At 68.5% G+C, this 57,671-nt stretch carries 40 protein-coding genes, 3 tRNA genes and 3 pseudogenes (2 of these 46 cut by a window edge); 17 read left to right on the plus strand and 29 right to left on the minus strand.

The features are described 5' to 3' along the window. Nucleotides 1-1,023, minus strand: partial view of an amidohydrolase family protein gene (locus QQY66_RS14835; protein ID WP_301980782.1) — the 5' portion only. The gene continues 102 nt to the left of window position 1, outside the view; only the first 1,023 of its 1,125 coding nucleotides appear in the window; it begins with the start codon at nt 1,021-1,023; its stop codon lies beyond the left edge, outside the window. 207 nt (nt 1,024-1,230) lie between these two features. Between QQY66_RS14835 and QQY66_RS14840 the strand changes: the two genes are divergently transcribed. The 4 genes from QQY66_RS14840 (at nt 1,231) to QQY66_RS14855 (ending at nt 3,344) form a co-directional block, all read left to right on the plus strand. Next, nucleotides 1,231-1,707, plus strand: a complete 477-nt coding sequence (locus tag QQY66_RS14840; RefSeq protein WP_301980783.1) for a MarR family winged helix-turn-helix transcriptional regulator — start codon at nt 1,231-1,233, stop codon at nt 1,705-1,707. Nucleotides 1,708-1,972: 265 nt separating this feature from the next. Then, on the plus strand, nt 1,973-2,422 hold the full coding sequence (locus QQY66_RS14845) for a hypothetical protein (RefSeq protein ID WP_301980785.1): 450 nt from the start codon (nt 1,973-1,975) through the stop codon (nt 2,420-2,422). A 106-nt stretch (nt 2,423-2,528) separates the two neighbouring features. Continuing rightward, nucleotides 2,529-3,185 (plus strand): DUF3105 domain-containing protein, encoded by a 657-nt coding sequence (locus QQY66_RS14850; RefSeq protein ID WP_301980786.1) that lies wholly within the window; start codon nt 2,529-2,531, stop codon nt 3,183-3,185. A 21-nt stretch (nt 3,186-3,206) separates the two neighbouring features. After that, the gene (locus tag QQY66_RS14855; protein WP_301980787.1) at nt 3,207-3,344 is read left to right on the plus strand and encodes a hypothetical protein; all 138 of its coding nucleotides are present in this window, start codon (nt 3,207-3,209) and stop codon (nt 3,342-3,344) included. A gap of 46 nt (nt 3,345-3,390) precedes the next feature. Here QQY66_RS14855 and QQY66_RS14860 read toward each other — a convergent pair whose 3' ends face one another. From QQY66_RS14860 to QQY66_RS14895, 8 genes are all read right to left on the minus strand, one after another. Then, a complete protein-coding gene (locus QQY66_RS14860; RefSeq protein ID WP_301987319.1) occupies nt 3,391-3,783 on the minus strand; it encodes a hypothetical protein in 393 nt (130 codons plus the stop codon). A gap of 199 nt (nt 3,784-3,982) precedes the next feature. Further along, nucleotides 3,983-4,153 (minus strand): CBS domain-containing protein, encoded by a 171-nt coding sequence (locus QQY66_RS14865; protein WP_301980788.1) that lies wholly within the window; start codon nt 4,151-4,153, stop codon nt 3,983-3,985. A 221-nt stretch (nt 4,154-4,374) separates the two neighbouring features. Further along, nucleotides 4,375-4,680: a hypothetical protein gene (locus QQY66_RS14870; RefSeq protein WP_301980789.1), complete on the minus strand. Its 306-nt coding sequence runs from the start codon at nt 4,678-4,680 to the stop codon at nt 4,375-4,377. Further along, entirely contained in the window at nt 4,650-5,336 is a 687-nt protein-coding gene (locus QQY66_RS14875; protein WP_301980790.1) for a dienelactone hydrolase family protein, read from the minus strand. The genes QQY66_RS14870 and QQY66_RS14875 overlap by 31 nt, the downstream gene beginning before the upstream one ends. A 178-nt stretch (nt 5,337-5,514) precedes the next feature. Beyond that, nucleotides 5,515-6,177 (minus strand): phosphoribosyltransferase, encoded by a 663-nt coding sequence (locus tag QQY66_RS14880; RefSeq protein ID WP_301980791.1) that lies wholly within the window; start codon nt 6,175-6,177, stop codon nt 5,515-5,517. Nucleotides 6,178-7,245: 1,068 nt separating this feature from the next. Beyond that, nucleotides 7,246-7,560 (minus strand): hypothetical protein, encoded by a 315-nt coding sequence (locus QQY66_RS14885; protein WP_301980792.1) that lies wholly within the window; start codon nt 7,558-7,560, stop codon nt 7,246-7,248. Between the two features lie 4 nt (nt 7,561-7,564). After that, entirely contained in the window at nt 7,565-14,050 is a 6,486-nt protein-coding gene (locus QQY66_RS14890) for an RHS repeat-associated core domain-containing protein (protein ID WP_301980793.1), read from the minus strand. 257 nt (nt 14,051-14,307) lie between these two features. After that, entirely contained in the window at nt 14,308-17,925 is a 3,618-nt protein-coding gene (locus tag QQY66_RS14895) for a LamG-like jellyroll fold domain-containing protein (protein ID WP_301980794.1), read from the minus strand. 370 nt (nt 17,926-18,295) lie between these two features. Here QQY66_RS14895 and QQY66_RS14900 point away from each other — a divergent pair, with 370 nt between their 5' ends. Together QQY66_RS14900 and QQY66_RS14905 are read left to right on the plus strand one after the other, a co-directional pair. Next, the gene (locus QQY66_RS14900) at nt 18,296-18,559 is read left to right on the plus strand and encodes a type II toxin-antitoxin system VapB family antitoxin (protein WP_301980795.1); all 264 of its coding nucleotides are present in this window, start codon (nt 18,296-18,298) and stop codon (nt 18,557-18,559) included. Further along, nucleotides 18,556-18,969 (plus strand): PIN domain nuclease, encoded by a 414-nt coding sequence (locus QQY66_RS14905; RefSeq protein WP_301980796.1) that lies wholly within the window; start codon nt 18,556-18,558, stop codon nt 18,967-18,969. Before QQY66_RS14900 ends, QQY66_RS14905 begins: the two co-directional genes overlap by 4 nt. Nucleotides 18,970-19,322: 353 nt before the next feature. Here QQY66_RS14905 and QQY66_RS14910 read toward each other — a convergent pair. From QQY66_RS14910 to QQY66_RS14920, 3 genes are all read right to left on the minus strand, one after another. Continuing rightward, nucleotides 19,323-19,396 (minus strand) — tRNA-Ile (locus QQY66_RS14910). Between the two features lie 167 nt (nt 19,397-19,563). After that, nucleotides 19,564-19,636 (minus strand) — tRNA-Asn (locus QQY66_RS14915). Between the two features lie 6 nt (nt 19,637-19,642). After that, nucleotides 19,643-19,715 (minus strand) — tRNA-Asn (locus tag QQY66_RS14920). A 157-nt stretch (nt 19,716-19,872) separates the two neighbouring features. Between QQY66_RS14920 and QQY66_RS14925 the strand changes: the two genes are divergently transcribed. From QQY66_RS14925 to QQY66_RS14940, 4 genes are all read left to right on the plus strand, one after another. Beyond that, the gene (locus QQY66_RS14925) at nt 19,873-20,172 is read left to right on the plus strand and encodes a YtxH domain-containing protein (RefSeq protein ID WP_301980797.1); all 300 of its coding nucleotides are present in this window, start codon (nt 19,873-19,875) and stop codon (nt 20,170-20,172) included. Between the two features lie 139 nt (nt 20,173-20,311). Next, entirely contained in the window at nt 20,312-21,766 is a 1,455-nt protein-coding gene (locus QQY66_RS14930; RefSeq protein ID WP_301980799.1) for an FGGY family carbohydrate kinase, read from the plus strand. Nucleotides 21,767-21,927: 161 nt separating this feature from the next. Continuing rightward, the gene (locus QQY66_RS14935) at nt 21,928-23,661 is read left to right on the plus strand and encodes an ABC transporter ATP-binding protein (RefSeq protein ID WP_301980800.1); all 1,734 of its coding nucleotides are present in this window, start codon (nt 21,928-21,930) and stop codon (nt 23,659-23,661) included. Beyond that, nucleotides 23,661-25,589, plus strand: a complete 1,929-nt coding sequence (locus tag QQY66_RS14940) for an ABC transporter ATP-binding protein (RefSeq protein ID WP_301980801.1) — start codon at nt 23,661-23,663, stop codon at nt 25,587-25,589. Before QQY66_RS14935 ends, QQY66_RS14940 begins: the two co-directional genes overlap by 1 nt. Before the next feature lie 110 nt (nt 25,590-25,699). On the opposite strand, the gene QQY66_RS14945 is transcribed toward QQY66_RS14940, so the two are convergent. The 5 genes from QQY66_RS14945 to QQY66_RS14965 form a co-directional block, all read right to left on the minus strand. Beyond that, entirely contained in the window at nt 25,700-26,974 is a 1,275-nt protein-coding gene (locus tag QQY66_RS14945) for an RNA polymerase sigma factor (protein ID WP_301980802.1), read from the minus strand. A 350-nt stretch (nt 26,975-27,324) separates the two neighbouring features. Further along, nucleotides 27,325-29,223, minus strand: a complete 1,899-nt coding sequence (gene dnaG / locus QQY66_RS14950) for a DNA primase (protein WP_301980803.1) — start codon at nt 29,221-29,223, stop codon at nt 27,325-27,327. Between the two features lie 29 nt (nt 29,224-29,252). Beyond that, nucleotides 29,253-30,518 (minus strand): NAD(P)/FAD-dependent oxidoreductase, encoded by a 1,266-nt coding sequence (locus tag QQY66_RS14955; protein WP_301980804.1) that lies wholly within the window; start codon nt 30,516-30,518, stop codon nt 29,253-29,255. A 115-nt stretch (nt 30,519-30,633) separates the two neighbouring features. Beyond that, the gene (locus QQY66_RS14960; RefSeq protein ID WP_301980805.1) at nt 30,634-31,884 is read right to left on the minus strand and encodes a deoxyguanosinetriphosphate triphosphohydrolase; all 1,251 of its coding nucleotides are present in this window, start codon (nt 31,882-31,884) and stop codon (nt 30,634-30,636) included. 61 nt (nt 31,885-31,945) lie between these two features. Then, a complete protein-coding gene (locus tag QQY66_RS14965; protein WP_301980806.1) occupies nt 31,946-32,851 on the minus strand; it encodes a sirohydrochlorin chelatase in 906 nt (301 codons plus the stop codon). Nucleotides 32,852-33,058: 207 nt separating this feature from the next. Here QQY66_RS14965 and QQY66_RS14970 point away from each other — a divergent pair, with 207 nt between their 5' ends. Beyond that, a complete protein-coding gene (locus tag QQY66_RS14970; RefSeq protein WP_301980807.1) occupies nt 33,059-33,736 on the plus strand; it encodes a vancomycin high temperature exclusion protein in 678 nt (225 codons plus the stop codon). Here QQY66_RS14970 and QQY66_RS14975 read toward each other — a convergent pair. Genes QQY66_RS14975 through QQY66_RS14985 form a run of 3 tightly spaced genes read right to left on the minus strand, consistent with a single transcriptional unit; the run spans nt 33,723 to nt 37,308 of the window. After that, nucleotides 33,723-34,490 (minus strand): enoyl-CoA hydratase-related protein, encoded by a 768-nt coding sequence (locus tag QQY66_RS14975; protein ID WP_301980808.1) that lies wholly within the window; start codon nt 34,488-34,490, stop codon nt 33,723-33,725. The two genes, QQY66_RS14970 and QQY66_RS14975, sit on opposite strands and share 14 nt — an antisense overlap. Nucleotides 34,491-34,528: 38 nt before the next feature. Then, nucleotides 34,529-35,797 carry a hypothetical protein gene (locus tag QQY66_RS14980; RefSeq protein WP_301980810.1) on the minus strand — a complete coding sequence of 423 codons (1,269 nt, stop codon included), beginning with the start codon at nt 35,795-35,797 and terminating at the stop codon, nt 34,529-34,531. Continuing rightward, nucleotides 35,794-37,308 (minus strand): amino acid adenylation domain-containing protein, encoded by a 1,515-nt coding sequence (locus QQY66_RS14985; RefSeq protein ID WP_301980811.1) that lies wholly within the window; start codon nt 37,306-37,308, stop codon nt 35,794-35,796. Before QQY66_RS14985 ends, QQY66_RS14980 begins: the two co-directional genes overlap by 4 nt. Before the next feature lie 366 nt (nt 37,309-37,674). Here QQY66_RS14985 and QQY66_RS14990 point away from each other — a divergent pair, with 366 nt between their 5' ends. Then, on the plus strand, nt 37,675-39,768 hold the full coding sequence (locus tag QQY66_RS14990) for a molybdopterin oxidoreductase family protein (protein ID WP_301987321.1): 2,094 nt from the start codon (nt 37,675-37,677) through the stop codon (nt 39,766-39,768). A gap of 10 nt (nt 39,769-39,778) precedes the next feature. Here the strand turns inward: QQY66_RS14990 and QQY66_RS14995 are convergent, their stop codons facing one another. Further along, on the minus strand, nt 39,779-40,213 hold the full coding sequence (locus QQY66_RS14995) for a gamma-glutamylcyclotransferase family protein (RefSeq protein WP_301980812.1): 435 nt from the start codon (nt 40,211-40,213) through the stop codon (nt 39,779-39,781). 142 nt (nt 40,214-40,355) lie between these two features. Between QQY66_RS14995 and QQY66_RS15000 the strand changes: the two are divergent. Then, nucleotides 40,356-41,955 (plus strand): annotated as a pseudogene (locus QQY66_RS15000) (M4 family metallopeptidase). Nucleotides 41,956-42,019: 64 nt separating this feature from the next. Here the strand turns inward: QQY66_RS15000 and QQY66_RS15005 are convergent. The 4 genes and pseudogenes from QQY66_RS15005 to QQY66_RS15020 form a co-directional block, all read right to left on the minus strand. Continuing rightward, the gene (locus QQY66_RS15005) at nt 42,020-42,163 is read right to left on the minus strand and encodes a hypothetical protein (protein WP_301980813.1); all 144 of its coding nucleotides are present in this window, start codon (nt 42,161-42,163) and stop codon (nt 42,020-42,022) included. Nucleotides 42,164-42,191: 28 nt separating this feature from the next. Further along, complete coding sequence (locus tag QQY66_RS15010; protein ID WP_301980814.1) at nt 42,192-42,434, minus strand: hypothetical protein; 243 nt, start codon at nt 42,432-42,434, stop codon at nt 42,192-42,194. Further along, on the minus strand, nt 42,431-42,679 hold the full coding sequence (locus tag QQY66_RS15015) for a hypothetical protein (protein WP_301987323.1): 249 nt from the start codon (nt 42,677-42,679) through the stop codon (nt 42,431-42,433). The genes QQY66_RS15010 and QQY66_RS15015 overlap by 4 nt, the downstream gene beginning before the upstream one ends. A gap of 144 nt (nt 42,680-42,823) precedes the next feature. Further along, nucleotides 42,824-43,390 (minus strand): annotated as a pseudogene (locus QQY66_RS15020) (ATP-binding protein); the annotation flags it as partial. Here QQY66_RS15020 and QQY66_RS15025 point away from each other — a divergent pair. The 3 genes and pseudogenes from QQY66_RS15025 to QQY66_RS15035 all read left to right on the plus strand — a co-directional run. Continuing rightward, entirely contained in the window at nt 43,354-44,241 is an 888-nt protein-coding gene (locus QQY66_RS15025; RefSeq protein ID WP_301980815.1) for a helix-turn-helix transcriptional regulator, read from the plus strand. The pseudogene QQY66_RS15020 and the gene QQY66_RS15025 sit on opposite strands and share 37 nt — an antisense overlap. Nucleotides 44,242-44,244: 3 nt before the next feature. Then, nucleotides 44,245-44,430, plus strand: coding sequence for a DUF397 domain-containing protein (locus QQY66_RS15030; RefSeq protein ID WP_301980816.1), 186 nt, complete (start codon nt 44,245-44,247; stop codon nt 44,428-44,430). A 72-nt stretch (nt 44,431-44,502) separates the two neighbouring features. After that, a pseudogene (locus QQY66_RS15035) lies at nt 44,503-44,782 on the plus strand (tyrosine-type recombinase/integrase); the annotation flags it as partial. A 205-nt stretch (nt 44,783-44,987) separates the two neighbouring features. Here the strand turns inward: QQY66_RS15035 and QQY66_RS15040 are convergent. The 4 genes from QQY66_RS15040 to QQY66_RS15055 form a co-directional block, all read right to left on the minus strand. Beyond that, nucleotides 44,988-45,245: a MafI family immunity protein gene (locus QQY66_RS15040; RefSeq protein WP_301980817.1), complete on the minus strand. Its 258-nt coding sequence runs from the start codon at nt 45,243-45,245 to the stop codon at nt 44,988-44,990. 10 nt (nt 45,246-45,255) lie between these two features. After that, nucleotides 45,256-52,191: a polymorphic toxin-type HINT domain-containing protein gene (locus QQY66_RS15045; RefSeq protein WP_301980818.1), complete on the minus strand. Its 6,936-nt coding sequence runs from the start codon at nt 52,189-52,191 to the stop codon at nt 45,256-45,258. Between the two features lie 154 nt (nt 52,192-52,345). Continuing rightward, nucleotides 52,346-55,927, minus strand: a complete 3,582-nt coding sequence (locus QQY66_RS15050; RefSeq protein WP_301980819.1) for a LamG domain-containing protein — start codon at nt 55,925-55,927, stop codon at nt 52,346-52,348. Nucleotides 55,928-56,318: 391 nt separating this feature from the next. Beyond that, nucleotides 56,319-56,924, minus strand: a complete 606-nt coding sequence (locus tag QQY66_RS15055) for an NADPH-dependent FMN reductase (RefSeq protein WP_301980820.1) — start codon at nt 56,922-56,924, stop codon at nt 56,319-56,321. A 280-nt stretch (nt 56,925-57,204) separates the two neighbouring features. On the opposite strand from QQY66_RS15055, the gene QQY66_RS15060 reads away from it, so the two are divergent. Continuing rightward, nucleotides 57,205-57,671, plus strand: partial view of a hypothetical protein gene (locus tag QQY66_RS15060; protein WP_301980821.1) — the 5' portion only. Its footprint extends 55 nt past the window's final position; the window shows 467 of its 522 coding nt (coding positions 1-467); it begins with the start codon at nt 57,205-57,207; the stop codon falls past the right edge of the window.

The raw sequence follows: 57,671 nt of genomic DNA on the forward strand, positions 1-57,671 counted from the left end.
TTCGTAGGGGTAGTCGACGGCGAACAGCAGCCGGTCGGCGCCGATGGCCTGGACGGCTCCGAGGAGGGCCGCGTGGGAGAAGACGCCGCTGGTGGTCGCGTAGAGGTTGTGCCGCAGGTAGTGGGAGGGCAGGTGTCGTGGCCTGCCCTTGGGGTCGGCCTGGTGGTAGCGGCTGTCGAGCCGGGCCAGCTGGAAGGGCAGCAGTTCTCCCATGTGCCCCAGCGTCACGGAGGCCCCGGGGAACTCGTCGAACACTCCGCCGTAGATCAGGCGAAGTGCGTGGGCGCCGACCTGCGCTGTCCATCCCCAGGACGGCCCGCTCAGCACGGGATGCCCCTGGAACACCCGCCACTGATCGGCGGGGAAGAGCGCGGGATGGAGGTAGAGCGTCACGCCGAGCCGTTCGAGTTCGGCCCACACCGGCCGGAACCGCGGCTCGTCGAGGTAGTGGCCCTGAACGTGGTCGTTGTGCAGGACCCCCTTGAGGCCCAGTTGCTCCACCGCCCGGCGCAGCTCGACCACGGCGGCCTGCGGGTCCTGCAACGGCAGGGCGGCGAATCCGGCGAACCGTGTCGGGTGGGCGGCGACCACTTCGGCCAGGCGGTCGTTGACCCGGCGGGCCGTGGCCACGGCCTCGGAGGGGTCCTCGATGGCCTCCACACCGGGTGAGGTGAGCGACAGGACCTGCATGTCCACCCCATGCTGGTCCATGTCCGCCAGCCGCAACTCCGTGAAGTCGGCGAGCCGGCGCCCCCACTCCTCTCCCCAGCCGGGAGGCATCCGGGCCTCGCCCGGCCACGGGATCAGCTCCGGAACGGAGAACGCCTCTTCGACCGCGATCACCTTCATGCCACGCCCCGGGCCGCCGGCGGCGGTCCCGGCCGACGTGGAGGTAGCGGCCTGGGCGGCGGCGGGCGGGACCGCGAGGGCTGCCGTGCCGGCGGTGGCACCGGCCGCGGCGGCCAGCAGACGCCGCCGCGAGGCGCCCGCGGTGAGGGGGGATACAGACGATCCTGTCGTCATCGTCCTGCCTTTCCATCGGTCTACGGGAATCAGGGAGGTGAGGTCGGGGGTGGGGCTCGACCGAGCTCCACCATTAGGTAACCTAATCATAGGCTACCTAATGGAAGGTGATCTGGGAAGCTCCGGTGACGCTGGACACCTGACCTGACCGGCTTACGATCGGCAGACCGCGCCGAACCGCCCGCCTCACCGCGAAAGCAGAGCCACATGCCCTCCTCCCCCTCTGAATCCGAGCCGCTCATCCGGCTGCTGTGGCGCGCACACAACTGGTTCCGAGCCGCCCTCACCACCGCGTTCGAGAACCAGGAAGACGGGACGGCCGTCAGTGCGGCACACGTGACCCTGCTCAGTCAGCTCCCGTCAGAGGGAGCGAGCATCGCCGAGCTGGCCCGGCGTCTGGGCGTCAGCGCCCCGACCGCACACCAGTGGGTCCATGAACTTGTCGCCCTGGGCGTGGTGACCGTGGAGAGCGATCCGCACTCCGCCCGGTCGAAGCTCGTACTCCTCACGGCGGCCGGTGCTCGGCGCCGCGCGGAGACGATGCAGATCCTGGCCGGGCTCGAAGCCGCGCTCGCCGAACGCGTCGGCGCGGATACCGTCACCGCACTACGGGCCGCACTGGAGGAATCGTGGGGATCTCCGGAATCGGTGGCGGCGAACCTCCCCGGCCTTTCCACCCCGTGACGCTGATGACTCCCGGGCGCAGTGGCCAGTCCCTACCCGCTCCCGCCACGGTCAGCGCCGACGCCGGCCGGCCAAGTTCCACGCCGCCAAGGGGTACGACTACGACCACCCGCGTCGTTGGCCTCCGCAACGCGGCGTCACCGCAAGGTCATGGAGTTCTTGAGCCGCCTGGGCCGCCACCACTGGACAATCGAACGCACCGCCTCTGGCCGGCCGGATGCCGCCGCCCGCACCCTCGTCTGCTTCCATTGGCTCACCAAATGAGATGACTTCTAATATCAAGGCGATGAAGAGCCGGGCGCAGGACGCGACCCGCGGCACGCGGTGGACCGCGCGGATCGCGGCGCTCTGCCCTGCCTTCGCCGTACTGCTCTCCGCACTGGTGCTCTGCCTGGGCCTCGTGACGCACGGTCAGAGCGCCCCGGCCGACGCCTCGATGACGACGGTGTCCACCGCCGCGACGGGCTCCCCTGCCGAGCAACACCTCGCGGCGCCCGCCGAGCACGCCTCCGACTGCCCCTACGACGACATGCGCTGCCACCGGGCCGTCGACGCCGTACGAGCCGTGCTCGCCGCTCCCGCCCACCCCCTCCCGGCGATCCTCCCCCGCTCGCCGGACCTGCCCCGACCGCCGGACACCGCCCGGCGCATCGCCGGGCCCACGCCGGCCTGTCGCGCTCCTGATCTCCACGTCCTCCAGGTGCAGCGGACGTAGACGAACACCCAGGGCCCGGTACGCACGTGTACACACCGGCCCAGCGGCGTACGTCCATCCACCCCTGCACTCACCGCCGTTCGGCGGGGACGAGGAACACACAGCCATGAGCAGAACCAGCAAGAAGGCCGCCACCCAGGCACGGCGGGCCCGAATAGAGGAGATGCGCCGCGCCGACCAGGCTCGCGAGCGCCGCAACAAGATCATCACCATCACGCTCAGCACGGTCATCGTCGCCGGACTGATCGGCTGGGGCGGATACGCCCTCAACAAGGCCGACGAGAAGGACGAGCAGCAGGCCGCCGCGGCGAAGAAGCCCGTACGCGGCGAGCGGACCTGGGCGAAGAAGGAGCTCACCCAGAACCACGTCGAAGGCACCGTCGACTACCCGATGGACCCACCCGTCGGCGGCGACCACCACCAGGCCTGGATGACCTGCGACGGCACGGTCTACACCAAGCCCGTCCCGAACGAGAACGCCGTGCACTCCCTGGAGCACGGCGCGGTCTGGGTGACGTACAACGACAAGGCCGCCGACGCCGACATCAAGACCCTCGGCGACAAGGTCTCCCGGACCCCCTACACCCTGATGAGCCCGAACGACGACCAGTCCGGGCCCATCATGCTGTCGGCCTGGGGCCGCCAGCTCAGCGTGGACAAGGCGTCCGACCCGAGGGTGGAGCAGTTCTTCACCAAGTACGTCCAGGGTGCGCAGACCCCCGAGCCGGGCGCCGCCTGCAGCGGGGGCCTGACCGGGGCGTAAGGGGCGGATTGATGAGCGACCGTGCCGCGTGATCACGTGACCGGGCGTGCCGGGACGGGCCGGCCCAGTCGCACGGGGACGTGCGCGCGGGCCGGCCTGTTCGCCGTGCTCGGCACCCTGCTCGCGGTGAAGCGCCGTGCCTCGTCACCGGAGAGCTGACACGCACACGCCACGCCGGTCGGCCCGATTCCGTACGCGCCCCCGCCTACGAACCGGTAGTCGGTCCCGTGCCCCGCAGTTCCCGAACGGTTCCGCCGATCTTGTCCCGGACCCCCTCCAGCATCTCCGGCTTCGCACTGACGACCCAGCGCTGGCCGACCAGGTACTTGCCGCCGTAGACCGCGGCGGAGTCCAGCCAGGCCTGGGTGTACTTCTCCTCGGGGAAGGTGGTGATGAGGTAGTCGACCTCCTTCGTGTGGCACACACCCTGGCGCAGCTCCTCCGCCTCGATGCGGATCTTGGGCTTGCACCCGGTCAGGGAGGCGATCACCTCGACCTTCGCCGGCGCCTCGACACCGGCCTCCGGAGCGGCCGACATCTCCGACGGCTTCATGTCCGCCGACGCGTCCCCCTCACCGCCACTGCACGCCGCGACCAGGAAAAGAACGGCAAGGCTCGCGACCGGCGCGGCGGCGCGCAACAGGCGGGCGGCGGGCGGTCCGTGCCCGGTACTTCCTCGCGCGGGCCCCCGTGACTCCTCGGGTAGGTGTGGCACGAACCTCTCCGTCTCCGTACTGCTCCTGCCGCGGCAGCGGCCAGGCCTACGACGAGAGGTACGGGTGTCCGCCGGCGGCTGTTCACCGGGCACACCGCATGTGCGGCCGCCCTTCCGGATCGGTGACCGGCACGGCCTGCGTGTCGGTACGGTTCATGCGGTCCAGCAGCGGACCGAGTCGCTGGTCGGCACGGACGGTCGTGGGTCCCGGCCGCATGGCCTCCCCCGCGGTGCCGTCGGTCCGGACGGCCACGTCCTTGTGCGGGAGGAGGCCGAGGACGAACGACCTCTTCGGCGTCGACCACCACGCACCAGCGCCGGTCCGTCTCGTCCAGCATCGCCAGTACCTCGTCCAGCGGCTGGTCGGCGGTGCAGGTCAGGACGTTGCGGACAGGTCAGGACGTTGCGGTCGGCCGGCTCGCCGGCCAGTGGCACCTCGGACAGCCGCCCCTCGTAGGACAGGCCCGCGGCGAGTCAGTCGGCCTTGCCGAGGACGTGGTCGTAGACCTGCTCAAAGCCCAGTTGCTCCAGCCGGGTGGCGGCCCGTGGGCTCAGGTCGCACAGCTGGTCGGCGCAGTAGACGATCACCGGCCGGGAGGTGTCCAGCTGTTTCGGGGCCTGCTCGTACGACTTGCGGGGCAGCACCTCGACGAGCTGGGCCATCTCCTGTCCGGTGAGGCGGAACACTTCCCGGCGGTCGAAGAGCCGGGCCGGCACGAGTCTCACCTCCTCCTTCATCGCCGCGGCCGTCAGCCGGACCGCAGGTGCGCGTCGATCCATTCCTGGGTCACCTCGGCGGCCCGGTCCAGGGCGTCCGAGTCGTCGAACCGGTGAGAAGCGGTTCGCACCTCACGCACGGAGTGGGGAGCCGGTACTCGATCGGCCAGTTCCCGTGTCGCCTCCAGCCGGTCGGCCGCCTGCCGGATCGCCGGCACCGCCTCAGGGGTGTGTCCGCCGGTGACGAACAGCACCGGCGTGCGGACCCGGTCCAGGACCTCGTCCGCCAGTTCCGGCTGCCCGGCCCAGGAGATCACCGTCAGCACCCGGTCCGGCAGATCCGCCGCCGCCCGCAACGCCACAGCCGCCTCCGCGCCCGCGGCGAACAGGACCACCGGCAGCGCCCGGGTGTCACTTTGGGCCTTGAGCCAGTCCACCGCGGCCACCAGGCGGCGACCCAGCCTCTCCAAGTCGACGGGCTGCCCCTGCACCAGCTCAGCGCGGCGGGCCTCCGTCTCGCTGAACATGTCCATCGAGAGCGTGCCGAATCCAGCCCGCTGCAGTTCGCCGGCGAGTGCCTGGATACGAGGGTGGCTCCGAGGCGTGTGGACGCCGTGCGCGAACAGCACCACGGCGCGCGCCCCTTCGGGCACCACGAAGTCGCCGGGGAGCGTGAGCCGGTCGGCGGGCACCGCCACCACGTCGGAGATCACGGACATCACCTGCTTCCAAGCTGTCGGGGCGTTGGGCCGACTGCCCTCCCGGTCCCCCAGACCGTGTACCCAGCCCCGGAAGACCCATTTGTGCTCGCGCGTACCCGCGCGGCCACGCGGCCCCGCCCCATGTCCGCCGCGTCGACGCGCCGCGCCACACCGACGCTCCCGGTTGCGGGACCGATCAGCTCCTGCTTGCCGAGGCACCGTGCTCGCGCAGTCTTTGCATGGCCTCATCGTCGCTGACCTGGTCGAAGTCGTCGTACAACTGTCCGACTGCGTGGAAGTCCGACGGGTGGTGCAGACAGACGACGTCGTCGGCTTCCGAGCGCATCGCCACGGCGGTGTCGGGAGCGCAGACGGGGACAGCGAGGACCAGCCGTGCCGGGTCCTGGCGGGCCAGGTGGCGCAGGGCGGCGCGTGCGGTGGCGCCGGTGGCGAGCCCGTCATCGATGAGGATCACAGCCCGGTCCTCGAGTTCGGGCCTGGGGCGGTCACCTCGGTACCGCTGTTCCCGACGGTGCGGTTCGGTGCGCTCGCGGGCTACGTCCGGGGCGAGCCGGTCCTCGGTCAGGCCGAGCATGTCCAGTGAGCGCCGGTCGAACAGCGGGGGATCGTCAGCCACGATCGCGCCGATGCCTGTCTCCGGGTGACCCGGGACGCCGATCTTCCGCGCGACCAGCACATCCAGCGGTGCCTTGAGGGCTCGGGCCACCTCGGCCGCCACCGGAACGCCGCCTCGCGGCAGCGCCAGTACAACGGGGTCGACCAGGTCACCGCCGGCTGCCCACTCCATCAGCCGGCCCGCGAGTTCCTGGCCGGCGTCGCGGCGGTCACGGAATCGCATGATCACGGCCCGGTCAGGACTTGGTGTCCGGCTCGTTCCGGCGCGTCTCGTACTGCTTGTGCCCGTTGGGGCAGGAGGGGATCTTGTCGCCCTGCTTCACCTGGACCTTCTCGCTGCAACTGGCGCAGTAGCGGTCCGGCTGCCAGTGGGCCCACCTCCCGCGTCTACTGGGCGATGACCCACGTTATGGTCGCCACCGACCTCGAGCACCTCGCGACCACCCGGAAGACCGTCACCGCCCTCGTCGACCGAATCCTCTGCCGCCCAAAACGTCGAAGGCACCCGCGCCAAGCTGAAACGCCTGGCCAAACCGTGGCCTCACGACCAGCAGTCCCGCCCCAACCTCAGAACTCAGTCTCCCGGCCACTTCCCGGTACCGGCGGTCTTGTCAGCTCCGCGTCTGCGGATTCAGTCCGCTGAGGCGAAGTTGACGTTCCAACACCCTAAAAGGAACGTTTCTGCACGTCAGGGCAAGTCTATGGTGGGGCGGGTGGGACTCGAACCCACGGCCGACGGATTATGAGTCCTTTTGGGGATCTTGGCGGCCCTTGTCCATCTACGCTCATGATGGCCGTCTTCCCAGGTCAGATAGGGTTTGGTGCCTCGTCCCGGATCGGACAAGTCCGCTGCCGTAGCCAACATTCTTCAGCAGGCGGAGTTGATCAGGTCCCGCAAGCCCTGGCACGACCTGGCCGACGTCGAACTCGTCACCCGGAATGGATGGACTGGTTCAACAACCAGCGCCTCCACACAGCGATCGGTGACACCTCGCCGCAAGAGCACGAGACCAAACTGGGAGCCGAAGATCATGCTCGAATACGCCGCTGCGAACCGCCGCCCTGCCCACAGCCACGCCGATCGGCGTTCCCACCCGTTGACCCGCATCTCTCGAGCATGTCCGACCGCCACCCTGTGAGGCGCTGTCCCGCCGAGTCTTCCCGTCGGCGGGGACGCCGTTGACTGCCAGGGGAGCGGGAGGTGGCGGACTGGCGGAGACCGAATGATCGAGCGAACCCCGGACAGGTGGTCCGGGGCTCGTCGTGTGCGGTGGCGGTGCGGCGCGAGGTCTCACATCTCGGGTTCTCCCGCGGGGTCCAAGGCGTAGGTGACCCTTTCCCCGACCCGCACCGCGGCCTCGATCATTCTCTGCCGCTCGCCCCCCGTGTAAAGGTCGGCGCAGGCACTGATCGCCGGATACAGCTCCGAGAGGATGAGGGCGGCCGATTTCGGAATGACCTCGGCCGTGCGCCAGTGCTGCCCGAGCCGGTCGATCTGCCTGCACAGCTCGTCCAGCGCGAGCCGATCGAACCCGTCGTTCAGGCGCAGGGGAACGATGAATCCGTCAGCCGCTTCGCTCAGCTGCGACACAAGTTCCTCGTCCACTGGATCATTCCTCATCTTCGACCATTCCGATGATGGCGCTTGGGTTTATGTATCTCTCGACCAGAGCCTCTTGCGATGATTGCGCGTTTGTGTTCGCAGACCATCCCCGCAGGTACCTTGCCCTGTTTTCCGCCGAGGTGAGATCGACCAGCCGCGCCTCGACTTTGTCGCCGTCGATGATAGCGACCCGCTGACCGGGCTGGCGCCACTTCTTGATCACATCCCAGCTCTTCGTCACCGAAATCCACTGGGTCCGTACCCGACTCCCCTGACCTATCTGCACGTTGATGGTGTAGTCACCGTCGACGTTCTTGGCGAACAATCCCTCTGCCGGATCCTCGTCGGGGCGCAGATTTCTGTACCAGATTCCGGCAGCTGCTGCCGAGGGTCCTCCACGCAGAACGTCTTTGAGTGACTCTCCCGACGAGTCCGACGAAGCCATCGGGAAATACCCGAAGTCGGTGGAGTTGTGAGCATCGGGCCGGCTCTTGGGGCAGGCTCCGGGGGCCTCGTCGCAGAAGACCTCCCAGAACGTCTCACTCGCCAGGTGGATTCCGTTGCGGGCGTCCCACATGTCGTTGGAGTCCGTCATCCGGTTCTGCTTGTCGACCATGTGGAGTGCGTCGAGCCATGCGCGTTTCGCCTCCTCGCCGAACTGGCGCGGCGGGATCGGCGCGATCGTTACCGGATCGCTCGCCGGGGCCCTGCCGGTGCCACCGCCGCCGCCGCATTTGTGCGTGTCGCAGTAGTAGCTGGAGCCCTTGTACTTCTTCGACCCTGGGTCTTGTTCAGGGTGATAGGTGCCGTACGTGCCGTTGTTTCCGGAGCAGAAGTGAACGGGCCCACAGCTTTCCAGGCCCGTGGGATCGCTCTGGGTCACCGGGCTGTTGTCGGCGTAGGTGTAGCCATTGAGGGATTGGGTGTCGCTCGTGTCGAGTTCCGGGTCGACGCTGAGGAAACGCCCGGTGGCCGCGTCGTATTCGCGGGCGCCGACGTAGGTGAGGCTGGTGGAAGAGTCGGCGGACTTACCGAGAAAGGCTTTGTCGTCGGGCCAGTTGCCGGTGCCGCCGGTGCGAGAGGCGCCGAAGGGGGTGCTGTATCGCTTCGTGACCGCCTGACTGGTGGCGTCGAGGGCAAGGCTGCTGGTGCCGTGCTGGTCGGACGAGAGCCAGGAGAGGGTCTCGGTGCCGGTCTTGTCGGTGCGCAGAGCGATGACCTGGCCGCCGGCGTTGTAGTACCGCTGGGCCCAGTACTTGGCGGTCGAGGTGGAAGTGTCGAGGTGTACCTCTGTGCCGTCGTCGAGGTAGAGGACGCTCTCTCCGCCGGTGTTGCGGCGGATCAGGAGAGTGCCGTCGGCGTCGTAGACGTGGCTGGTGGTGCTCTTCGTGGTGCCGGAACCGGACTTCTCGGTGAGGGTGCCGAGTTGGCCTTCGGGGCTCCAGGTAAGGCTCTGGGTGTCGGTGCCGTTCGGGCGGCCGGTGGTGTTGCCGGTCGCGTCGTAGGCGTACGTCGCGGTCACACCTGTGCATGAAGTGGCCGTGGTGATGGCAGTCAGGCCGTGGGGGTGAGCGTTGTCGCCGTAGCAGTACGTCCTGGTGGTGTCACCGGTGGAGGTGTGGCTGGTCTCCGTGGAGCGCAGGCCGCCGTCGGTGTAGCGGTACGAGGTCCAGTACGGGGCGGCGCCCCCGAGGTTCGCGGTGGTACGGCCGGAGGCGGAGCAGTCGGCGGTGGACGGGGTCCAGGCCTCGGTCAGGCGTTGGTGGCCGTCGTAGGCGAAGCACTGGTTGTCGGCCTTGCCGGTGCCGCCGAGGGTGGTGGGGTCGGTGATGGAGGTGACGCTGCCGGCGTCGTCGTAACCGTAGTTCAGTTCCTGCAGCTCGTAGTTGTGGGTCTGGTCAGTGACCGCCGACTGTTTGAGCCGGTCGGTGCCTTCCTCCCAGGTGTTGGTGATGTAGGCCTTCTTGGTGCCCGCGGCCGTGGAGGTGCCCAGGGTGAACTGCTGAGGCTGGCCGATTTCGGAGTAGGCGGCGCCGAGCAGGTAGCCGCTGAGGCCGGCCATGTCCGTGGGCAGACCGGCACTGTCGTAATGGGTGACGACCTTCTCCGCGGCCAGACCCCCGGCGGCCGGTTCGGAGATGTACTGCTGGGTGCCGTCGAGGTTGTAGTACGTCGAGAGGGTCAGCGTGGAGGTGACGGCGCCGGAGGTGACCAGGGCGTCGGTCGAGGGCAGGAGCAACTGGGTGGTGGTCGGCCGGTACAGGCTGTCGTAGGCGGTGACCTTGCGGGTGTAGGCGGTGCCGGTCACCCCTCCGACGTAACTGGTGGACGAGTCCAGCTGCCCCTTGGCCAGGGTGTCGTAGGCCCAGTGGACGAGCTTGTCGGCGTCCGTCTTGGCCGTCTGCCACTGGTCGGTCCTGCGGCCGAGTTCGTCGTAGCCGTACAGGAGGGTGGTCTTGCGGGAGTCGGTGGTGGTGGCGACCTGGTCCAGGTCGGTGTAAGACGTCGTGCTCGTGCCCTTGTCCGGGTCTGTCGCCGAGGTCTGACGGCCGAACAGGTCGTACGTGTAGGACCACTGTGTGCCGTCGGGGCCGGTGACGACGTCCGGCTTGGAGTCACGGGTGTAGGTGTACTTCGTGGAGGTGTAGGCAGCGCCGACGCCCGCACCGTAGGCGGTGTCGGCCGGGTCGGTACCGGAGTACTCGCGCTGCTCGGTGGTGCGGCCGAAGACGTCGGTGATGGTGCGGGCCGCGGAGCCTCCGGCCAGGGCGGTGGTGGCGGTGGAGTCTCCGGTGTACGTCGTCGATGTGGCCCGCTTCTTGACGCCGTAGACGTAGAAACTGCTGCTGGTCGGGCGTTCGGCGCCGTCGAAGACCGTGTTGGTCTGCTTCGGCGCGCCGCCGTATTCGGCGCGGGCGTAGCTGCCGGACGGGGTGGCGGTGGAGTCGAAGACGTCGGCGTAGGTCTCGTAGGCCAGGCCGCGGCTGTTGTAGCGGACGTCTGTCAGCAGCCGGCCGCCGTTCGCGGTCGGGGACTGGGTCTGCAGCGGCCGCAGCAGCGAATCGTAGATCGAGTAGCTGGTGTTGTAGACGCCTTCCGCGAGGATGCTGGAGGACGAGACCCAGGACGGGGCCTTGTTGGTGACGGAGTAGGCGTACGTGTAGTTGGCGCCGTATCCGGCGGCGCGCAGATGGTTGGGCAGCCAGACGGCGGTCACCCGGCCCAGCGCGTCGTACGTCGACTCGGTCAGCTTTGTGTTGACGTCGTAGACCTTGACGGGAGTGCCGCGGGCGTAGTCGAAGTAGGTGTAGGACTTCTGGGTCTTCGCGTTGGTGACCGTTGTCTTGGTGAGCGGTCCCGTCGTGGTCGGGGTATAGACGGTGGTCGTCGGGTTGCCCAGCGCGTCGGTCACGTTCAAGGGCCGGCCCAGGGTGTCGTACGTGGTCTTGTCGACGGTCTGCCAGGAGGTCGGGGACCGCTCACCGTTGGTGGCCGTGGCGGGGTAGGCGGCGGCACGTCCGGTCCAGTTCGCATCCCCCAGGGTCGGAGTCTGGGACGCGGTCCAGGCGGTGGCGGTGGTGGAGTCGTAGACCGTGGCCGCATCGGACAGTACGTCCCCGCGAGTGCTCGTCGAGGTCGGCAGGCTCAGGTCGGTCTCGGCGGTGGAGCAGGCGCGGCCGACGACGCGGGTGCGGGAGACCAGGGAGTTGATGCCCAGAGTGTCGTTGCGGGCGTACCAGGTGCGTGTGCAGGTCTCGTCGCCAGTGACGGCCGTGTCGCCGGCGTCGTAGGCGGTGGCGGGCATGCCGTAGCTGTCGAAGCTGGTGGTCACGCTGCGGGTGCGCCACTTGGCGGCAGCGGTGAGGTAGGTCGAGGTCTGCGTCTTGTAGGTGCGGACGAAGTAGGCCTCGATGTCAGCGTACGACTTCTGCTGACTGGCCGTGCGGCTGGACCAGGGGTCGTTGGCCGTGACGGTGACCGGGGTGGACCCGTTGTAGGTGATCTGCTCGCGGGTAAAGCCGGCGAAGCGGTCGCTGTCGGTCTGATCGGCCACGCTCAGGCCGGTGAAGCCGATGCCCGGGACGGAGACCGAGCGTGTCGTGCCGTCCTTCTGCTTGTCACCGTCCATGCCCTGCAGATACAGCGACACGGTCTTGGACTGGGTTTCGCTGGAGGCGCCCTTCAGCGTGGTGACGGTGCGGTAGCCGCGCCAGTCGGACCAGGTGCGCTCCTTGGCCGGGGTGAACGGGTCGCTGTTGTAGTGCCAGGCCGGCCCGGAGTAGCTGTAGTGGTTCTCCATCGTCTCGCCCAGACCGGTGGGGTCGGAGGTGATGACGTCGGTGACCCGGTACTTGTTGAACCAGTCCAGCGACGCCTCGGTGGCGCCGTTGACGTGCCAGTAGACCGGGTAGCAGCTCATCGTGTCGTTGTCCTCGGACGACGGCATGTTCGAGCCGCGTATGCATTCCGGGTCGGACAACGTCACCGTGGTGATGGCGCCGGCTTCGGAGGTGATGGTCTGGATGCGGGGCCGGTTCAGCGGTAGGACATTGTCCGTGGAGGAGTCGACCCGGTTTTCCCGCATCTGGTAGGTGAACGTGACCGGGTTCAGGGAGATCGCGGTCCCGTTCTTTCCGGTGTGCTGGATGCTCTTGAGGACGAGGGTCTGGTCTGTGCTGTTGCCGATGTCGCCCGGGTCGAGGAACTGTTGGGTCAGCGCCCAGGAGTCGACATCCGTGTAGGTGCTGGAGGCGGCCGACCATGCGTGGGTGTCGATGCTCGTCAGGCGCTTGCGGGTGAAGAACGCCGGGCCGGTGGCCTTGCAGTCCGCGCCGGAGGCGCAGATGGAGTCGTACGGGACGTCGGGCCAGCTGGAGGCGGTGGAGGACGTCAGCGAGGAGCAGTCGGAGGCGGTGCACCGCTCGTCATAGCTGAAGGTGACCTCGTCCGAGGCGGTGCCGGTGAACAGGGTGTCCTTGTTCTGCCCGTAGAGGATCTTGGTGAGGTAGCCGCCCCGCGTGTACTGGGCGGTGCCGGTGGTCGCGCCGTTCTTTCCGTAGTAGTCGGTCTCCGCGGTGTACCAGTACGACATCGCGTTGGCGTGCAGGTCCACGACGTAGTCCAGGTTCCAGCGCCAGGCCTGGTCGAGGGACCGGTCGGCGAAGGCGGAGCCCTGGTCGTAGCCGGGCTCGCCGGAGTTGTTGCCGAATACCGGCACGGTCCATACGGAGTTGGTGCGCTGGGTGTCCGCTCCGGGCAGCTTGTTCAGGCCGAAGACGTACTTGGTGCCGTCGCCGGTGGTGACGGTCCAGTACTCCCCGTCGTTGTCGCCGTTGTCGGCGCCGGTGGAGTGGGTGACGGTGGAGGCGTCGTCGTCCTTCAGGTGCCAGACGCCGGTGGTGTCGTCCTTCACCAGTTCGGTGGACTTTCCGTTCAGCACGAGCGAGGCGTTGTCGTACTTCCAGCACTCGTCGTACTTGCCGCTCTCGCCGTCGTCGTCGCACGAGGCGTAGGACCGCTCGACGTAGGAGGATGCCACGTCGCCGAAGCCCTCACCGACGAGCGTTCCCTGGTTGTTCGTCGAAGCCGTCCTGCCGTCCACGCTCCCCGAGTCGTACGACAACGACAGCTGCGGCGACGGTCCCGCTGCGGCCGGCGGAGTGGTCAGCGGGTAGGACCAGGTGAAGCCGCCCGAAGCACTGCCTGCTTCCCAGCTGGAGGAGGCCGAGAGCGGGCTGGCCGCGTAGTTGCCGGCACCGGAGGCCGATTCCCCCGATGAGGTGGCGGTCACGGCCAGCACCGTGGCCGACGTTGTGCCGGCAGCCATCAACGACGTGCGTGGCGCCGAGCGCGAGGCCCGCGCAGTGCCGCTGCCGGCCTTCCCCAAACTGACCTTGGCCGACAGCGTCTGAGCACTGATGTTGTTGTGCGAGCCGAGCGGGGCCTGTGTCCGGCAGGCGGCCTTCCGCGGCGTGGTCAGCACGCACGCCGGGAGCTGAACCAGCCGCAGGCGACCGGACCAGCCCCCGCCGTAGGCGGAGGCGAACGCCGAGTAGTCGACGCTCACCTGGGCGGAGCCCGGCTCGGCGACTGATGCCGTCAACAGCACACCCTTGATGCCCGCTGCCCGGGCCTGCTGCTGTCCGAGAACCCGCACCCGAACCTGGCCCACCGCCGAACCGGTCCCCCGCCCGGGCACGACGGTGATCGGCAGTCCTCCTGCCGTCAGCTTGGCCACGCCCTGCCCCGGTATTCGCCCGGTCACCTCGGCGGTGTGCGGCCAGACCACGTGCTGCTGGGCATGTGCGCGCTGGGCCTGGGCCGCGTTGACGGCCCCGGTTTTGGCGACCTGCGCACGGGCCTTCTTCGAGCCCAGGCCCAGATGTTTCCGTACCTTGTCGACCCGCTGCTTCGGCAGCGCCGGCTTGCCCAGGCCGCCCCCGGCAGCGTGAGCCGCCGGGACCCCGAGCCCCGCAGGAACGACCAGCGCCATGCACAGCGCCGCGACCACAGGTGCCCGCCGACGCCGTGGACCCCGACCCGGTGCGGGTCGACGCCACGGCGACAGCACACCGCGGGTCAGAGCAGTGCCCATCCAACGAGCCTTCATGCCGGAACTCATGACTAGCCTCCCGCGACCGCTACCGGCCGCCTGCACACGCCAAGGGATCAAAAGAGCAAGGGGACAAGGGAGTCTGGCCGGGTGGGGCGGCTGCTTGACGCCGCCCCACCTCGTGCCTGTCACATGGGTCAGTCTCCGATGGTGTCGGTGACTTGCTGGTTGGCCATGGCGCCGGTCCACAGCCTGATGTCGGTGATCTTTCCCGGCAGGTGGTGGCCCCAGGCTCCGCCCACGTATCCCTCACCGGCCGCGAACTCGCCGGACCCCGCCACCGCCGTGTAGGGATGAGGGGCGTCGGCGCCGTTCTCGTCGGGCCCGAGGTAGAAGTGGATCGTGCCGGACGGGGCGTCGTACGTGCCCGTCATCCGGACCGGGCTGCCCAGGACCGCGGCCTCGTCGGAGACCACTCCGTCGAAACTGCCGTCCGTGTTCAGCCGGCCGAAGTACCACTTGCCGACCGGGACGGTGGTGTCGGTGTCCGGGTCGAGGTCGGTGCCGGTCAACTGGTACCAGAAACCCCAGGAGGAGCCGTCCGCACCGCGCTGGCCGATGACCTGGGCGGTGTATCCGACCGGCTTGGAGAGCAAGGCGTCGCGGTCGATGTCCACCAGCGTGGTGGCGGTGAACGAGGCCGTGTCGTCGAGCACCGGTCCGGGCGCGGTGGCCGCGCCATCTGTTCCGTTCAGGACGACGGCCTGGCCGTCGAGCGAGGCGCCGCCGGCCAGGGTGAGCGTACGGCCGTATCCGGAGGTGGTGTCCGCCAGCGTGCTTCCGCTCGCGCCGTCCGGGTTCCAGGCGCCCATCAACTCCACGCCCGGCACATTGTTGCCGTCGAGCAGTTGGTCCTCGGTGGCGACCTCGTCGTCGGTCAGGGCGCGCTGCCAGACGGCCACCTCGTCGACCCTGCCCCGCCAGTAGTTCACGTAACTGCCCGGGGTGAAGGCGACCCGGCCGAACTGCAGGGTGCCGTCGGTGACGGTGGCGTCCGACGTGCTGGGCAGCGCCACCGGCGAGCCCTGCAAACGACCGTTGACGTACAGGGAGATGGTGCGGTCCACGGAGTTGTAGACGCCGGTCAGGTGCGTCCACACCTTCAGCGGCACCCCGGCCGCGTCGGCGTTCGCGCCCAGGTACTTGCGTACTCCGTTCTCGTACCAGTTCCACAGGAACACCCAGCGCTGGATGCCCGGCGAGTAGTACAGGGCGAACCCGGAGCCGTCGCTGCCCGTCTCCGACACCACCGTGCGGAAGTCGGATCCGTCCGAAAGGTAGGCCCATGCCGAAACAGTGAACGACGACTGGGTGTTGACCACCGGAGTGGCTGAGGCCGCATACCCGGACTGGCGGGTGGTGTCGGAGGTGTCGTTCAGCCAGAGCGAACGGTCCTGGTCGCCCCGGCGGGCGAGTGAGGACCAGCCCGCGCCTTGGGTGTAGAGGGTCGCCGAGTGACGTGTGCCCTCGGTCGCCGTGTCCGCGGCCGTGGTCACGCCGGAGCCCGGTGCCGCGTCGTCGAAGTGCCAGCGGCCGATCGCCGTCTGCCCCTCGGCGACGTTGAACTTCACGATCGTCTTCGCGCCCCAGCGTTGGGCACTGTCCTGCGCCCGTACCTGCAGTTGCTGGGTGCCCGCCAACTGGGGGGTGATCCCGGCCGTGACCTTGTTGCCGGAGATCGGCTTGGACCAGGAGGTGGAGGTCGCCAGCTTGTACTCGTAGGCGGCGTTGGTGTCCCCCGATGCCGGCGCGAAGGTGAACTGGCCCGCCACACCCGGCCCGCCGGCGGGGGCGCACGCGTTGGCCGTGCACTCCGAGTACGGGCTGCCGAAGGTGATCGTGGGCGCCTTGGGGGCGGTGGTGTCCACCTTGAAGTAGCACCAGCCCTTGGTGGTCACCGTGCTGTGCGACTCCAGGTAGCTCTCGCCGCTGTTGTAGTAGGAGCGGCTGAACACTGCCAGCCGGTACAACGGTCCCTCGGACAGCGTGATCGGGGACGGGTACGTGAGCACCGTGCCGTTGCCGACATAACCGCTTGTGGGCCGCACCGGTTCGGTCGCCACCGACCAGGTGCCGTCGCTGTTCCTCTGCTGGATGTAGTAGTGCGCGCGCAGGCTCGCTCCGCTGCCGCCCCCGGTCGCGGTCCACACCGTCGCACTCAGGCTCGGCGTGGGGTCCGTGATCACATCGGGGTCTGTGGAATCGGTCTCGCAGCTGATCCCGCTGCCCTCGACGATGCCCGCCTTGGTCGGCGCCGCGGGCAGCCCCACATAGGTCACCGAAAGCACCGCGTCATTCCGGAACCGCTTCCAGGCACTGGTGTCGCTCTCATCCCGGGCCTTCAGCAGCAAGGTCAGCCGCGAGAACTTCCCCGCGGCGAAGTCCCCCACAGTAGAAGTCAGGCTCGAGCCGCTGAATTCGATCGGCGCCGGCGGCTGCGAAGGGTCACACAGAGAGCCACGGCCCGCCGACACGTCACGGCTGGCCATCACCCCCAGATACGAGGGGCGGGTCGACCAGGTGGTCGACGACGAGATGTTGCTCGTACGGTCCAGGTCGACCCAGCGCGCATCGCACGTGAACGACCAGCTCTCGGTCGCCCGGAACGTCGCCGACAGCACTTTCTTGCCCGCCAGGCTGCTCGGCGAGAACTGGAAGTACAGCCGCTCGGTGTAGCCGGGGCCACAGTAGTAGCCGTTCCACGAAGAGCAGTGCCCCGTGCCCTTGCCCTCGTTGTTGCTGCCGTTGCCCCAGTTGAAGTCACTGACGCCGTCCGAGCGCAGATACGTGTGGGCCGTCTGGTCCAGGCCCACACTGGGGTCGATGTAGAGGGGGTAGGCACTGCTGTCGCTGTTGGCCAGCATGCCCGCGTCCGGCACCACGGCCAGCGAATCCGTGCCGACCTGAACCGGCAGCACCGCCGAGGTGTCGCCGTCACCCGGCCCCGCCGTGCCGTCCGCCGATGTGCCGGTGGACGGGTCCGTGGTGGCCGACGGGGATGGGTCACTCGCCTGCGTGACCGCAGCCGTCCGCTCCAACTGGGTGGACGAGCCGGAGGTAGTCGCGTCGCCCTGCGAGTCCCACATCAGGGCCGCCGGAGCGGAGAAGACGGGGCGCGCGTCGTCGTCCACGGCGGTCATCCCGCCGCCGCTCGTCGACGCCACCGTCAGTCCGTCCGACTGCAGCGAGAAGGCGACCTTCTTCAGCTCCGGGTCGGCAGCCGCCTGCGGGGTCTTCACGACCAGCAGCTCGCGGAAGCCCTCGGTCGTCGCCGTCATCCGCAGGTCCACGCCGGGCAGCACATCGGCGTAGACCGCGCTCGCCCCGTCCAGCGTCGGCTTCGGCAGCGTCCCCGGCCAGCCCAGCCGCAACGACTTGCCACCCCGGGCGATGTCCACCAGCCCCGAACCGTCGCCGCCGTCGGAGAACGCCAGATCCACCACGGCCGCCTTCGGGACGGCTGTCCCGTCCGACCGGATTTCCAGCGTCGGATCCGGGGACACCCACGACCCGTCGCCCTGGTGCACCCGCACCGGCACCGTCGACTGGTCCAGCCTGAACGTCGTGCCGTCCGGATTGGCGTACGTCGTCGTGTACTCCGTACGGTCGGCGCCGACCTCAACCGCGGAACCACTGGCCACCGCCTTCTGCGAGGCGGTGGCCTCCGCAGAGAGGGAGGTCGTGCCGTCGGAACCGGTGACCTGGCCACCGGCAACGGCCGTAGAGGCGGCGGCCGTCGCGACAGGCTGAATCAACAAGACGAACGCGGCCAGCCACGCCGTACGCGACGACCACACACGTCTACCCCCAGAATCCCCCACAGCCCACCCCTGAGCACTTGACGAACTGATCACAATCACTTGGCGATTGAGGAGCATGGCAGGAGCAGCAGTATTGAAGTCCAAGGGAGGCTTCAAGATCAGACAAGCAACCGCCCAGATACGAGCAAAGACTTTGATCGTTCACCTTGGCGACAGGCGTCGTACATCGGTGCGATAGCCGTCGACGGCTTGGAGGCCGTCAAACGCGTACACCTCACCACGGCCTTCGCGCCACCAGAAAGATACAAAGGATCTTGTATCTTGATACACTTCAGTTGATACATATATGAAGAGGAGGGACATCATGAGTCGGACGGTCATCGATCTCGACGACGAGGCGCTGGAGGAAGCAGCCAAGGAACTCGGCACCACCACCAAGCGCGACACGATCAACACCGCCCTGCGGGAAGTCACGGCCCGCTATCGGCGCCTGCGTTCTCTCGAAGAGGCCCGCGAACTAGTAGCCGAGGGCGCCCTGGACATCGACATGCTGCTGGACAAGCAGGCATACCGCCATACGAGCGCCGACGCGGCACGCGGTGATCGCAGCCCCGGAGTGGACGCGTGACCGTCGCCGACTACCTCATCGACACCTCCGCCCTCGCCCGCATCCTCCTCCGACAGAACACCGCCGAATGGGACGACAGGATCGCCGCCGGCCTCGTCGCGATCTGCGACCTCACCGAACTGGAAGTCCTCTACTCGGTACGTTCCGCCACGGACCGCACCCGCTTGAAGGCGGCCCTCGACGCCCATTACGCCTGGTGCCCCATGCCCGACGGTGTCTACCGCCGCTCCCGCACCATCCAGGAACAGCTGACCGCCAAGGGAGAACACCGCAGCGCGGGCCCCGTCGATCTCCTCGTGGCGGCAGCCGCCGAGGAGGCCGGGCTCACCCTCCTCCACTACGACCGCGACTTCGACACCATCGCCCGCACGACAGGGCAGCCGGTCCGCAGGATCGACCTCAGGCAGTAGGACTCGCGCGGTACCGAGGGGCACCGAGCTTCTCCCGACCGGCCGACCGGCGGTCATATCGCGGCGGACTGGGCCGCTTCCGTGCCGTCCCCCGGCCCCCAAGGCCACCTGCAGCACTTCCGGATCCTCGTGTCCAGCCGGCGTCCAGAATTCGACGTCCCTACGCTCGCACAGCCACCCACGACGCCGTCCTCCAGCCGTGGGCCGTTACGTCTGCGCAGGTCAAAAGCGATCCCACCGCACACTGGCGGCCACGGAGTTGAACTCACGAGCAGCGGATTCAGCCCCGTTGGAGCAACGTCCTGAATCCGCCCGCCGACTGAGACGTTTCCGCAGCTCACAGGGGTGCACAGTGGGGCGGGTGGGACTCGAACCCACGGCCGACGGATTATGAGTCCGCTGCTCTAACCGGCTGAGCTACCGCCCCATAGCGGCGTGTCGCGCACATTTGTGCGCGCCGTCTGCCGCAGCATAGCCGCTCATACGATCTCCTGCCTCGGATGGTCGACTTCGCACGCCCATGAGGACTTCGGCCTGGCCTGGGCGGTTCCACCGGACATGAAAAAGGACCCCAACGGGGTCCTCTTCAGGTTGCTCTCCCGACTGGACTCGAACCAGTAACCTGCCGGTTAACAGCCGGCTGCTCTGCCAATTGAGCTACGGAAGATCGAAGCTCCCCCGACTGGACTCGAACCAGTAACCTGCCGGTTAACAGCCGGCTGCTCTGCCAATTGAGCTACGGAGGATCGCCTCGGTGCATCGAACGTACCTCCCTGGGTATTCGCCAGGGGGCGCGCGCTCGCTGCGACACATACATTAGCGCAAGCAGGGGGGTGCTCCGCCAATCGGTTCCCCCCCAGCCCGACGCCGACACCAGGGACTCGTCAAGGAAGGGTGGCCGCCATGCGCTACCGGCTCACGTTCGTCGCCGGACTCGCTCTGGGTTACGTGCTGGGCACGCGGGCCGGACGCGAGCGCTACGAGCAGCTGAAGAAGTCCGCCCAGCAGATCTCCCAGAACCCCGCCGTCCGCAACACCGCCGAATCGGCCGCCCAACAGGGCCGCCAGTTCGCCGGCAAGGCCTACCACACGGTCACCGAGAAGGTCCACGTCCCCGACTCGGTGACCGAAAGGGTCCGCGCCCTGCGCGACCGCAACACCAATGGCGCAGTAGAGGACGACTGGGGCACCAGCAACACGTAAACATGCGGCGAGTCGAGGTACCCAAGGGACGCGGGGAACTGCGCGACCAGCCACAACGCACCCGCGCCCGCAAGACCACACGCACCCCTACGGCGCCGATGGCCACACCCAGTGGAACGGTGCGGCAGAATTTTGTGTCATGGGGATAGTCGCCGGGCTGGACAGTGCGCCCGATTTCACTCGCATCGTCGTCTGCGACGCGGACACCGGAGCCGTGCTCCGGCAGGGGTACGCCCCGCATCCGGTCGAAGGCGCCGAAGGCAGCTCGCGGCCGTCCGACGTCGATCCGCAGGCATGGCTGCTGTCCCTCGGTGAGGCAGCCGGGGGCGGTCTCCTCGAAGGCGTGCAGGCCATCGGTGTGTCGGCGCAGCAGAACGCGCTGGTGCCGCTGGACCCGCAGGGCAACACCGTGCGGCCGGCGATGGTCGGCGGTGACAAGCGGGCGCAGGTCGCGGCGGCCGATCTGATCGACGCGCTCGGCGGGCGCGAGGCGTGGGCGCAGGCGGTGGGGTGTGTGCCGCAGGCCGCCCAGCCCGTGACCAAGCTGCGGTGGCTGGCGAAGACCGAGCCGGAGAACGCCGTACGAACCGCGGTGCTGATGCAGGCGCACGACTGGCTGGTGTGGCAGTTGCTGGGGCGGCCCGTGCGCAGGACGACCGATCGCGGTGGGGCGTCCGGTACCGGGTACTGGTCCGCGGCGACCGGCGCCTACCGGGGCGATCTCGTCGAGCTTGCGCTCGGGCATCAGGCGATGCTGCCCGAGGTGATCGGGCCGTCCGACGCGGCCGGTACGACACCGGAGGGGCTGCTGATCTCCGCCGGGACCGGCGAGACGATGGCCGCCGCCTTCGGGCTCGGGATCGGCCTCGGCGACGCCGTCGTGTCGCTGGGCGCGTCCGGGTCGGTGATGGCCGTGCATCCCGAGGCGCTCGTCGACCAGACCGGAATGATCACCTCGCTGGCCGACGCGACCGGTATGCACCTGCCGGTCGTCACCACCCTGAACGCCGTACGGACCCTGCGCGGCACCGCCGAACTGCTCGGGCTGCCCGACCTGGAGAGCCTGTCCGACCTGGCGATGAAGTCGACGCCGGGCGCCCATGGACTCGTACTCCTCCCCTATTTGGAGGGGGAGCGGACGCCGAGTCTGCCGCACACCGCGGGGACGCTCGCGGGGCTCAGGCGGGAGTCGATGAAGGCGGAGCATCTGGCGCGGGCCGCGTTCGAGGGGATGCTGTGCGGGCTGGCGGATGCGCTGGATGTGCTGCGGGGGCGGGGGGTGGAGGTGCGGCGGGTGTTCCTGCTCGGGGCCGCTGCCGAGCTGCCCGCCGTACAGGCGGCGGCGCCTGCGCTGTTCGGGGTGCAGGTCGTCGTACCGCAGCCCGCGGACTACGGGGCGATCGGTGCCGCCCGGCAGGCGGCCTGGGCGCTCGGCACGTCGCAGGGCACCCTCGACCCGCGCACCCCGCCGGCCTGGCAGGGACCGGCCGCGCAGATCCTCGAGCCCGGCGAGGAACTGGCGGTGGGGCAGGCGGTGCGGCAGCAGTTCGTGTCGGTGCGGGAGCAGACCCATCCCGGGGCGTTCCGGCCTTGAGCCGGTGGTTGCGGAACGTAAGAGTCCGGTAGTAGCAGTACCCATAAGGCCGTACGAAGCACTGCTGACGGCTTAATCGGTTGAGGTAACGCGGGTGGAGTGCCCGACGATAGGGGCCAGGGGCAACCACCGCCCCCACCGCCGACTCCGAGAGACGTAGCGTGCTCATACGACTTCTGCGGACCTATCTCAGGCCCTACCGGAAACCCATCGCTGTGCTGGTGCTGCTGCAGTTCCTGCAGACCTGCGCCACCCTCTACCTGCCCACGCTGAACGCGGACATCATCGACAACGGTGTCGTGAACGGAGACACCGGCTACATCCTTTCCTACGGCGCCCTGATGATCGGCATCTCGCTGGTGCAGGTCGTCTGCAACATCGGTGCCGTGTACTACGGCGCCCGTACGGCGGCGGCGCTCGGCCGCGACGTCCGGGGCGCCGTCTTCGACCGGGTGCAGTCCTTCTCTGCCCGTGAGGTCGGTCAGTTCGGGGCGCCCACGCTGATCACGCGTACGACCAATGACGTCCAGCAGGTGCAGATGCTGGCGCTGATGACGTTCACGCTGCTGGTGTCGGCGCCGATCATGTGCGTGGGCGGCATCGTGCTGGCGCTGGGCCTTGATGTGCCGCTGTCCGGGGTGCTGGTCGCGGTGGTGCCGGTGCTGGGCATCTGCGTGACGTTGATCGTGCGGCGGCTGCGGCCGCTGTTCCGGACGATGCAGGAGCGGCTGGACACCGTGAACCGGGTGCTGCGCGAGCAGATCACCGGCAACCGGGTGATCCGCGCCTTCGTCCGCGACGAGTACGAGCAGCAGCGTTTCCGGCACGCGAACGCCGAGCTCACCGAGGTGTCGCTGGGCACCGGCAAGCTGCTGGCGCTGATGTTCCCGATGGTGATGACGGTGGTGAACCTGTCGTCGATCGCGGTGGTGTGGTTCGGCGCGCATCGCATCGACAACGGCAGGATGGAGATCGGCGATCTGACGGCGTTCCTCGCCTATCTGATGCAGATCGTGATGTCCGTGATGATGGCCACCTTCATGTTCATGATGGTGCCGCGCGCGGAGGTCTGCGCCGAGCGCATCGAGGAGGTGCTGGACACCTCCTCCAGTGTGGTTCCGCCGACCGCGCCCGTGGTCAAGCTGCTCCGGCACGGGCATCTGGAGATGCGCGGGGCCGGGTTCCGCTACCCGGGTGCCGAGGAGCCGGTACTGAAGGCCGTCGACCTGGTGGCACGGCCCGGTGAGACGACCGCCGTGATCGGCTCGACCGGCAGCGGCAAGTCCACGCTGCTGGGGCTGGTGCCGCGGCTGTTCGACGCGACCGACGGGAAGGTGCTCGTCGACGGCGTCGAGGTGGCCTCCCTCGAACCGAAGCTGCTGGCGAAGACGGTCGGGCTCGTCCCGCAGAAGCCGTATCTCTTCGCGGGCACCGTGGCGACCAATCTGCGGTACGGCGATCCGGACGCGACGGACGAGGAGCTGTGGCACGCGCTGGAGGTGGCGCAGGCCAAGGAGTTCGTGGAACGGCTCGAAGGCGGGCTCGACGCGCCGATCGCGCAGGGCGGCACGAACGTCTCCGGTGGTCAGCGGCAGCGGCTCGCGATCGCGCGGACGCTGGTCCAGCGGCCGGAGATCTATCTCTTCGACGACTCCTTCTCCGCGCTCGACTACGCCACCGACGCGGCGCTGCGTGCCGCGCTCGCTCTGGAGACCGCCGAGGCGACCGTCGTGATCGTCGCCCAGCGGGTGGCGACCATCCGGGACGCGGACCGGATCGTCGTACTCGACGGAGGGCGGGTGGTCGGGACGGGCCGGCACCACGAGCTGATGGCGGACAACGAGACCTACCGGGAGATCGTGCTCTCCCAGCTGACGGAAGCGGAGGCTGCCTGATGGCCGGGCCTATGGGGCGGATGATGGCCGGGACCGGCCCCGAACACCGCTCGATGGACTTCAAGGGGTCGGGCAAACGGCTCGTCACCCACTTCAGACCGGAGCGGTTCACGATCTACGCGCTGCTGCTGTGCGTGCTGGTGAGCGTCGGCCTGTCGGTGGTCGGGCCGAAGATCCTCGGCCACGCGACCAACCTGGTCTTCGCGGGCATCGTCGGGCGGCGGTTCCAGGCCGGGTCCACCAAGGAGCAGGTGCTCGAGGCCATGCGGGAGCGGGGCGACGGCTCGGTCGCCGACATGCTCCGCAGTACGGACTTCACACCGGGCCAGGGCGTCGACTTCGATGCGGTCGGCTCCGTACTGCTGCTCGCGCTGAGCGTGTTCGTGGTGGCGGGGCTGTTGATGCTGGTGGCGACACGGCTGGTGAACCGTTCCGTCAACCGGACGATGTACCGGATGCGTGAGGACGTGCAGACGAAGCTGTCGCGGCTGCCGCTGTCGTACTTCGACAAGCGGCAGCGCGGTGAGGTGCTGTCCCGCGCCACCAACGACATCGACAACATCGGGCAGACGTTGCAACAGTCGATGGGCCAGCTCATCAACTCCGTGCTCACCATCATCGGTGTGCTCGCGATGATGTTCTGGGTGTCCTGGATCCTCGCGCTGGTGGCGCTGGTGACCGTGCCGCTGTCGTTCGTCGTCGCCACCCGGGTCGGGAAGCGGTCGCAGCCGCACTTCGTGCAGCAGTGGCGGTCCACCGGGAAGCTCAACGCGCACGTCGAGGAGATGTACACCGGGCACACGCTGGTGAAGGTGTTCGGGCGGCAGGACGAGTCGGCGCAGCAGTTCGCCGAGCAGAACGACGCGCTGTACGAGGCCGGGTTCAAGGCGCAGTTCAACAGCGGGATCATGCAGCCGCTGATGATGTTCGTGTCGAACATCAACTACGTGCTGGTCGCGGTGGTCGGTGGCCTGCGGGTCGCGTCCGGCTCGCTGTCCATCGGTGATGTGCAGGCCTTCATCCAGTACTCCCGGCAGTTCTCCATGCCGCTCACGCAGGTCGCGTCGATGGCGAACCTCGTGCAGTCCGGGGTCGCGTCGTCCGAGCGGATCTTCGAACTCCTCGACGCCGAGGAGCAGGAGGCCGATCCGATGCCTGGCCGGCGCCCCGAGGAGCTGCGCGGGCGGGTGGCACTGGAGCATGTGTCCTTCCGGTACGACCCCGAGAAGCCGCTCATCGAGGACCTCTCCCTCAAGGTCGAACCCGGGCACACGGTCGCGATCGTCGGGCCGACCGGCGCGGGCAAGACCACGCTGGTCAACCTGCTGATGCGGTTCTACGACGTCTCCGGCGGGCGGATCACCCTCGACGGCGTCGACATCGCGCGCATGTCCCGGGACGAACTGCGCGCCGGGATCGGCATGGTGCTCCAGGACACCTGGCTGTTCGGCGGGACCATCGCCGAGAACATCGCGTACGGGGCGTCCAGGGAGGTCACCCGGGGCGAGATCGAGGAGGCGGCTCGGGCGGCGCACGCGGACCGGTTCGTCCGGACGCTGCCCGACGGGTACGACACGGTGATCGACGACGAGGGGACGGGGGTCAGCGCGGGTGAGAAGCAGCTGATCACCATCGCGCGGGCGTTTCTGTCCGATCCGGTGATCCTGGTGCTGGACGAGGCGACGAGTTCCGTGGACACGCGAACCGAGGTGCTGATCCAGAAGGCGATGGCGAAGCTGGCGCATGGGCGTACGTCGTTCGTCATCGCTCATCGGCTGTCGACGATTCGGGATGCCGACACGATTCTGGTGATGGAGAACGGGGCGATCGTGGAACAGGGGGCGCACGGGGAGTTGTTGGCGGCCGACGGGGCTTATGCGCGGTTGTACAAGGCGCAGTTCGCGCAGGCGGTGGCTGAGGTGGACTGAGCGGGTGCCCGGCGTCGGGGCTGGGGCGGGGAGGGGGCGCAGCCCGGCGCGACGGGGTGCCGCTGCGCCCACCCGTGCCGCCCCAAGCGGCACGACTGCCCGCAGCTACGTCAGTCGAGATAACCCCTCAGCTGGTCTGCGAACGCGTGGTCCCTCAGTTTGTTCAGGGTCTTGGACTCGATCTGGCGGATTCGTTCCCGCGTGACGCCGAAGATGCGGCCGATCTCCTCCAACGTGCGGGGGCGGCCGTCCGCCAGGCCGTAGCGGAGTTGTACGACCTTGCGCTCGCGTTCGCCGAGGGTGGAGAGGACGGCCTCCAGGTGCTCCCGGAGGAGGAGGAACGCCGCCGACTCCACCGGGCTTGCCGCGTCCCCGTCCTCTATCAGGTCGCCGAGCGCTACATCGTCCTCCTCGCCCACGGGGGCGTGCAACGACACGGGTTCCTGGGCCAGGCGCAGGACCTCGCTGACGCGCTCGGGCGGGAGGTCGAGGTGGGCGGCGACCTCTTCCGGGGTGGGTTCGTAGCCGCGTTCCTGGAGCATGCGGCGCTGGACGCGGACGACACGGTTGATCAACTCGACCACGTGGACCGGGACTCGGATCGTGCGGGCCTGGTCGGCGAGGGCGCGGGACATGGCCTGGCGGATCCACCAGGTGGCGTACGTGGAGAACTTGTAGCCGCGGGCGTAGTCGAACTTCTCCACCGCGCGGATGAGTCCGAGGTTGCCCTCCTGGACGAGGTCGAGCATGGTCAGCCCGCGGCCGACGTACCGTTTCGCGACGGACACGACGAGCCGCAGGTTCGCCTCGATGAGGCGGCGCTTGGCCATCCGGCCCATGACCACGAGTTTGTCGAGGTCGAGGGCGAGCTGACTGTCCAGGTCGGGAGCGCCGGCGAGCTTCTCCTCGGCGAACAGGCCGGACTCGACACGGCGGGCGAGTTCGACCTCCTCGGCCGCGGTGAGCAGGGGGATGCGGCCGATCTCGCGGAGGTACTGGCGGAACAGGTCCGAGGACGGGCCGCTGGTGTCGGCACGGCCCCGCGGAGGTTCCACGGGCTCGGGTTCCGCCGCTTCGACTTGCGGTTCCGCCGCTTCCTGCGGGGCCTCCGGCTCCGCCTCGGGGTGGTGCACGACACGGCTCTGCGGCGGAACAGCGACGAGCACGTCGGTCTCCGCGTCCGGCTCCGTGATGTCGGTCTGGGTCAGGGTCTGGGTCTGCACGGGGGCGACCTCCAGGATGATCGCTGCTGAGGTGTGCGGCAGCGCTGCTTCAGGGGCGGAGTCGGCGGCCACGCCGCTGTCCGTCCCGTACGCGATGAGCGGAACCGCGGGGGTGTGGGATCCGTTGGGGACGGATCGGCCGCGCTCCGAGGACTCAGGCACCGGAACCCAGTGTGGAGTACGACACATCGCCGCCACGAGGGGCGTGCGGTGACTTTTTGAGTCCGGTCCGTGACCGCGTGGTTACCCTCGCGGAAAACCTGGGCCCTCGTTCGCGCCCTGATCTGCGACGATCCGAGGGCGTCCGGTTCCTTGTGGGACCGGCCGATGCCCTCTTGTCGGGTTCCCCGTCATATGCCGGGGAACCGGCCAGGGGCCAAGAGGAACCGGCAGCGGGCCAAGCGCTCCGCTGATATGCGGGTCGTTCACCGCGGGCCGGTGGGGGCTGGTCGCGCAGTTCCCCGCGCCCCTTCGGGGCGCGGCCGAACCGCAGTGGACTTCGCCCGACCTGCTTAGAGCGCCGCCACGCCCCGCTCCCGCAACGCCTGCCCGTACTGCTGGAGCACCCACAACTCGTTCTGTACGGCCGCCAGTTGGGCCGGGTCGCCGCCGTTGGTGAGGCGGGTGAGGGTGCCCTGGATCTCCTGGATGCGGCGGTCCACGGCACGGCGGCGGACCATGACGAGCTGATCGCCGGCGTAGATCTCGTCGACGGTGCGGCGCATGATCGCCTCCACCGCCAGCTCCGTCACCATCGCGCGGACCTGGTCGTCGGGGGCGGCCTCGCGGACGCGGACCAGGTACTCCTGCGGGTCCTGGATGCCGTACTCCGCGCCGCCCGCGTCCATGACGGCCTGGCGTACGGCGGCGTAGGGCGGGGCGGTGAACTCGTCGACGCCGTATGCGTCGAAGGCCGGGGAGACCAACTCGGGGCGTTGGAGGGCGAGTTTGAGGAGTTCGCGTTCGGTGGCGTACACGGGGTTGCGGAGGTTCAGGGCCGGGCCGGAGGGGGCGCGGACCGTGTCGTACTGCTGCGTGTGGCGCTGCTGGGCGGGGGCCGGGCCCTTGCCGCCGCGGTCCCTGGCCCAACGCGCCAGCTGGGCGACCCGCTTGACCACGAACTGGGTGTCGAGGATGCCGAGCATGCCCGCGAGCTGGACGGCGACCTCGTGCTGGGCTCCGGAGTTCTTGATGCGGGCGACGATCGGCGCCGACTCGTCGAGCGCCGAGGCGCGGCCCGCGGGGGTGTCGAGGTCGTAGCGGCTGACGATCTGGCGGAGCGCGAACTCGAAGAGGGGCGTGCGGGGTTCGACCAGGTCGGCCACCGCCTCGTCGCCCTTGGCCAGGCGCAGCTCGCAGGGGTCCATACCGTCGGGCGCGATCGCGATGTACGTCTCGGCGGCGAACTTCTGGTCGTCCTCGAAGGCGCGCAGGGCCGCCTTCTGGCCGGCCGCGTCGCCGTCGAAGGTGAAGATCACGCGGGCCGAGCCGTTGTCCATCAGGAGGCGGCGGAGGATCTTGATGTGCTCGCCGCCGAAGGCCGTGCCGCAGGTGGCGATGGCGGTGGTGACGCCGGCGAGGTGGCAGGCCATGACGTCCGTGTAGCCCTCGACGACGACCGCGCGGCTGGTCTTGGCGATGTGCTGCTTCGCGAGGTCGACGCCGTACAGGACCTGGGACTTCTTGTAGATCGCCGTGTCGGGGGTGTTGAGGTACTTGGGGCCGTTGTCGGACTCGTACAGCTTGCGGGCGCCGAAGCCGACCACGTCGCCGGCGATGTCGCGGATCGGCCACATCAGCCGGCCGCGGAAGCGGTCGATGGGGCCGCGGCGGCCCTCCTGGGAGAGGCCGGACAGGAGCAGTTCCTTGTCGGAGAAGCCCTTGCCGCGGAGGTAGCGGGTGAGGTGGTCCCAGCCCTGGGGGCTGTAGCCGACGGAGAAGTGCTCGGCGGCCGACTGGTCAAAGCCCCGCTCGGCGAGGAACTTACGGCCGGTGTCGGCCTCCGGGCTGGTCGCCAGCTGCTCCACGTACCACTGCGCGGCGATCTTGTGGGCCTCGACCAGGCGGATGCGTTCGCCGCGCTGGTGGGAGGGGTTGTACCCGCCCTCCTCGTACCGCAGGGTGATGCCGGCCTGGCCGGCGAGGCGCTCGACCGCCTCCGAGAAGGAGAGGTGGTCGACCTTCATCACGAACGTGATGGTGTCGCCGCCCTCCTGGCAGCCGAAGCAGTGGAAGAGTCCCTTGCTCGGGCTGACCTGGAAGGACGGTGACTTCTCGTCGTGGAACGGGCAGAGGCCCTTCATGTTGCCGCCGCCCGCGGGGCGCAGCTGGAGGTACTCGGACACGACGGCGTCGATCGGGACCGCGTCCCGAACCGCCTTCACGTCGTCGTCGTTGATCCGTCCTGCCACGCGTGAATTCTACGGGGGTGCGCTGACACTTACGGGACGAGGTTTTCGAGTGGAACGTGTGGATCCGCCAGTGCCTCCGTGTCTACCCGGGCGCTGGACCGGATCAGCTGCTGGATCGGGTCTGTGACGTCCCACACATTCACGTTCATCCCGGCCAGTACGCGGTGCTCCTTCACCCAGAAGGCGATGAATTCCCGCTTTCCGGCGTCTCCCCGGATCACCACTTCGTCGTACGTGCCCGGGGGCGCCCAGCCGGAGTACTCCATCCCGAGGTCGTACTGGTCGGAGAAGAAATAGGGCACACGGTCGTAGGTGACGTCCCGGCCGAGCATCGCGCGGGCCGCCGCCGGGCCGCCGTTGAGGGCGTTGGCCCAGTGCTCGACGCGTACGCGGGTACCGAACAGGGCGTGCGGGAACGCGGCGACATCGCCGGCCGCGTAGATGTCGGGGTCGGAGGTGCGCAGCTGTTCGTCGACCAGCACGCCGCCGCCGTACGCGCGCTCGGCGATGTCGAGCCCGGCCGACTCCGCGAGGGCGACGCGCGGGGCCGCGCCGATCGCCGCGAGGACGTCGTGCGCGGGGTGTTCCTCGCCGTCGTCGGTGCGGGCGGCAAGGACCATGCCGTCCTGGCCGGTGATCTCCGTCAGCCGCGCGCCGAAGTGGAAGCGGACACCGTGCTCGCGGTGCAGCTCGGCGAAGAGAGTGCCGAGTTCGGGGCCGAGGACGCCGTGCAGCGGGGTCGGCTCCGGCTCGACGACGGTGACCTCGGCGCCGTACTCCCGGGCCGCCGCCGCGACCTCCAGGCCGATCCAGCCGGCGCCGGCGATGACGAGGTGGCCGTTGTCGCGGCCCAGGGAGGTCAGGACGCCCTTGAGGCGTTCGGCGTGGGCGAGGCGGCGCAGATGGTGGACGCCCGCGAGGTCCGTGCCGGGGATGTCCAGGCGGCGGGGCTCGGCGCCGGTCGCGAGGAGCAGCCTGTCGTAGCGGACAACGGTGCCGTCCTCGCCGAAGCGGACCGTCTTGGCCGTACGGTCGATGGCGTCGACGGTCTGGCCGAGGTGCAGCTCGATGTCGTTACGGGCGTACCAGGCGGGCTCGTGCACGAAGACGCTGTCGCGCTCCTCCTTGCCGAGCAGATAGCCCTTGGAGAGGGGCGGGCGCTCGTACGGGTGATCGCGTTCGTCGCAGATCAGTATCACGCGGCCGTGGAAGCCCTCCGCGCGGAGTGTCTCGGCCGCCTTCGCGCCGGCCAGTCCGCCTCCGACGATGACGAATGTCTGATCCGCGTCGACCACTTGATGCCTCCTCGTAACGAAGCCGCCACATGCGAGCGTCCCGCACGGAGCGTGATGGGGGAAGGGGGAGTGGCCCGATCAGGCCACGGAGGGTCACATTCGGGCTTGTTTCACCTCACTGCCGACCCGTGAGTCTCTGGTGCAACGATCGCGCCGACGCGTCCGTGAGCGACGCGATCTGGTCGACGATCACGCGTTTGCGGGCGCGGTCGTCGGGCGCCCGGTCGAACAGGGCACGGAACTGGGGGTCGAGTCCGTCGGGCGCGCGGGTGGTGAGCGCGTCGGCGAGTTCCGCGACGACGATGCGCTGGTCGGCGCGGAGACGTTCCTGTTCGGCGCGCTGCATGACGTACCGGTCGGCGACCGCCTTGAGCACGGCGCATTCGAGGCGGACCTCGCGCGGTACGACGAGTTCGGCGTCGTATCTCGTGAGGCGGCCGGTGCCGTACGCCGCGCGCGTGGCGGCCTCCGCGCCGAGGCAGAAGCGGCCGATGAGCTGGCTGGTGGCGTCCTTGAGGCAGGCCTGGGCCACGGCCGTGCCGTCGTAGCCGTGCGGCCACCAATCCTCGTCCAGGAGGCGGTCGAGGGCCTCGGCGAGTTCGGCGCGGTCGGTGTCCGAGGGGAAGTAGCGGCCGATGGCGACCGTGAAGACCGCCTGCCGTTCCGGTTCGGCGTGCAGGCAGTTGGGGTCGATGTGGCCGGCGTGCAGGCCGTCCTCGACGTCGTGCACGGAGTAGGCCACGTCGTCGGACCAGTCCATGACCTGGGCCTCGAAGCAGGTGCGGGTGCCGGGGGCGTCCTTGCGGACCCAGTCGAAGACGGGGCGGTCGTCGTCGTAGACGCCGAACTTCCGGGACTTGGGGTCGGCGGGGTGGGCGCCGCGGGGCCAGGGGTATTTGGTGGCCGCGTCGAGGGCGGCTCGGGTGAGGTTGAGGCCGACGGAGCCCTCCGGGGTGAACCGTTTGGGCTCGATGCGGGTGAGGAGTCTCAGGGACTGGGCGTTGCCCTCGAAGCCGCCGCAGTCTTCCGCGAATTCGTTGAGGGCCTGTTCGCCGTTGTGGCCGAAGGGGGGGTGGCCGAGGTCGTGGGAGAGGCAGGCGGCTTCCACCAGGTCGGGGTCGCAGCCGAGGGCTGCGCCTAGTTCTCGGCCGACCTGGGCGCACTCCAGGGAGTGCGTGAGGCGGGTGCGGGGGCTGGCGTCCCAGACCGAGGAGCTGCCCGGCGTGACGACCTGGGTTTTTCCTGCGAGCCTTCTGAGCGCGGCGGAATGCAGGATGCGGGCACGGTCGCGCTGGAAGGCGGTTCGGCCGGGGCGCTTGTCCGGTTCGAGGGCCCAGCGTTCGGTTGACTGCAGGTCGTACGGCATGTCTCGACAGTAATCGCAGGTGGTGGCGAACGGAGTGCGCCTTTGCGTCTGCCGGGTGCGGTTATCTGGCGAGTGCGGGTTGTGGGTGGCTGGTCGCGCAGTTCCCCGCGCCCCTTAGGTACGTCCAGTCAGCCTGCGTTGTCAGTGCCTCGTCGTAGCGGTGCAGGACCAGGCGGGCCATCGCCGGGTGGGTGCCCAGGGGGGCCGACGCTATCCAGGGGGCCGCCTCCGCGCACTGCGTCGCGAAATAGCCGGGGGCCGTGAAGTAGCTCGCTACGGCCACCCGGCGGCAGCCTCGGGATGTCAGGGCTTGTACCGCTTCCTGGACCGTGGGCTTCGCTGCCGACGCGTACGCGGGGATCACCGGTACGCCCAAGCGGTCGGCCAGCAGTTGTGCCGTGCGGCCTGTGTCTGTTGCCGCGTCGGGGTCGCGGGAGCCTGCCGCGGCCAGGACCACTCCGGTCTTTTCCGCACCCTTGCGCCAGCCCGCCTCGATCAGGCGGTCGTGGAGAGCGTCCACGAGGAGGGGGTGGGGGCCGAGGGCGGTGGCGACGCGGGTGCGGGCCGGGGCTGTGGCGGCCATGTCGGGGATGTCGCGCTTGACGTGGTAGCCGCGGCTGAGGAGGAGCGGTACGAGGACGGCTTCGGAGGTGCCGAGGGCGGCGAGGGTGTCCGGGAGCAGGGGCTCGTTCAGCTCGATGTGGCCGAGACGGACGGGCAGGCCGGGGCGCAGTTCGCGGACGCGGTCGACGAGGGCGGTGACCGTGCGCAGGGTGCGCGGGTCGCGGCTGCCGTGGGCCACGAGGACCAGGGCCGGCTCGGGGCGTCGCCTGCCGTCGCGGGAGACGAGGCTGAGCTGGTCGGCGAGCTGGCTGGTGATCCGGTTCATGAGGTGCGCCGTACTGTCGAGGTGGGCCCCGTGGGGGAGGGTCGTGGACTCGTCGTGAAGTGGTTTCGACGCCGTCATGAACCGATGGTGGCGGCGGGAGGTTGCCACCCCGTTGCATGGGCGTCACGGGTCTTTTCGCGGGGTTCACGGTGGGGGGCACGGGGTGTGTGAGGTGACGTGACCTGCGGATTCGGTGGGAGCGTGAAGCTGGTCACATGGCCGGGGCCGAACCGGAGCGGCCGTACGGGACGTCTGTGACTGTCGAGAACCCACCAGGGAGGGACCGTGAAGGTGCGCAGACCCCGTCTGCCTCGTACCCGTACCGGGCAGCGGCGGCTGGTGCAGGCCGTGATGCTCGGGTGTGTGCTGGCGCTGCTGCCCGCGACCTGGATGTACGTGGTGGCCGGCGACCGGCTGCGGACCACGGCGGACGTACCCCGCACCGAGGTCGCGGTCGTCTTCGGTGCGGGTCTGTGGGACGGCGAGCCGTCGCCGTATCTCGCGCACCGGCTCGACGCGGCGGCCGAGCTGTACCGCGAGGGCCGTATCGAGGTCGTCCTCGTCACCGGCGACAACAGCCGCGAGGACTATGACGAGCCCGACGCGATGCGCACCTATCTGACCCGGCGGGGCGTGCCGGACGTGCGCATTGTGAGTGACTACGCGGGGTTCGACACCTGGGACTCCTGTGTCCGCGCGAAGAAGATCTTCGGGGTGGACCGGGCTGTGTTGATCAGTCAGGGCTTCCATATCCGGCGGGCGGTCGCGCTGTGCCAGGAGGCGGGGGTGTCGTCGTACGGCGTCGGGGTGGACGCTGTGCACGACGCGACCTGGTACTACGGCGGTGTCCGGGAGCTGATCGCCGCCGGGAAGGCCGCTGTGGACGCGGTGTTCGAGCCGGACCCCCGGTTCCTCGGACCGCGGGAACCGGGGGTGGCTCGGGCGCTCGCTAGCGCCCGGTGAAGTGCGGGGCGCGTTTCTCCAGGAACGCGCCCATGCCCTCCTTCTGGTCCGCGGTCGCGAACAGGGCGTGGAACACCCGGCGTTCGAAGCGGATGCCGTCTCGCAGGCCGGTCTCCAGGGCCTGGTTCACGCATTCACGGGCCGCGGTGACCGCCGCGCGGCCGTACGAGGCGATGGTCGCCGCCGCTTCGAGGGCCTCCGGCAGGACCCGGTCGTCGGGTACGACGCGGGAGACGAGACCGCAGCGTCCAGCCTCCCGTGCGTCCATGGTGCGACCGGTGAGGATCAGGTCCATCGCCTTGGCCTTGCCGACCAGCCGGGTCAGGCGCTGGGTGCCGCCGATGCCCGGGATCACCCCGAGCTTGATCTCCGGCTGGCCGAACACCGCCGACTCGCCCGCGATGACGAGGTCACACATCATCGCCAGCTCACAACCGCCGCCCAGGGCATGTCCGTTGACGGCGGCGATCTTCGGCGTACGGAGGTCGGCGAAGTCCTCCCACGCGGAGAAGTAGTCCTCCGCCGCCATCTCCGCGGCCGACTTCCCCGCCATCTCCTTGATGTCGGCGCCGGCGGCGAACACCTTCTCCGAGCCGGTGACGACGAAGCAGCCGACCTCGGGGTCCGCGTCCAAGGAGCGCAGGGTGTCGAGGAGTTCGGTCAGCAGCTCGGTGTTCAGTGCGTTGAGCACGTGCGGCCGGTGCAGTCGGACGGTCACCACTCGGGCGTGCTGTTCGACTTTCAGGTTTCTCATGGGATCTCCCTTCAAGGGATTCTGTGTTGACGAGTCGTCTACGAGTCCCAGATCGCTCCGTACGCCGGAATCCCGCGCCGCTCCAGCCCGTGTACGACCTGCCAGGTGAGCTTCTTGTTGGAGATGCAGATCACCGCCTCGGCACCGAAGTCGCGGTACGCGGCGTACGCGAGGCGCACCATGTCGGGCTTGCCGTGCCGGGAGGTGTCCCATATGAGGGCGTCGGGCTGGACGGCGAGGATCTCGTCGACGAGGGCGTCGCCGTACGTCGTGCGGGGATCGCGGGTCGCCCAGACCAGGCGGGAGGGGACCTCGGCGGCGAGGAGATGGGGCAGGCAGGGGCCGATGCCGCTGCCGGTCGCGACGTAGATCACCTTCTTGAACAGGACCTCGATGTTGGCGACGCCTGCCGTGGTGATGCCCTTCACCCACACCCTGGGCGGCAGGTCGTCGATGAACGAGCCCGTCCAGTCGCCGGCCCGCGAGATGGTGAGCCGGAAGCCGGGCTCGCCGGGGGCCGGGACGTTGGCGAAGGAGTGCCATTCCCGTAGCGGGCTGCGGCTGATCGCGGTCGAGGAGCCCGCGAAGGGGGTCTCGCCGTGGTCGAAGCGGGCCAGTACGACGTGGCGGGAGGGGCGTTCGAGACGGACGGCGACCCTGCGGAGCCGTAGCCAGGGCAGGGCGACGCTGAAGGTGACGACCGCGAGGACGGTGACGGGTACCGGCCCGGGGGTCGACATGAGCGTGTGCGTCCAGAAGAGGGCCAGGGCGGTCCAGCCGCCGAAGCGGTGGATCTTCTCGAAGTGGTCGTGGTGGCGGGAGCGGAAGGGCGGCAGGGCGGTGGCGACGATGACGGTGAGGAGGGCGATCAGGGTCCAGCTCACGGTCCTGAGCGGCGCACTGGCCGGCCCATGGGTCGTCCTGATCGTGAGCGCCAGGAACCAGCCCGCCCCCGCCAGCGCCCCGCCCATATGCAGCCCGCCGAAGTGGTACACCTTCCCCAGTGTCCAGCGGATCTTCAGCGGCCAGTTCGTCGGCGCCCAGGTCGCCAGCCGGAAGAAGAGGTTGATGACGTACTGCTGTCGTACGAGGACGGCGAGCGCGAGGTTGGCGAGGGCCGCGTGGCCGAAGGTCTCGGTCGACAGGGGCCAACGGGCGTACAGGAAGGCGAGGTTGGCCAGGATCACCAGTGCCGCGAGCCGGTTGTAGTGCATCAGGCGTGGGTGCTTGAGCAGGCGACGAGGGCCGGCGACGAGCGGGGGCAGCTCGGTGGTGTCCTGCCGTGTCCGCGGAGGTGAGGTGGTCATCGGGCCACCGCCATCCGCTCTTCGACCATCCGCAGCAGCGCCGTCTTGTCGATCTTGCCGCGGTCGGTCTCGGGGAGGAAGGGCAGGGGCAGGACCTCGTCGGGAACGCAGTAGTACGGCAGGGCGTCGGCGACGGCGCCGCGGGCGGTGTCCGGGTCGACGTCGGCGGGGCAGACGAAGGAGACCAGCGTGCGGGCGTCCCGCTTCAGGGTCACCGCGCGCCGGCAGCCCGGCACCGACTCCAGCACCGAGGACACGGAGTCGAGCTCGACGCGGAAGCCGCGCACCTTGACCTGGTCGTCGGTGCGGCCGAGGTGTTCCAGTTCGCCGTCGGAGGTCCAGCGGCCGAGGTCGCGGGTGCGGAACATACGGCGACCGCCGCCGAGGAAGGGGTCGGGGGCGTATCTCTCGGCGTTGAGCCGGTCATCGCCGAGGTATCCCGCCGAGACACAGTCACCGCCCGCCCACATCTCGCCGATCTCGCCGATGGGCAGCGGGCGGCGGGCGGCGTCGAGGACGTAGACCGTGTTGTTGGGGGTGGGCCGGCCGATGGTGAGGAGTGGGTCGGCCGGGTCGTGGCGGCGCATCGTGTTGACGATGGTCGTCTCGGTGGGGCCGCAGCAGTTGTGGAAGGCGGCGCGGGCGGCCCAGGCGTCGGCGAGCGGGCGCGGGCAGGGTTCGCCCGCCACCGCGACCGTGCGGACGCGCGGGCAGGCGGCCGGGTCGATGCCGGACAGGACGGTCGGGGTGGCGATCAGGACGTCGGCCGTACGGGCCGCCGCCGCGATGTCCTTCCCGCGGATCACGAGGGTGCCGCCATGGGCGAGGCAGCCGAGGATCTCCCAGGCGGCCATGTCGAAGGCGATGTTGAGGAGTTGGGCGACCCGGTCGCCGGGGCGGATGCCCAGGTCGCCGGGGGCGGTGAGGAGGATGTTGGCGACGTTGCGGTGGGTGACCTTCACGCCGTTGGGATGGCCGGTGGTGCCGGAGGTGAACAGGACGTAGCAGCCGTCGTCGGGGCTGATGTGCGGGCGGGGGGCGGTCGCAGGGGGCAGGGGTGTGTCCAGGGCGATCACGCGCGGGCCCCGCGGCATACGGGCCGCGTGTTCCGCGACGGTGAGGACGACGCGGGTGCGGGCGGTGCGGACGACGTGGGCGAGCTGGGCGGGGGGCGCGAGCCCGATGTCCTGGGGGACGTAGGCGGCGCCCGCCTTCAGGATGCCGAGCAGGCCGACGAGCATCGGGAGGGAGCGGCGTACGAAGAGGCCGACATGATCGCCGGGCCGTATGCCCTCGCGGGCCAGGCGGGCGGCGAGGGCGTCGGCGTGGCGGTCGAGCTCGCCGTAGGTGATCAGCGCGCCCTGGTGCTCGGCGGCGATGGCGTGCGGGGTGGCCACGGCGTGCCGTTCGACGGCGCGGTGGACGAGGGGGTCCGGGACGGGAACCGTGGGGCCGCGACCGTACTCTCGGAAAAGGTGCTGGTCATGGCGGGTTAAGTGGCGCAGGGGCATGACTGGGGTACCTCCTGGCTATTTCGCTTGACGGGCTGTTTCGATGGCAGTTGCTTGCCTTGCCGGATCCGGGATGAGCGGCGGGCATGCCCGGTATGTCGAACGCCGTACGGAGTCGCGCGAGGGCCCGACTGTAGAGGCCGGTCCTCCAACACTCAACAACCTGCGACCGGACAACTACAGTACGGAACGAGCCACATGTGGCGTCTTTCACACCAAAGCCAACTTCCGCACCGCCCGGCGGCGACTCAGAGGTGGGCTGCCGTGCGCCTCACGTCGGTCCGGCGGCGGCAGGGAGGTCGCCGTCCCGGCCGTGTAACAAAGAGCCGACCCGACCCGTAACAAGGACGAAGCATGCTGAATGACATGCAGAACTCCGCGACGCCCACGCACTGCCCGTACTGCGCCCTGCAGTGCGGGATGAATCTGACGCCGTCCCCTGACGGGACCGTCGAGGTGACCGAGCGCGCGGACTTCCCCGTGAACCGGGGTGCGCTGTGCGGCAAGGGCCGTACGGCGCCGGCGGTGCTGTCGTCGAGCGTTCGCCTGACCTCCCCGTTGGTGCGCTCCGAGGGCAAGCTCGTGCCCGCCTCCTGGGACGAGGCACTGGACCGGATCGCCGAGGAGTTGTCCCGCACGCGCACGGAACATGGTCCGGACGCGTGCGGGGTCTTCGGCGGCGGCGGACTGACGAACGAGAAGGCGTACACGCTCGGCAAGTTCGCGCGGGTGGTGCTGGGCACCTCCCAGATCGACTACAACGGGCGTTTCTGCATGTCGTCGGCGGCGGCAGCCGGGATGAAGGCGTTCGGGCTGGACCGCGGCCTCCCCTTTCCTCTGGAGGACATCCCGAAGACGGGCTGCGTGATCCTCGTCGGCTCGAACCTCGCGGAGACCATGCCGCCCTCGCTGCGGTTCTTCAGCGAGCTGCGCGAGAACGGCGGCACGCTGATCGTCATCGACCCGCGCCGCACGAAGACCGCCGAGCAGGCGGACCTGCACCTGGCACCCCGGCCGGGAACCGACCTCGCGCTCGCCCTGGGCCTGCTGCACCTGATCGTCGCCGAGGGCCGCACCGACGAGGAGTACATCCGCGAGCGTACGACCGGCTGGGAGGACGCGCGGGCCGCCGCGATGGCGCACTGGCCGGAGTACGTGGAGCGGATCACCGGCGTCCATGTACCCCAACTCCGCGAGGCCGTACGGATGTTCTGCGAGCCCGAGGCCGCGATGGTGCTGACCGCGCGTGGGCCCGAGCAGCAGTCCAAGGGCACCGACACGGTGGGCGCGTGGATCAACCTGTGCCTGGCGACCGGCCGGGCGGGCCGCCCGCTGTCCGGGTACGGCTGTCTGACCGGGCAGGGCAACGGACAGGGCGGGCGCGAACACGGCCAGAAGGCCGACCAGTTGCCCGGCTACCGCAAGCTGACCGACCCGGCGGCGCGGCAGCATGTGGCACAGGTGTGGGGCGTGGACCCGGACTCGCTACCGGGTCCGGGGCGGAGTGCGTACGAGCTGCTGGACGCGCTGGGCACGGATATTCGGGCGTTGTTGCTGATGGGGTCCAATCCGGTGGTGTCGGCGCCGCGGGCGGCGCACATCGAGGAGCGGATCAAGTCCCTTGACTTCCTTGCGGTGTGCGATGTCGTGCTGTCGGAGACGGCGGCACTCGCGGACGTCGTCCTCCCGGTCACCCAGTGGGCGGAGGAGACGGGCACGACCACCAACCTCGAGGGCAGGGTGTTGTTGCGCCGGCAGGCGATCACCCCACCCGAGGGCATCCGCAGCGACCTCGACGTCATGCACGAACTTGCCGACCGGCTCGGCGTGGAGAAGGGTTTCCCGACCGACCCCGAGGAGGTCTTCGAGGAGCTGCGCCGGGCGAGCGCGGGCGGCCCCGCGGACTACTCCGGCATCACCTACCGCAGGCTGATCGAGGAGAACGGCGTGTTCTGGCCGTGTCCGACCCCGGCGGACACTTCTGACGCCGGCGACCATCCCGGCACCCCCCGCCTCTTCCTCGACCGCTTCGCCACCGAGGACGGCCGCGCCCGCTTCGTCCCCGTCTCGCACCGGGCGATCGCGGAGGAGCCGGACGACGAGTACCCGGTGCTCCTGACGACCGGCCGGGTCGTAGCCCAGTACCAGTCCGGTGCCCAGACCCGGCGCGTGGACGAGCTGAACGCCGCGGCGCCGGGCCCGTTCGTGGAGCTGCATCCGCGGCTGGCCGAGCGGCTCGGCGCGGCGGAGGGCGACCCGGTGGCCGTGGTGTCCCGGCGGGGCAGGGCGGTGGCCCCCGCGCGGATCACGACCACGATCCGCCCGGACACGGTCTTCATGCCCTTCCACTGGTCGGGCGAGGGCCGCGCCAACACGCTGACGAACCCGGCCCTCGACCCGACCTCCCGCATGCCGGAGTTCAAGGCGTGTGCGGTTCGGTTGGAGACGGTGAAGCCGTAGTAGCCCCGGTTCAGCGCCGGGCGGCCCGCCAGTCCCCGCCCTCGATGAGCTTCCCGCGCGCCCGCAGTCGTACGGCGACTGCGGGCGCCGCGACGTAAACCCAGGCGCGTACGGCCGTCCCGTCCGCCTCCCGCGTCACATCACGCGCGACGCGCTCGTAGAGGTTGCGCGGGTCGCCGGGGGTGTACTCCTCCAACCGGTCGAGGGCGGCGAGGAGTTCGCCGTACGCCTCGGGGAGGGCGGTGACGAGTTCCCCGTACACGGCACCTTCCCCGGCATCTTCCACTTCCACGGCATACGGATATCCGGGCCCGTCGTAGAGCAGCGCGCCCGTGAGCCGTGCCGGCTCCTCGGCCCCGGTGCGCCCGCGCAGGAAGAGGTCGTGGTTGGGCTCGCCGGGACGGAGGGTGCCGTAGACGAAGAACGGAGGTCTCGGGGGTCTCACAGAAACGATTCTCTCTCCTCACACACCTCCTCAGCAGCGCCATGGACATGGCAGGTCAGCGGCCCCTTGAATCGCAGGACCGCAGAAACGATCACGCCCCCGTCCCCACGCGCCCGCCCCAGGCGCCTCCCTGAGGAGACCCATGAGCCGTATACGCATACGGACACAGACCCGGACCCGGACCCGGACCCGGAACATCCGAGGTTCCCGTCTCGCCGCGGCCGGCACGGCGGCCACCGCAGCCGCTCTGCTGGCCGCCACCCTCTCCCCCACCGCGGACGCCACCGACCAACCGACCCGAGCCAAGGCGCTGGAGCACGCGGCAGCGGCCCTCGCTCAGCACGCGACGTCCCTGGGTCTCACCTCCGCTCAGGAGACAAAGGTCCGGGACGTGATCGTCGACCCGGACGGCACGCAGCACGTCCGCTACGACCGGACGTACCGTCATCTCCCGGTACTGGGCGGCGACTTCGTAGTGCATCTTTCGCCGGACGGCACGTATCGCAGCGCGTCGCGCGCGACCCGGCAGGCAGTGGCCCTGCCGAGCGTGACACCCAAGGTGTCGGGCCCCCGGGCGGCGGACCTGGCGGCGAACGCGCTGCGGGCGGCCAACTTGGGCGAGACGCTGAAGAAGTTGACGTCGAGGCCGGAGCTGGTCGTGGACGCCCTGCACGGCGCCCCGAAGCTCGCCTGGCGGACGGACGCGACAGCTCAGGACTCCCTCGGCAGACGGGAAGTCGCTGTACGCGGGGACGGTGCCGCTGGAGACGACGGCGTCCGGATCGACGTACGCACTGAAGGACCCGACGCGCGGAAACACGTACACCGGCGACGCGGCGAACAAGACGGACCTGTGCCTGCTGACGACGATCTGCCTCAGCCGCGCCCCGTCCACGGTGTTCACGGACACCGACAACCACTGGGGCACGGGCGCGACGACCGACCGCGCGTCGGCGGCGGTGGACGCGCAGTACGGCACGGACGTCACCTGGGACTACTACAAGAACATGCACGGGCGTTCCGGTATCCGCGGCGACGGCGTGGGCTCGTACAACCGCGTGCACTACGGGACGCGGTACAACAACGCCTTCTGGGACGACAGTTGCTTCTGCATGACGTACGGGGACGGTGACGGCACGCAGCTCGGTCCGCTGGTGTCCCTGGATGTCGCCGGGCACGAGATGTCCCACGGCGTGACGTCGGCGACGGCGGCGCTGACCTACTCGGGCGAGTCGGGCGGGCTGAACGAGGCGACGTCGGACATCTTCGGGACGCTGGTGGAGTTCTACGCAGCGAATCCCTCCGACCCCGGTGACTGGCTGATCGGCGAGAAGATCGTCCGCTCGGGGCTCGGGCGGGATGCGCTGAGGTACATGGACAAGCCGTCGAAGGACGGCAACTCGGTGGACTGCTGGAGTGCTACGACCGGGACACTGGATGTCCACTACTCGTCCGGCGTCGGCAACCACTTCGCGTATCTGCTGGCGGAGGGGAGCGGGCCGAAGACGATCGGCGGGGTCGCTCATAACTCGCCTACGTGTGACGGGTCTTCGGTCACCGGGATCGGGCGGGGGAAGCTGGGGGCGATCTGGTACCGGGCGCTGACGGTGTATATGACGTCGTCGACGGATTATGCGGGGGCGCGGGGGGCTACGTTGAGGGCGGCCTCGGATCTTTACGGGGCTGGGAGTGTTGAGCACGACGCCGTAGCCGCGGCTTGGAGGGCTGTGAACGTGGGGTGAGTGTTGCGTCGGCGGCCGTTTCGTTGAGGGGAACGGAGCGGTCGCCCTACGTAGCGATGGGCCGTCAGTCGGCGGGCTTCTCGATGACCGACAGATCGATCTCGCCGTCGGCGACCATCCGCCGCGTGCGCTCCACGGCCGCGGTACGTATCCGTCGTTCGATCTCTGCGGGAGCCTCGTCATTATGGTCACCAGTTCCCACGTCCACCTGAATCACCTGCCCCAACGAAACGCGATCAAAGCGAGGGAACGAGCCTGACCACAGTCACGGTCAGCACGGATCCCGAGACGTAATAGAGCACGATGGCTCCGAGGATCGTGGCCTCGCGTCGATCGCGTTCACCTCTGACGGCTGTCGAGCCGTGCCCGTACGGGTCCTGGCCGATGGTCCGCGCCATCGCGTCCCGGAAGGCCTCGGCGTTGCGCATCTTGGTGAGGGTGTCGTCGGCAGGCGGTGCGTAGGTGATGCGGTAGCTCAAGCCGCGCCCCGCCGTTCGGCCTCGTCCGCCGCCAGCCGCGCCAGGATCGCGTCGGCTTCCGGGTCGGGTACGGCCTGCAGCATCCAGTGCCGCATCACAGCGTGGATGTCATGCACACCGGCCTCGTTGATGGCCCGGTCGAACTCCTCGCGCAGCTCGTCCGGAAGGGCCGCGCGGATGTCGGGGATGCTGTTGGGGACCTCGACCTCTACGCCATTGACGAAGGTCTTGAGTGGTTCGGCCATCGTCGCCCTCCTTTGAGACCTTAGTTCGCTGGGCTCACGGTAATCCGCCGAGGCTGCTTCCCGTACGACGTCCAGCTCGCACCACACCGACTTGCCGACGGCCCGCTCGCACACGCCCCACCGGTCGGCGACCTCCCGCACGATGAGCAGGCCTCGCCCGAACATGTCGTCGTCCGAGGCGTGGCGTGGGGTTGGCAGTAATTCCCCTTTCGGGTCGGAGACTGCGATGCGTACGGCGCGCTCGGTGAGGGTGAGTTCGACGCGGAAGAGGCGGTCGCGGAGGCATCCGTGAAGGACGGCGTTGCCGCCGAGTTCGGAGACCAATAGGGCGGCGTCGGCGGCGAGTTCGGGGTGGCCCCAGTCGGTGAGGAGGCGGTGGGCTCGGCGGCGGGCGAGGGTGACGCTTCTGGGGAACGGGATGTAGTCGAGGCGGTCGTAGTGGAGGGCGGTGGCTTCCTCCGGGCTTTCGGGGGCGATCAAGTCGCTCACCTCCGGACAGGGATGGACAGCACCAGACATCAACTGGCGCCGCTCTGCGATCAGTTCGTCACCGACAGTAGAAGAAGCCAGAAGGTGAAGCAAGTTAGTCCCGGAAAAATTAGTCCGGACATGGTTGCAGGGCAGATCGCGGACGCGCGAGACTGACCGCGCACTGAAGCCAGGAGGAATACGCCGTGACCGCCAGCCAGCCAACGTTGGGCAACAGCACATCCTCGGTACTGGGACGGCGACTGGGCGGGCAACTCCTCAAGCTGCGCACTGAGGCAGGCCTCACGCAGACGGACGCTGCCAAAGTCCTCAGCTCGTCCATCACGAAGGTCACCAAGATGGAGCGCGGCTGGGTACCCATGCGGGATCCGGACATCCGCGCGCTGTGCGAGCTTTACGGTGTGCGCGATCACGCCACCGTGGGCGGACTACTGGAGCTGGCCAAGGTCGACCGCGAGCGCCGCAAGGCCAAGGGATGGTGGGACGACCACGCGATCCACGGCGTCATGCAGGAGTACGTCTCACTGGAAAGTGCCGCGACGGCCATCAAGGCGTGGCAACCGGCCTTCATCCCCGGCCTGCTGCAAACGCCCGATTACATCCGGGCGTTGAGGCAGAGCCCGACAGCGCAGGTGACCAAAGGGCCGGAGCCGGACGAGGCGTTCGTCGCCGCTCGACTCGCTCGCCAGCGACGGCTCTCCGATGATCCGCCGCTCGCATTGCGGGCGGTGATCTACGAGGCCGCCCTCCGCAACTTCCCCGGCGGCACCGATACAGCCCGAGGTCAGCTCGAAGCACTCACCAAGCTGGCAGGGCTACCGAGCGTCAGCCTCCGGATCTTTCCCTTTAACGCCGGCACTCACCCTGGCCTCAACGGCTCGTTCAACATCATCTCGTTCGCTGCCCCCGGAGCCATGGACGTCGTCTACGTGGAAGCGCCCTTCGTCGAGCGCTGGGTGGAGGGAGGAGAGTCCGCAGCAGCCTACGATGAGCTGTTCGAAATGATTGCCGAACGCTCCCTCGAGGAGCGAGAGGCGGTGCCCTTCCTCCACAAGCTCCTCAAGGAACTGTGAGCCGTGCCCGAATTCGCGTACCGCAAGTCCAGCTTCAGTGACGAAAAGGCCGAGTGCGTCGAAGTAGCCACCAACATCCCTGCCACCGTTGCTATACGGGACTCCAAGAACCCCGGCGAAGGTTTCCTCCAACTCCGCCCCTCCACCTGGACGTTCTTCCAGACAGCTCTTCTTGAGGGACAGCTGTAGCCGCAGCCCCTCACCCACGGACCAGCGCCATGGCGACAAAAGTCGCCCCGCGTGCCAGCACAACGGGTCCCCGTGTTCACCACTGCGCAGGGCAGAGCGATCGACCGACCAACCTCACCCGCAGATTCGCCGCGCTCCTCCGCAAGGCCGGACTCCGCCGCATCCGCTTCCACGACCTCCGCCACTCCACCGCGACCTACTCCTGGAGCAGGGCGACGAACGGGTCGTAATCAAGAAACTCCTCGGCCACGCCCCACACAAAGGCGTCACCACCACCGTTTACGCCAACCTCCAGCGCGACGCCATCGACACCCTCAGCACCGCCCTCGACGGCCCTGCCAACGACGAGCCGACCCGCACCCGCGCCCCAGGCGATCCGCCGCCGTGGGAACCACCGTCCACTGACGTGCCGTCAACTACCGCCGTCACCCACCCACCACAGAAGCCCCGCCAGGGACGCACCTGGCGGGGCTTCAGATTTGCGGTCGCTCGCTCCGATTCGACCCACATCAGACACTCACGACGCGGCCCAATCGAAGTGGGAGGAACGCACTCAGCTATCCCGTTACCAGCTCACGCATTCGCGCGATCAGATCGCGAGATCCAAGATCTTCCGACAGTCGGACAAGTCCCTCGTAATACTCTTCACTAATCGACAACTCGTCCTCGTAAATCCATGAGCACATGGTGTCGAAGGCTAGGGCGAACTCTCCGGCCGCCAGAAGGTCGCGCACATCGACTGCGACCGAGGGTGCAGTGATGGGAGATTCCTCTAGCAGCTCTTCGATCTTGGCGACGTACTCTACAGCTTCCACTGCACCTCCATCAGGGATGATACGGGAAACCGGTCACAATTCGGTCCGTTGCAGGTTCATAAATGACCCTGATATTCACGCCGTCCACTACTCCTTCAACCTTCCACCGCGACGGATCCCCGTTCCTCGTGTACAGGGCTCCAGCTCGGCCTGTCTGTTGCGTCCTAACGCTGTTGGGACTGGTCGCCACATCGACAATGCCGTCAAGGATCTTGTCGGTGTCCCAGCCGCGAGGAAACACGGTCTTCCCAGGCTGTCCGGGCCACTTATGTCCGCCACCTGTTCTGTCACCGTGAATGATATGGAACTGCTCTTGCCCACCAATAAATTCGCGGCCGATGCCGGAACAGTTGCTGTTGTGAACAAGAACCGGCGTCTTCCCCGCCAGCACATAGTACGTGTGCAGGTCGTCAACGGTGAGGTTGTAGGTGGTCGCGCGGTGGGTGTAGGCACGATTGCCCGTGACGGTGACGTAGTCGCCGTCGTCGGTGAGAAGGGTCATGCCAGCGGCGAGGTCACCGGCCTCGATCCAGTCGTCCTCGGATGGTGACCAGAATGGATGCTCGTGGGTCGCTGTCAGCTCTTCGACGCCGTCTTGCGTGGCGATTGAGAGGGTGTTGAAGTGCTTGTCGTCCTCGGTAACGATGCGGCGGGTTACCTTGCGTGGGCCGGTCTCGCCCGTTTCAGGGTCGGTGGTCTGGACCTCGTCGCCCACCCCGATATCCTCGATGTCCTCGGTTGTACCGTCGGCCATGAGTACGTCTGTTCCGGCGAGGAAGCACTTGCAGTTGGTGACCGCCCTCTTCGTTCCCTTTAGGGCGTCCGCGGCGTTGTCTACCTGATTGGGTATCTTGGCGAGATCGCCGAAGGGAAGGAAACCAACGACCCCCAATGTGACGCCGAGTGTGTCGCCGCTGCTCGCCGAACGCTTCACGTCGTGAAGGTCACATGCTGCTCCTGCAATGGGTATCCAACCGCAGAGGGCCAGTCCCACTTCCTGCACAACAGGTGAGATAACCGGTGTTTCTCGGAGCAGGGCGACGTATGCTCTCACTTCCTCTTGATCTTCTGGGCCGAATTGAAGGGGCGGTGCGAGATTGACACCACAGCACCAGGAGCGATTCGTGCCTGCGATGTTGCCGTTGGCCGTGCCCCCGCTGTTTCCGCCTCCGCCTCCGTAGTCGCAGGTGTAGTAGCAGCCACCGGGGCCGGTTCCGCCAGGGGGAATGCCGGGTGTCGAACTCTGGCCGCCGCCACCGCCGCCAGGGCGGGGTTCGTTGTGGCCCGTTCCGTCGTCGAGCCACAGGCCCGTGGGGTCGCTGAAGGTGGCCGGGTTGTTTCCGGCGTAGCTGTAGCCGTTGAGGGTTTGGTGGCGGTCGGGGGTGAGGAGTGGGTCGACGCTGATGAACTGGCCCGTTTTCGGGTCGTATTCGCGGGCGCCGATGTGGGTGAGGCCGGTGGTGGTGTCCTGGGGTTTGCCGAGGAAGCCCTTGTCGTCCGGCCACGGGCCGAAGAGCGTGGTGCCTCGGGGAGCGCCGAATGGTGTGGTGTAGCGCTTGGTGATGGCCCAGGTCGTCGCGTCGAGGGCGACGCTTGCCGTGCCGTGGGGGTCGGCGGCCAGGAAGGAGAGTTTGGTGGTACTGGTGCCGGCTGTGGCCGTGCGGACGGCGATCGTCTGGCCGCCTGCTGAGTAGTACCGAGTGCCGGTCAGGGTTTTCGTGCTGCCCTTGACCGTCAGGCGCACTTCGGTGTCGCCGAGGTAGAGGACGGTGTCGCCGTCGCCCGTGGCGCGGCGGATCAGGAGATTGCCGTCGGCGTCGTAGATGTAGCCGGTCTTCTTGGTGCCTTCGGTGAGGCCGGACAGCTTGCCTTCGCTGTTCCAGGCGAGGGTCTGCGTGCCGGTGGGCCCCGGGCGCTTGGTCGTGTTGCCCGTCTTGTCGTAGGTGTACGTGGCGCTCTTGGCGCCGGTGGTGTGGTCCAGGGGGTGAGGCTGGCCGTTGGGCGTGCCGTAGGCGTAGTCGGTCGTCTGCTTGCCGGTGGTCAGGTTCTGCGTCTCGGTGTCGCGCTGCCCGGAGGCCGTATAGGCGTACGAGGTCCAGTACGGGGCCGCGCCGCCGAGGTTGGCCGTGGTGCGGCCGGTGGCGGCGCAGTCGGCGGTCTTGGGGGTCCAGGCTTCGGTCATGCGGCGGTAGCCGTCGTAGGAGAAGCACTGGTTGTCGGCCTGGCCGGTGCCACCGAGGGTGCTGGCGTCCTTGATCGAGGTGACGTTGCCCGCGTCGTCCTGGGTGAAGGTGAGGTCCTGTGGCATGTAGCTGTGTGTGTCGTCGGTGATGTAGGACCGGGTCAGACGGCGGGTGCCTTGCTCGTACCTGTAGTTGAGGTACGCCTTCCTCGCCGAACTGGTGGAGTCCATGCCCAGCGTGAGCTTGGTCAGGTCGCCGAGTTCGGAGTAGGCGGCGCCCAGGAGGTAACCGTTCTTGCCGTGGAGCGTTTTCGGGTTGCCGAAGTTGTCGTAGGCGGGCGTGATGCCTTCCGAGGGCAGGCCCGCGACCGCCGGGACGCCGACGCCTGACGGCAGGTTGGCCGCGTTGTACGAGGCGTCGAACTTCAGCGTCGGCGGGACGTGCTTATCCGCCACGAGAGGTTCGGTGGCCGGAAGGGTCAGCTCGCTGGCTGTGGCGTTGTAGAGGCCGTCGAACTTCGTGATCCTCTTGACGTACGGCTGTCCATCGACGTAGCGGGTGGACGTGTCCTGCTGGCCCTTCGCGACCTCGTCGTAGTCCCAGTGGGCGAGCTTGTTGGCGGCCGTCTTGTCGGTCTGCCACTGGTCGGTCTTGCGCCCGAGCACGTCGTACTCGTAGATCAGCTTGTTGTTCTCCGCGTCCAGCGTCCACTCGACCTGGTCGAGGTTGTTGTAGTGGGTGCTGGTCGTGCCCGAGTCGGGGTCGGTGGCGCTGGTCTTGCGGCCGAAGAGGTCGTAGGCGTAGGACCAGACACTGTTGTCGTGGGCGGTGAGGGTCTTCTGCTGTCCGGCGGGCGTGTAGGTGTAGCGGGTGTGGTTGTAGGAGCCGGTGCCGTTGGGCTCGGCGTATTCGCGGGTTTCGGTCGTCTGACCCAGGGCGTTGGTCAGGGTGGCGGTGGCCTGGCCGCCTGCGGGAGCCGTCTGGATGACACGGTCACCCTGGTACTTGGTGGTCGTGGTCCAGCGCTTCACTCCCTTCACCTTTGTCTCGCTGGTAACAGGGCGGGCGGCACCGTCGTAGGCGGTGTCCACCTGTAGGGGAGCCTCGGCGCCCTCGACCGTGGCCGGGTTGTCCCCGGACGGAGCGTTGTTGGCGTCCCAGATGTCCGACAGGGTCGAGCTGACCAGGCCGCGGCGGTCGTACTGGGTCAGGCTGACGATGCGGCCGCCGGACGGTGAGGCGGACTGCGTTTCGCGGGCGCGCAGCAGCGAGTCGTAGATGGTGTACGTGGTGGTGTATCCCGACGCGGTCGGCGTGAGAGTGCTGGTCGAAACCCAGGACGGCGTGTCCTTCGACAAGTGGTACTCGTACTTGAAGTTCGGTGTGGCTCCGGCCAGGCGCAGGCGGTTGGGCAGCCAGACCTGGGTGACGCGTCCGAGGCTGTCGTACGTGGTCTCGGTGGCCTTCGAGTTGGGGTCGGTGACCTTGGTTGTCGCGCCTGTCGCGAAGTCGACGACGCTCTTGGTGGTGTAGTCCTTCGCGTCGTACAGCGTTGTGGCGGTCAGCGGGCCAGTGGTTTCCGGGGTGTACGCGGTCCTGCTGGTCTGCGCGTCGTTGGTGTCTTTGACGACCAGGGGTCTGCCCAGAGTGTCGAACGTCGTAGTGCTGACCTTCTGCCAAGTCGGCTGATCGTTCGCGTCGTAACCGCTCGCGCGGCCAGTCCACTTCGGCTCACCCCGCGTGGGTGACTGGCTTGAAGTCCAAGCCGTCGTCGCGTCGTAGGTGACAGCGGTGTCGGAGATGACGTCACCTACGGATGCGGAGTTGGCAGGCAGGTTGAGTGCGCTGTCTGCCGTGGCGCAGGGGTCGGCCGTGGTGCGCGTGCGGGAGACCAGTGACGTCAGGCCCGCGGACGCATTGCGGGCGTACCAGGTGCGGGTGCAGGTCTCGTCATCGGAGACGGCGTCGTCGCCCTTGTCCTCCACGGTCTGCGCCATGCCGTACTCGTCGTACGTCGTGACGGTCGTCCTCGTGCGGTCGACTGGAGTGCTGCCGCTGGTGATGCGGGTACGGGTGTGGGAGGCACCGGTGCGGACGTAGTACGCCTCGGTGTCGGCGTACGACTTGTGCTGAGTGGCAGTCCTGCGCGACCAAGGGTCATTGATCGTGCCGGTGACTTCGTCGGCCCCGTTGTAGGTGACCGTCTCCCGGGTGAAGCCCGCGTACTGGTCGGCATCGGTGATGGCCGCGGCCTTGATGCCGGGGATCTCGGCGCTTCTGCGGGCGTCCGGGTCGAGCGTCTTGCCGTCGGATTTCAGCAGGCGGTCGCCGTTCATGCCCCGCATGTAGACGGTGACGGTCTTGCTGCGTGGACCGGCGGCGGGACCGGTGAGGTGGGTGACCTTCGCGAAGCCGCGCCAGATGGACCAGGTGCGCTCCTTCTCGGGGGTCATGGGGTCGTCGTTGTAGTGCCAAGCCCCGCTGTTGGAGGGGTATTCATAGGTGTCGGCGATGGTGCCGGAGGCTCCGGACTCGTCGGTGGTGTTGACGGCGATCACGGGGTACTTCTGGAACCAGTCCAGAATGGGATCGACGTCTCCCCCGTTCGGCCTCCAGAAGACGGGGTAGCAGGTGCTCTTGTTCTGGTCAGGGCGGGGCCTTGCCTGGCCGGCGACGCAGCCCGCCTCGGCGTAGGTGACGGCGGTCTTGGCTCCTGTCTCCGTCACGATGCCGGTCAGGCGCGGCTTGGCGAGGGGCAGGATGTCGTCTGATTCGCCATCGACGCGGTTGGTGAGGAATTCGCTGGTGAAGGTGATCGGCTTGGTCGACAGCGGCGTACCGTGCTCACCGGTGTGCTCGATGGACTGGAGCCACAGGGACTGGTCGCTGGAATCGCCGACTTCACCGGGGTCCTTGTAAACCTGCGTGAGCTTCCAGGAGTCGACGGCCTCGAAGTCGGCGCTGGGCGTCCGGGCCGCGTTCCACGCGTACGTGGTGATGCCGGTCAGGCGCTTGCGGGTGAAGAAGGTGGGACCGACGTTGCCCGTGCACTTGTCGCCGTCCTTGCAGATGGCGTCGAAGGGCACGTTGGGCCAGTGCGGACTGGTGGATGATGTCAGGGAGTCGCAGCCGCCGTCGGTACGGGTGCACCGCTCGCTGTAGGTGAAGGTGACCTTGTGGGACGCGGCGGGGGCGCCGGTGAACAGGGCGCCGGCACGCTGACCGTAGAGGATCTTGGAGAGGTATCCGCCCCGGGTGTAGTGGGAGGCGGCTGTGCTCGCGCCGTTCTTGGGGTAGTAGTTGGACTCCTTGGTGTACCAGTACGACATGGCGTTGCCGTGCGTGTCCTCGACGTAGTCGAGGTTCCACCGCCATGCCTGCACCACGGAACGGCTCGCGAACGAGGTACCCAGGCTGTAGCCGGGTTCCCCGGCATCGTCACCGAACACCGCCGCCGTCCACGTGGAGTTGGTGCGCTCGGTGTCGGCGCCCGGAAGCTTGTTCAGGCCGAACACGTAGCGGGTGCCGTCCCCCGTGGTGACCGTCCAGTGCTCGCCGGTGTTGTCACCGTTGTCCGCCCCGGTCGACAGGGTCACCGTCGAGGCATCGTCGTCCTTGAGCCGCCACTTGCCCGTGGTGTCGTCCTTGACCAGTTCGGTGGCCTTGCCATTGAGGACGAGAGAGGCGTTGTCGTACTTCCAGCACAGGTCGTACTTGTCGTCCTGACCGTCGTCGTCGCAGGAGCCGTACTTGCGCTCGATGTAGGACGAGGTCAGGTCGAAGCCCTCGCCGATCTGGCTGCCCTGGTTGTTCGTGTTCGCGGTGCGGCCGTCGACGCTGCCTGAGTCGTAGGAGATGGCCAGATTGGGGGCGGGGCCCGCGGCGGCCGGCGGGGTCTTGAGGGGGTAGTTCCAGGTGAAGGTGCCCGAGGAGCCGCCCGCCTGCCAGGTGGAGGAGGCCGACAGGGGGGTGGCCTTGTAGTCGCCGCCGCCGGACTTGGTGCCCGCTGCGAGGGCGAGCACCATGGTCTGGCCGTCGGCTGCCGCAGAGCTGAAGGCGAGGTGGGTGCGGAGCCTCTCTCCACTGCGGTCATTGGTGTACGTCAACGGTGTCGCGTCGCGGCACGACGCTTGACCAGGCCGGGTCAGGGCGCAACCCGGCAGGCGCAGAACCTGCAGACGACCGGCCCAGTCACCGCCGTAAGCACCGGCGAACGCGGAGTAGTCGATGGAGAGATCGGCCGTCCCGCCGCTGCGCGGTGCCGTGACGGTCAGTGCGACGCCCTTGATGCCGAGCGCCCGCGTCTGCTTCTGGCTCAGCACCGTCACCTTGACGGACTGCGCCGCCTTCTTGGCCCGGCCCGATTTGACGGTGGGGGCGGTCAAGGACAGGGGCAGCGAGCCCGCGCGGGCGCTGGTCGTTCCGGTGGCGGGGGCGGTGAGGGTGGTGGTCCCGGGTGTTGGCCATTTCGCCTTTGCGGCCTGGTCGCGCAGTGCGCGGTCTGCTGCCTTCTTGCCGGCGGCTTCCTGACGGGCAATCAGACGAGAGGTCGCCGTCTTCTTCGGCTTCAGCGGGACGGTCTCGGTCGAGACCTGTTCCGGACCATCGGGACTGCCCAACGGCTGCGGCTCTTGAGCCACCGCAGCCAACGGGCTGAGCAGACCGGGCAGGAGGGCGAAAGCAACGGTGACGGCGATCCTGCCGCGTCGGCGGGTTCGGGCCTTGGTGGGGGTAGTACGGCGGAACGGCGGCATGGGTCTCATGTCCAAGCTCCATCAAGAGCCCCCTGCGGGGCAGGAAGTGGGAGGACGCGCTCGTACATGACCGACGTGGTCAGGAGTGCGGCCGGGCGGACTGCTGAACGTTCAGATGCGGCCAGCGGGCGAGGAGCCTGAGGCTCTCGCCCGCTGGGTTGGATCAGTCGGATGAGATGACTCGCGAGCGAACCTCGTCCCGGGTCATGGCCCCGGTCCAGATCCGCAGGCGGCTCAGCTGCCCCGCGAAGAGACTGCTGGCGGAAGTCCCGCCCATGGCCAGGCGTCCGGTGCCCTGTTGGGGCGTGGTAGCTGCGTTGTTGTCACCGTCGTCGACTGGTGTGGCTCCGACGTACAGGTGCATGCGGCCGCCCTGGTCCTGAGCGTCGTACACGCCGGTCAGCGTCACCGGGGAGCTGGTATCGGCATGTTCCGACAGGTTCGTCACATCAGCCGTGGCCACGGTCGTGCCGGACGATGTGGTGCGTAGAAACTTCCACACGTAGGCGCCCTGACCGAGCTTCTTCACCACGAGGGCCCAAGAGGCTCCCCCACTTCCGGCCTGGCCTGCGATCTGGGCCTGATAACCATTGGGTTTGGTGTCGAGCACAGCCGGATCAATCTGTGCCTGGGCAGAGACGGTGAAGGAGCCCGTCTCATCAATCGCCGGCCCGGTCATGGACGCATGGCCGCCCTTCCCGTCCAGTACCAGCGTGCTGGAATCCTCGTCCAGAATCGCCCCGGACGACAGCGTCATGGCGCCTATCGGATATGGCGAGGACTCACTGACCGCGGCTCCCGACGAGTTCTCCGCATTCCAGTCGGCCACGAGCTCAACAGTCGGCGCATCGTTTTCGCTCGCCTTGGCCTCCTTGGCGACCTCGTCGGCGGACAACGCGCTCTGCCAGACGGCTACCTCGTCGATGCGGCCACGGAAGTACTGCCCCGCAGTGCCACGAACGATCGAGCGGCCAACCTGTAGGCCCTGTCCTGCCTCCCAGGGCTTGTAACTGGGTGCGACGGCAAGCAATTTGACCGGCTCACCCTGAGCACGACCGTTGACGAACAACTGGATCGTGTCGTTCTGCGGGGTCCTCTTGCCGCTCGCGTCCGTTGCGGCGGTGTAGACACCCGCCACATGGGTCCAGACCCGCAGCGGTGGATCGGTAGCAGCGCCGACGGACCTCACGAAGACCGGCGTGGCCGAGTCCGTGGCCGTGTAGTGGAAGACGTACGACCGCGAGGACGACGAGTAGTACAACGCGAACGCCTGCGCCTGCGTGCCTGGGGCTGCCAGGACCATCCGGCTCGATGAGGCATCCGTGAGATAGGTCCACGCCGAAACCGTGAATGAATGTGCGGTGTTCACCACTGGCGCGGACGCGGCGGCATACGCCTGTTGCAGGTCGGGATCGGTGCTGTCCAACCACAGCGAAGTGTCTTCGTCGCCTCGCCGGGCCATCGTGGAGAACCCTGCACCGTCGCGCAGCGTCAAGTTGTGGGTTGCCGCGGACGGGTCGTGCTGCGGATCCTCGGCCGAGCTGTCCTTGGCCGTGGTCACCCCGGAACCGGGAGCGCCGTCGTCGAAGCGCCAGCGGCCGATCGGGCCCGGCGGCAGGCTTACTTGGAAGTCGAACGTCTCCGGCGTTCCGGTGCGCTCCCGGACGTCCATGGGCCACACCTTCAGATGGTGTGTGCCGCCCATGGTCGGGGTGACGGTGGTGACTTCGGCCGTGCCATTGGCCTTCGCTGTGGTCGTACGTGCGGCTCCGACCTGGCCATTCGGGCCGGTCAGCGTCCACCGGTACTTGCTGATGTCCTCATCCGCGGCATTGGGCTTGAACACGAAACTGCCTGCAACCCCCGGCCCGCCCTTTGCATTACAGGCATCCGTCACGCACTCGACGTAAGGCGAGCCCTTCACGGGATCCTTCGGCTCGATCGTCGGGGCCTTGGGAGCGGTGGAGTCGATGACGAAGTAACACCAAGGCGAGAACGACGAGTACAGGTCACCGCTGGCACCGTTGTACGACCAGTGGGACTGAGTGCGGGCGCGGTACCGGTACGTCGTGCCATCCGTACGCTTCGTCGTCTGCTTGTCCAGCAGTGTGCCGTCCGGCACGTAGCCGGAATCGGGGGCATCGTCGGCCCAGATCTCCTCCCACGCACCGGCCTCAAGGCGCGCAATCCGGTAGTTGATCTTCAGTTTGCCCTTGCTGTCATTGGCTCTCGGCGAGACCTCCGTCTCCACCCGGGCACGGACCGTGGGCTGGTCCACCGTCACGGCCAGCGGATCACTCGCCGGGTGGCAGTAACCACGCGATCCCGCCTTGGCCACACCCGGAATCACGCCGACGTTGATCGGCACACCGGGATCCGGTACGTAGTCCACCGTGAGCTGGGCATTGTCGTCGAACCGCTTCCAGGCACGTGGTTCACCCTCGTCGCCGGCCCGCAACATCAGCGTGAGCCGGGAGAACTTGCCGTCGGCGAAATCCCGAACGGTCTTGGTCAGGCCACCGTTGAACTCGACCCAGGCGTCGGGCTGGGCGGGGCTGCAGTTGCCCCCTCGGCCGGCTGACACCTTCCGGGAATCCATGAGGGCTCCGATCGCCGGCCCCGGCCATCGCGTGCCCTCGGAGATGTTTCCGGTCCGCTCCAGCTTGACCGTGTAGGGGTTGCAGTTGAACGACCATGTCTCATATGCGCGGAACGTGGCGTTCAGAACGTGCTTACCTGCCAGAGCGCTGGGGCTGAACTCGAAGTACATGCGGTTCGCGTAGTTGCTCGTGAAGTCGTCGTCGCACGCGTAGCCGTCCGCGGGCGCACAGCGCCCCACCCCGTAGTCACCCGAGAATTGGTAGAACTTGTCGCCGTCGGATGACAGCACCGTTCGCTCCGCGCGCGAGAGACCCACCGAGGGGTCGATGTAGACCGGGTACACCGTGCTGTCGCCGCGCAACAGGCTCAGGTCGGGAGTCACGGCGATGCTGTCGTCGCCGACCTGCACAGGGAGGGTGGCGGTGGCGGCACCAGGGCCCGGCTCCACCGGGGCGCCGTCATCCGCAGCAGCGGCGACGCCCTCCCCCGTGTCGGAGCCCGCCTCGATACCGGACATCCGCAGCGTCTGCGCCTGAACCCCGCTGTCGTCTCCGGCGGAGTCCCACATCTGCCCCGCCGGCCCCGTGAACACCGCGTTGCCGTCCGCATCGACTGCGCGCAGCCCGCCGCCGGCTCCCGCGACCAGGGATACGCCCTCGCCCGCGACGGCGAACCGCAGTTGCTCCAGGGCTTCGCTCTGCGCCGCCTCCGCCGACTTGACCCGCAGGACTTCGCGATAGCCGTCCGGCATCGCCGTCAGCTGCAGATCCACGCCGGGCATGACCTCCGCGTAAGTGGCCGTCGCCCCCTCCAGCGACGGCTCGGGGAGGTCGCCGGGCCAGCGGACGGACAGGACCCGCTGATCATCTTCCAGACGGACCATGTCTTTGGTGCCGCCGGCCGAGAACGACTGACCCACCGCGACATAGCGTGGCCCGATCGTGCCATCGGCCCTGCGCACAAGCGTCGTGTCGATGTCATGCCACTCGCCCGAAGCGTCCTTCGCCCGCTCCGGTGCCGTCGCCTGCTTCAGCGTGTACGTCCCGTCCGGGTTCGCGAACGTCTGCGCATATTCCGTGCGCTCCGCCGTCACCTCGACCGGCTCGCCTGTCGCCGCAGCCTGCTCGGACGGCGTCTGGGGCACTGACGTATCAGCGTGGACAGCCGGAGCGTTCACAAGAACCACACCGCCGGCCAGCAGTGTCCACGCCAGCAGTCTTGCAACTGCCCTACGCACCCACGGATTCCATGACGGAACCCGTCCCCCCAAATGGGACTTCACAACCCCACCCCATACGTCACACAAGCATCACAAAGATGGCGCGATCATAGACATGCCAACTCACCGAAAATCAATGGCGGCGCAGGTCATGTGGCAGGTTTTGGCCGAGAGTGTTCACGTGGCGCATTAATGACCGTCTAGCAAGGTCAAAGGATTCATGAACTTCACGCGCACACAGCGAATCCGGCACATGGAGTCACGTGGGTGGTGCCGCCGGAAGCGGACCAGCAAGCCCGCACCACCGCCAGCCCCGCTACCCCGCATACGGCCACCGCCCCCTAGCCTCCCGCAACGCCCTCCCCCACCACACCAACTGATCCAGCATCCCCTTCGCCGCCGCATCCGCCGCGGACGGATCCTTCAGGCGTCCGTCGTCGTCGAAGGACGCCCCCGCGTTGTGGAAGGACACCGTGTCCCGGATCGTCACGGCGTGGAGTTCGGCGAAGACCTGGCGGAGGTGTTCCACCGCGCGCAGGCCTCCTGCCAGGCCGCCGTACGAGACGAGGGCCACCGGCTTGGCGCGCCATTCGGTGAAGTGCCAGTCGATGAGGTTCTTGAGGCCGGCCGGGTAGGAGTGGTTGTACTCGGGGGTCAGGACGACGAACGCGTCGGCGCCCGCCAGTTTCGGGGTGACCGTGGACAGTTCGGCGGTGGCCTGCGGGGTCGGGGCGAGGGACGTCGGGAGGGAGATCTCGGCTACGTCCACGACCTGGGGGATCAGGTCGTCCCGGTCCTGGATGCGGGCGAGCAGCCAGTCGGCGACGACGGGGCCGAAGCGGCCGTGGCGGTTGCTGCCGATGACGAGGGTCAGGTTCAGGGGTGTGTCCTGAGCGGACTCGAGAGTGGTTTTCGTCTGCATGCCACCCACCCTCGTATCTCAACCAAACTTGAGGTCAAGGCCCGGCCCACCGCCCCCCCCAGGTCACCCGTTCACACCCTCGCCCCTCCCCCTTCGCGTTCTTTACCGAAGGCCGCCTCGCACACGCCGATGACCTGCCGAAATGCCAGCCGTGGAGGCCCTCGGACGACCCGCCCCCGCAGCCATTCACCCCGTTTCCGCCACCCGCTCAGGAAGCGCGCTCGGCGTCCTGCCTTTTACCTCGGAAGGGAAACCACCGCTGATCTCGAGGGAGCACCGAATGCGACGTACCGCCCGCCTGCTGTCCGGTGCCGCACTCGCCGTCGCCGCCGCAGGCCTCGGCAGTGTGCCCGTGTACGCGGCGGACGCCGGGAGTCTGGAGGTGTTTCCGTCCTCCGTCGTGCCGGGCGGCCAGGTCTCGGTGAACACGACGGCCTGCGGCGACACGGGCTCGGCGGCGGGCGACGCCAGCGCGGTCGGCGCCGGTTCGTTCACGCTCGCGCCCAGCACCCACAAGGACAACGCCATCGGGCAGTTCAGGGTGCCGCCGAGCGCGCAGCCGGGGACGTACGAGATCGTCGCGACCTGCGCCGAGGACGGCAAGCGGGTGACCGGCGACCTGGTGGTCACGCTGACGGCGCCCCGTGAGCAGGTGCACCCCAGAGGAAGTGTGAAGACGGGGGTCGGCGGCGCCCTGGGCCCCGATCCCGTGCAGACCGCGGCCGGCATTGCGGCTCTGGCCGTCGC

This window comes from Streptomyces sp. DG2A-72 (genome assembly GCF_030499575.1).
In the GTDB taxonomy this organism is placed as follows: Bacteria; Actinomycetota; Actinomycetes; order Streptomycetales; family Streptomycetaceae; genus Streptomyces.

Bases quoted from the DNA above. Each gene is read 5' to 3' on its own strand.
- QQY66_RS14840 (WP_301980783.1), top strand. From the start codon at position 1,231: ATGCCCTCCTCCCCCTCTGAATCCGAGCCGCTCATCCGGCTGCTGTGG.
- QQY66_RS14845 (WP_301980785.1), top strand. From the start codon at position 1,973: ATGACTTCTAATATCAAGGCGATGAAGAGCCGGGCGCAGGACGCGACC.
- QQY66_RS14850 (WP_301980786.1), top strand. From the start codon at position 2,529: ATGAGCAGAACCAGCAAGAAGGCCGCCACCCAGGCACGGCGGGCCCGA.
- QQY66_RS14870 (WP_301980789.1), bottom strand. From the start codon at position 4,680: ATGGATCGACGCGCACCTGCGGTCCGGCTGACGGCCGCGGCGATGAAG.
- QQY66_RS14875 (WP_301980790.1), bottom strand. From the start codon at position 5,336: ATGTCCGTGATCTCCGACGTGGTGGCGGTGCCCGCCGACCGGCTCACG.
- QQY66_RS14880 (WP_301980791.1), bottom strand. From the start codon at position 6,177: ATGCGATTCCGTGACCGCCGCGACGCCGGCCAGGAACTCGCGGGCCGG.
- QQY66_RS14890 (WP_301980793.1), bottom strand. From the start codon at position 14,050: ATGGCGCTGGTCGTTCCTGCGGGGCTCGGGGTCCCGGCGGCTCACGCT.
- QQY66_RS14900 (WP_301980795.1), top strand. From the start codon at position 18,296: ATGAGTCGGACGGTCATCGATCTCGACGACGAGGCGCTGGAGGAAGCA.
- QQY66_RS14925 (WP_301980797.1), top strand. From the start codon at position 19,873: ATGCGCTACCGGCTCACGTTCGTCGCCGGACTCGCTCTGGGTTACGTG.
- QQY66_RS14930 (WP_301980799.1), top strand. From the start codon at position 20,312: ATGGGGATAGTCGCCGGGCTGGACAGTGCGCCCGATTTCACTCGCATC.
- QQY66_RS14940 (WP_301980801.1), top strand. From the start codon at position 23,661: ATGGCCGGGCCTATGGGGCGGATGATGGCCGGGACCGGCCCCGAACAC.
- QQY66_RS14960 (WP_301980805.1), bottom strand. From the start codon at position 31,884: ATGCCGTACGACCTGCAGTCAACCGAACGCTGGGCCCTCGAACCGGAC.
- QQY66_RS14965 (WP_301980806.1), bottom strand. From the start codon at position 32,851: ATGACGGCGTCGAAACCACTTCACGACGAGTCCACGACCCTCCCCCAC.
- QQY66_RS14975 (WP_301980808.1), bottom strand. From the start codon at position 34,490: ATGAGAAACCTGAAAGTCGAACAGCACGCCCGAGTGGTGACCGTCCGA.
- QQY66_RS14980 (WP_301980810.1), bottom strand. From the start codon at position 35,797: ATGACCACCTCACCTCCGCGGACACGGCAGGACACCACCGAGCTGCCC.
- QQY66_RS14985 (WP_301980811.1), bottom strand. From the start codon at position 37,308: ATGCCCCTGCGCCACTTAACCCGCCATGACCAGCACCTTTTCCGAGAG.
- QQY66_RS14990 (WP_301987321.1), top strand. From the start codon at position 37,675: ATGCAGAACTCCGCGACGCCCACGCACTGCCCGTACTGCGCCCTGCAG.
- QQY66_RS15015 (WP_301987323.1), bottom strand. From the start codon at position 42,679: ATGGCCGAACCACTCAAGACCTTCGTCAATGGCGTAGAGGTCGAGGTC.
- QQY66_RS15045 (WP_301980818.1), bottom strand. From the start codon at position 52,191: ATGAGACCCATGCCGCCGTTCCGCCGTACTACCCCCACCAAGGCCCGA.
- QQY66_RS15055 (WP_301980820.1), bottom strand. From the start codon at position 56,924: ATGCAGACGAAAACCACTCTCGAGTCCGCTCAGGACACACCCCTGAAC.